The organism is Aliiglaciecola sp. NS0011-25, assembly GCF_040370605.1.
In the GTDB taxonomy this organism is placed as follows: domain Bacteria; phylum Pseudomonadota; class Gammaproteobacteria; order Enterobacterales; family Alteromonadaceae; genus Aliiglaciecola; species Aliiglaciecola lipolytica_A.
In genome coordinates this window covers 1-57,671 of record NZ_BAABWR010000007.1, presented here as the reverse complement: position 1 = coordinate 57,671, position 57,671 = coordinate 1, and the positions used below count along the sequence as shown (strand labels likewise).

Genomic DNA, 57,671 nt, shown 5'->3' with positions numbered 1-57,671 from the left:
TGAGCCATTCAAAACAGACCACATCTGTAGTCTTTTGTTTCAAGAAGTCATGAATGGTGGTTTTGAGATCTTTGGGAGTCCAAAATTCATCAATATCTAAAAACATGACATGGGAGTACCCCTGCTTTTTACTGCGATTTAATTCATGCTTGTAAACCTGAGTCTGTGGAGCATCGATATCTGGTCGAAAAAACTCATCTCCATCACAAAATTCAATATGCTTTACTGAGCTTAATTTCCGAACGATATTACTGGTATTGTCAGTGGTGTTATTTACATAAACTGAAATATGGTCAAATCCGAAGTATTGATGATGCGCTAACCACTCAGGTAAATAGCAAGCTTCATTTTTTGCAATTGCAACTAGCTTTACTCGATAAGACTTTCTCTTCCTAATGCACTTGTTAATTAAAATCCATAACCAAAATAAATATTTAGAGGCTTTACGGCAAGAGAGATAAACACTGAACCTAAATCTGAATAATTTTTTTAAATTCAATTTATCAACACTCTTTTATCGAGAAATTTTCTCTTCTCAATGTTAAATTGGGACTATAGGCGGGATCATGTTCAATGATGCTTGCCCAGTTTTTTTGTAAATAATTTAGTTCTTTTTCAAATCTATCACGCTTTTCAACCGTGTCGTCGAAACCTCTGGATACTGACTCATAATGAAATAAAATAGCTTCTGCACAATAGAGATTTCGCCTTCCTAAACTCAATACTTTAAGACAGAAATCAACGTCATTAAAAGCCACTTCCAAATTAATTTCATCTAAACCATTTACAGCTAAATAATCACTCTTTTTAACCAACAGGCACGCCGCAGTCACAGCACTGAAACAGTTTGTGGCGGCTAAACGATTTAAATAGCCGCTATGTTCTCGAGGAAAATACTTATGAGCATGCCCTGCACCTCCGCCGTAGCCCATAACGACACCTGCATGTTGAATTCTGCCATCTGGATAAAGTAGTTTAGCGCCCACACAGCCGATTTCTTTTCGATTGACTTGATTTACCATATAGGACAGCCACTCAGGCTCTATCACTTCTATATCATTGTTAATTAACCCTATAATTTCACCCGAAGCATGAGTGACTGCGAAATTATTTATTGCCGAGTAATTAAACTTTTGATCATATTTAAGCACTTTAATTTGTGGATGTTTATTTAACTCATTGAAGTAATCAAGACTTTCTTGTTCGTCTGATTGATTATCAACCAATAATATTTCAAAGTTTCGATAAGTGGTCTTCGTCAATATAGACTCAACACATACGTTAACAAGTTGACGTGAATTTCTAGTCGGAATAATTAAACTCACTAAGGGGCTTGTTTCTGTATGCCAAAGCAATTTTAAAATAGGGTATTGAGCATGCTTAGTGACCTTTGCATATTTACAGACTTTATTAATGGTTGTTGGCCCCAGAGGGAAACTATTTTTATCAGCGGCAGCTTGTGAATGAACGACTACGTAAGGTAGGTGCCCTATTATCATATCTAACTCATCTAGATAAATACTAGCTAGGAAGTCAGCAATACTAGTCTGACTAACCTCTAAACGCGCTTGTTTAGCAAATACTCTGTTCGAGCGGAACCAAAGCCCAGTATTGATATAGCCCGTACTTAACAATAAATCGGGATTCCAGTCGCTATGTAGTTTGGGTGAGTGCCTTTTTCCTGAAGAAGTGATGCTGTCACTGTCAAAATAGCCAATTGAAGAGCTAGAATTTAAAAACGCTGAAACTGCTCCTTCAATTAAAGGGTGCAAAGCGTCACCGGCGTTTATTACTAAGAAGTTATTAATTTCTCTTTCGGCATCACAAGAAAAATCAAGTGAACTTTCCGACACAACTTCAAGATTAGCAGTCAAGTTATTAAGGTTATAATTGACGTTTTCTTCACCTTTAACCAAAAGAAAAACAGTTTCTATTGTGTTTATATCCGCCAAGTATTCCAAGGTAAAATTAAGTAAGCTTGAATTTCCGTTAACTACCACTACAACATTAAAAGGAATGCCTAATGTCATACCTTTCAACGACATATTTTGCTTAGATATAAGCCCTTCATATAGCTTAGCGGTCTTTTTCTTTGATGGAATACCGTATGATAAGCCGCTTTTTTGGAGGTTGCGACTATACAAAGAAGTTAACCATGGCCAGCGCTTAACCTTATTTCGAATTGATTCAGGAATGCATCCAACCATGGACTTCACTCCTATCATTATATATTTTTTAACCACACAACCTCTTAACTGAATACGATTACAAACATCTAAATGATATATTTTCAATTATGGAAATATAAATTGATGTTTTGATACTATTTTAAAATTTGCTGAATAGCACTTAACATGCTTGGTTTAACTTTTTGATAACTATAGCCTTCTACTGCTTTACTTCTGCCATTCACACCAAGTTTTACAATCAGGCTTGGCTCTTTTATCAGCAAGCCCAGAGCGTTGACGACACCTTCAATATCTTTAAAGGGAACTAAAATACCATTTTTTTCATCAACTAGTTCAGGAATAGCTCCCCATTCATATGCAACAACGGCACAACCGCTTGCCATACCTTCAATCACTGTGCGACCAAAAGACTCCTGGAAGTGGGACAAATTTAGTAAGATATCGGTATCTTTAAGTGCTTCAAAGGAGCTCTGGCAATAACCTTTCCATTCTAAATTTTGTAAGCTCGTCTGTTTTTTCCAATTCGCTGTATGTTCATTTTCAGGCCCATAAATATGAAACTCAATAGGAAACTGTTTAGCCTCACACAACTCCGCGACTTTAAGTAGATCTTCAATACCCTTTTTAGGCAGATTACTGCTGAGCAAAGAAGCAATAACAGGAAGTTTAACGCAAGGTAGTTTTGACGTAGTAACATCAATGTCAATAACATTTGGAATTAGAAAAGCTCGACTTTTGAAATCAATGAAATTCAATACTGCCAAAGAGTTAGCAATAAAATAGTCACTACTTTTTAAACAATGATTCCTAACAGTTTCAGCATCTGCCCCCAATGCTTCACACAAATCCGGATCATTGGGGGGTAACTCACGAATATGCATAACCGTCTTTCGGTTGTTTCTAGTCGCTGCGTTCAATGGCTCTGACAAAACAAGGGTATTTGCATAAACAAGTGCAATATTCAGCTGTTCAATAATTTGACTAAAAGCATCAACTACCTTTTCATCTGTGTCTCTATTTGCGTTCCACCACTGCATGGGTTGAAAAATAACTTTGCTACATAATGCAGAGACTTTTTCAACATAATCGACGTTTTCGGCATTAGGCAAAACAACAATAATATTAAAATCACTTTGCGAAAACATCTTAAGTGTGTCTAAAAAACTCCTCTCAGCACCAAAAGTATGTTCTGACACCATATGGCCGACACATAAAATGGCGGGCTTATCGTCATGGAAAAGGATTTCGCCTTCAAGTTCAGTGCGCTCTGGCAGACGACTTTCGTTCAGCAGATGTTCAATAACCGCTAATTTATTAGTTTTATGGAGATAGGCCTGCCCACTAATACTTATCACAGGGTTGCAGTCTCTGGCCTCGTGAATACCATTATTAATAAAATGTGCAACGGGCTCGACTCCCGCCTTGGCAATATCTGGATATCGCTTCAAATACCATGCTCGGTCAAACAGTTCGCTGCTTTGCAAAAGTAGCGTTAAGTTATGCTTTCTTTGGGCATCATTACCTCTCAGCATTGTCGGAGGAACAGCGAAAGGTCGCTGATTAGGTAAGCGAGTAAGATACAGCTTTTTATGAGTCTTATGCCAAGTAATAGCTGCGTCATGATAGTCCTTTCGTAACCCTTTAAATTGAGTTCGTAAATGACTCGCTTTGGTTTGAGATAAGGATTCATTTGTTGCCCGCCCGAAAGAAAGCGGTATACCAGGGAAAACCTCGACAATGGAATTAACACCATAAGATGCCAAAATACGATGATAATATTCAGTATCAGCGTTCACCGAAACGTTGTCCCAATATCCCAAACGGCGAAATACCGAACGCTTCAACATTAGTGAAGATACATTGCGATAAATCCAGCCATCTTCCATCCGCCAACGTTGAAAACGCAATTCCTCATCGGCTCTAACCCAATGTGAAACGGATGCGATAGCATTGCGCTTTTGTCGTAGCCCATTAACTTGGCATTCAACTTTTTGCGGATGTGACCAATCATCAATATCGTGTACAGTAATATACTTACCTCTGGCCATACTAAGTCCATAATTTCGCGCTCGATATGCGCCTAAATTGACGTCGTGACGAAATAACTTAATTCTTTGGTCTTGCTTCGATAGAGATTGCAGAACTTGCCATGAGTCATCACAGGAAGCATCATCAACTATGATAATTTCGAGGTTTTTCCAAGTCTGATTTAGCAAACTCCTTACTGCTGTTTTTATAGTATCTTGCGCATTAAAGCATGGAATGATAATGCTAACTAATGGCTGCAAAATATCTTTTAACGTTTTGCTACGAGGTACATTCAGCCCAACTAAATTATCTAATCCTAGTGGCTTTTCTGGATGTTTAACACTAACACCCAAAAGTTGGTTATTGACAAATAGTTCAGTTAAATCATCAGCTCTACTCTCATTATCAAGCAGCATATTTTGAGCTAGTAACTTGTTGTTAGATGTTTGCCAAACATTATCGTTAAGTAACGCTTGCGCCGCGCTCAATTTGCCCTGCCAATAATATGCATCAAACAACAACAGATATGGACCTTGATGTGCGATTAAATATAACGCCATTGGATCTTTCAAGGCTTCGGGTAAATATTGTTCTACTAGATCCCATTTTCCATAACTGCCGTACCAGCGACCAAGCACCCACCCAGCTATACACCGGCTAAAGTCACTAGAGTTACTGAACAATGTGATTAGTTTTTTCTCAATTTTGTCAGTGTTATCGGTCGACCATAACTCTTTCTCTAATTCAAATGCTTCAATTTTGCAGGGGAACCGCCCCTCGCCACGACCACAATTGGTATAGTGCTCTAATGGTTCTACTCCTGCCTCTGCCACGTCAGGGTAAGTATCTAAATACCAATTGGCATCAAAATATTTTCCGAGCTCTATGTTTTGTTCAATAACCATTTTTAATTACAATTTCTTTCAATAATAAAAATACACTAGCACTTAATAAAACGTTCGTTTTATTTTAAATTAAGTCGCGTCTTTGATTCCAATTAGCTCTGAGTAAATTTCTACAACCACCTTTTGGAGATAGAGTAAGCATTTGCTATTTTAATAAAACCCCTTTCCAAAATTATGAAGTAAAGGAAACTTATTGGCAGCTGCTAAACTATTCTGACAATAGCAATCCTCGAGTTACTTTAAAATTATCATAATAAACGAAAGTATCAGTAGAGGGGCTCCAACTCGGATCGTTTCCACCATAAAATGAGTTATACAAAAAATAATCAATCTTATTTTCCATATTTCCAGTAAAATTTAAATTGTTACGCTCTATCAGTTTTTTTCCATTAATGAAAAGTGCAGCTATGCCATCGCTGCTGCCGACTTCACTGTTTAACTTTACATATAGTGCAATTTTGTACCAGGTATCTTTAACAAACGTAAACCCTAGAGGGTCTGCTACATCATCCCCACAACGTTTTTTACGATCTTGATGGTATAAATATAAAACGGGTTGTCCGTTTTGCCTCCACATCATTCGGACAGACCAACCATTCGGATCGATAGTTTTACAGCCAGTGGTAGCCGTACCGCCTCCCAAGCCGTGCATTTTACCGCCTCTTACAAATTCAAATTGACTGTCTAATTTCATATCAAAACTGAGAGTGGCTTCAGAAACACTCTCTACTAGTTGAAAACGTTTACCAATATAGGGTGTTCCTGTTTTGCTAGGGGTGTAAGTTTGTCGAATAATCTGGCCGTATTCTAGCTCTTCACTGCTCCCCTTTACCGATAACTCAGGTTTAAACCAATTTTGGTTTAAAGCCATGCCTTCAAAGTCTTGATAGAACAAGTAATCAGTTGATTGCTGCGCTGAAGACATATGCCCTCTTAGCGCAAACAACGATAACAACGATAATAACAGCAGTAATATGAGTCTTAGCAATTTACTCTTATGCTCCTTTTTAAGTTATTGGTATATAGTCTTAAACTCACTACTCAAAATTGATACAGCAATCGGCCTTCAAAACGTCCATTTTAAAATCCTGTACAAAAGCACCAACTCCAGAGGCTACAACACTTTGGTTGGTGCCTAGAGCCCACTACTCGTCAACTAAACTTTCTATAGCTCTTTTTCTAAAACAAGTCTTAAATTTAACCTATCTAAAACGTTTTTCAACAAGCTAGAAAGCAAGAGTAAAACTGAAAACAATGACAATACCAGATTCTGCCAATTAAAGGTCATTTGGTTTAATACAACTTAACTGACTGCATAAGAAACCAACAACCATGTTAATAGTTGCCTCTAGTCTATTGCATAGATCAACCACGACGTTTATCCTTTCCGATTGGTTTATTATTGTCACAAGAATCTCTTTTGACCGACTACTCAGTTACAATTGGAAGCTATACATGTTCAGATTTTTACCTTCGGCCTCACTTTTTAAAAAACACTCTATTCGTCGGCAAGCCAAACTAATTAAAGAATCAGGTTTATTTGACTCAAAATGGTACTTAGAACAAAACATAGATGTGAAAGAGTCGGGTCAAGATCCAATTAAACATTACATTCAATTTGGTGTTACTGAAGGTCGCGCACCCAGCCCCAAATTCGACCAAACATGGTACCTATCACAATACCAAGATGTAGCTATAGCCGGTTTAAATCCTCTAGTACACTATATTGAGCATGGAATGGCAGAAGGCCGCTCTATTCAAGCCAATGATTCTAGAGCTCAGTCGATAAAACCATCAACTCCAGCGGGCGAGTTAAACAAAAAATTATGGGGTGGATTTAGTGAGCATGCGGTAAAAGATTTGGAGAAATTTGCTTACGACGATAATGGCAAAAAATCAGAGCGCGCCCATGCCCTATTAAGTTTGAGTCGGTGGTACAGTACAACGAAGGATTGGTCTAACGCATATCGTTGTTTGAAAGATATTAGACCTTTAGATATCAAACTTTATCGAGCCAAACGAACAAAATTATTACTTATAGAAAGCCTTCTTCAACTTGGGCTTTTAGATAAAGCAACAGAGTTTCTTGAGCCCACACTAGCGCAAAGGTTTGATAGTGATTTTTTATGCGCCTTGTGTAACCGCCTAGAATCAAATGAAGAAAGGCTCATAGTATTAAACAAGATATACTCACACTTCGGTTTGAGTGAAGTTTCCTTTATAGACCAATCTGAAGGTATGAAATTTGGCAATTTAACAATTGCGACCCCACCAAAAACAATTAGCGGCGGTTCTAAAATAAGTATTTTAGTCCCTGTGTATAACGCAGAAGACTTTATTTCAGTAGCGATGCAATCTTTACTTAGCCAAAGTTGGGGTAACATTGAAATTATTGCGGTAGATGATTGCAGTACCGATAACTCTCTAGCTTTACTTGAAGAAATGGCTGCATTAGATAGTCGCTTGAAGGTAGCCAAAAATACCATAAACCAAGGTGCTTATGGTACGAGAAACAAAGCCCTTAGCTTGGCCACTGGTGACTTTATAACAGTTCATGATAGTGATGATTGGTCACATCCACAGATGTTAGAAATTCAAATGGGAGCGATGTTAAGTAATCCGCGTTTAAAAATCACCTGCTCGATGATGGCTCGAGTGCATTCTAATATGAAGTTTATGCTAAGACCGCAAAGAAATAATCTCGATTATGTACATCGGAGCTACCCATCAGTTCTTATTAGAAAGCAAGACTTGGAAGCATTAGGAGAATGGGACGGCGTTTCGGCTAATGCGGATGATGAGTTTGTTCAAAGAGCCCGAATGCTTTGGGGTAACGATTCGGTTAAAGATATATTAACTGGCGTGCCTTTATCTTTCTTTTTAGTACATGAAAATTCTTTAACTCAGAATAAGAAAACTAGCCTTAACAGTTTAACCTTTGGTATACGTCAGGAGTACTCTAGACAAGCCAATTACTGGAAATCTAAAAAGGTTGAAGCGAACTCTGAAAAAATTGTTACAAATAGAAAGAGCTTAAAAGACCCCTTTCCTATCCCTGCGGGTTTAGCGCCCAATAATTGGCCGTTAAATCGCCACTACGACTTGGTTATTATATCTGACTTGAGCTTACTAGGTGGTACTAGGCGTTGTAATGAGGGATATGTAGCAGCAGCTCTAGATTCAGGTCTTAGAGTCGGTTTGTTTCATTGGCCCAGATACGATCTAAAAGTTGCAGAAATTGCCGACGAATATATGGAATTATCCTACAACGAAAATGTAGATATTTTAGTTCCTGAAGATGATATTAACGCTGATTTAGTTGTTATCCATCATCCTCCAATTTTGAAATATGAAATTGATGCTGTTCCTACTATAGATTGTAAAAAAGTAGCTATTTTAGTTAACCAATCTCCTATGCAGTTGTGGAGTGAAAAACCTCATTATTATGCAGAAAAAGATGTGAATGAGTTGACTCAAAAGTTATTTGGGAAACTACCGGTTTGGATTCCCATTTCTTCTATTGTGGAAAAAACACTGACACTTGCTGGAGGAGGTAATAATTTACTAAATGAAACTTGGTTCCCTCCTTATAGCCATGATTTACCAAAAACAGTCCCTAATCCTCCTAATGGCTTAGGTTCTAATAGACCCATAGTTCTTGGACGCCATAGCCGCGATCACTGGACTAAGTGGCCTGAATCTCATTCCGATATCTTCAATGCATATTGCGGCAACAAGAAAAATGTAAAGGTACAGCTATTAGGCGGTGCAAAAACACCTCAAAAAGTACTTGGTAAATTGCCGAAAAATTGGGAAGTGTTTAAGTTCGATTCCATCGAAATTACAGAGTTCATTGAAAGTTTAGACTTCTTCCTTCACTTTACACATGAAGATTATATTGAAGAGTTTGGTAGAAATATTATGGAAGCAATGGCGTCTGGCAGAGTAGTAATTTTGCCGGAAAGTTATGAACCAGTATTCGGTGGCGCTGCAGTGTATTGTAAACCTTCAAAAGTTGAAGATACTATTCGTGAGCTATGGAACGACAATGAAAAATACACAATTCAAACTCAACGTGGTTTTGCATTCGTAGTGGAAAATTGTAGCCGTCCTGTGGTCGCAAGAAAAATACTTAATCTGCTCAAATAGGAATGAACAAAGCCTATGATATTTCTGATTAACCTCAGACCTGCTTAAACAACGACCATCGCATTTCGCTTAAGGTCTGTAATATCAATGGATGGCTTATCTTTTTTAAGCAATAAGTCACTAATTCCGCGAGTAAATTGAGCATAAAGCCATCGCTGACTGCGATGGCTTGAGTATTTGATCAACGAAATTTTATTTTAACGGTTCATTGATTGTCTTAATGATAAAGCATTTTGAGAGCATTGCTCTATCTCATAAAGACAGGGCTTTTGCTTTCAGGTTTTCACTAAAAGTAGTGATAAGTGTAATGTGACATGTGAAAACAATCACAATTGTCATGATTTCGCTGGGTGTCATATTGCCTTATCATTGCCGTTTGCTGTTACCGTCTTCAAGTAATTGTTTTTGACATTGTGGAATAACTACTTTTCAAAAGTAACCAACATCGCAATACCACTCAAATAAATTCGTCATGCCTGTTCCTTGTGAGTGAATATTTCTTGGTCGAAAGATCCGATCACGGAACATGTAATTAGATCATGGTCTTAAACAAGATTCAGGTTAATTAACGCTAAGTATATAAATTATACTTACGACCCTATACAGCAATACCTAGAACGGACATATAAAGATTAGCAACGCTCTTTACATGTCTTTCGGGAGAAAAACGCCACGACATACTATCTGCCACATCATCCCTAACTCCCACATAAAGCGATGATAGCTCATCAATCTTATCAAACTCATTTTTGAATTTATTGGCATCAGCTCTTTCTACAAGACAAAAAGGTGAAAGCTGTTGAAGTAACTCTTTATGTCCTCCCTCAGAGGAAATAATCATCGGAGTTCCTAACATACCGGCTTCAACTATAGTACGTCCCAGAGGCTCATTTTTAGCAGTAGAAACTAACGCGTCCGTTCCTGAAACAAACCGCAAAGCATCGTAACGATATCCAGCAATGATAACATTACTTGCGACATCAGATGATATGTACTTATGCTTTAAATCATTGATCTCACTACGTACAGTTAACCCAACAGAAATAAAATAATGTCGTTTGTTAGATTTTATAGACTTTGCAGCTGCCTCAAAAAACATATCCCGACGCTTTCTTTTATTGCCATTCGCAATCATCGTAAAGACTTTGGCATCCAATGGAATGTCAAACTCATTCTTTAACCAATAACTATCTTGCTTGCGATCATAAACCCTGTCGATTGTAATTGGGTTGTCAACTACTATAACTTTATCTCTAATACTTACTGGTGCGCGATCTCTAACAAACATCGAAATTGTCAGTACCATTTCGGCCGCTAGTAAAAACTCTTCAGCTTTGGCAGGGTGCTGGAACAATCCTCGTTCATGCCATACGTGAATAAATTCAATTTTTTGTTTCAAGGCACCCCATATTCTGTGCATACCCGCATCATTTGTATGGATGATTCCAATAGACTCTTTTGTTAAATGTCTCTCGACATCAGCAGAGTGTTTAACAATACTTTGAATCACAGAGTCGTCAAAAGACGCTCTCTTATCTATACTGGGTAAATTAATAACGACGTAATCTAAACCTAGACGTATTATATAATCAACGGTTGGGCCATCTTGATCTAAAATCACGACGATCTGGAAGCCCATTTGTGACATTTTCACGGCCAAATTTAACGCTGACAAATCGGCCCCACCAGGTCTAGCTCCTTGCCAATTTCCGCGTTCTCCCTTCCTACCAGAAATTGGAAAGCCAATTTTTTTCGTCGATGTATTGTTCACAATATTAAAATCCTACTAATTAAAAATACAGGTACATGATACCGTGATAAACAAAAATATATAAATATAGATTTACATTTTAAGTAAATTCAAAGTGTCGGCCTTTTAACATTTTACGCTCTATTCATAGGCGATTATTTTCTTTCCCAAATCTATTAAACTCAAAATGTTCAACTTTTTTAACTAACTTTCTTCGCCGTCGGTATTGAGCATTTGTTAACCAACTATATAATCGTTGTCTCTGACAAACGGCAACTCCCCTATAGCCTAGTACCCTGAGAGTAACTCATACATTTAAGGAGATACATCAAACAGGATGACAGAGAGGCAGAGCAATTTCTTTCGCGGAATGTTGAGTTAGGCTGCTGTGGTTCTGACGTCGTCTACAATGAATTCTAGAAATTCACAATAAATATTGAATTAACTCTATGCAAATATCAATTAATTGAAAAATAACATTTCAAAAAAGTTATCTATAAAAAATTAAACTGATAGCACTTTTTATAACGTTCTATTTGCTAACTCGGTAAGGAAAAATTTGTATGTTTCCTCAGTAAAATGGAACGGAGCTACACCCCACTTATGATCAGTATCGGCCTTTATTATTTCTTTAGGGTACTCAATCATTGCCTCGCTTCCGAAGGTGTTTTCTAACTTAAGGTAGGCTGCTCGCAAATACTCGTTTTTTTCTGCAATTTTCGCTGGGAAATCTATAGAGTGATTGCCAGTTGGTTGATAAAACACACAATTAACGAATATTTTATTTAGCTTTAGATCATCACAATATCCCTTCAGACGTCTTAAACCTGCTTCCCATAGGCTTTTAAATTCGTCAGAGGAGCTTTTGACTATACGTCCATTTTGACTTTGAGAGCTCGATGCTGTTTTGTACTCCGATGAAACAGTATGTGACGAATTATCATCAAAAAGCTTTAGATTAAATCTATCATCAATTAGGTCAATAACAATAATGTCATTTTGGCTGTTTTCTAAACTAAGCCAAAACCTTTTAGTCATATCTCTTTCTACCATTCGTTTTTGAAAAGTAGATTTAATATTGTTTAGTATTTTAGAGTCTTTTCTGCTTTTGGTTGCCAATGACGCTAAGCTGGTTCTCGCCGTATAGTCAATTAACTTAAAGTCAGTAGTTATTTCTAGTGCATCCCGCGTTACACAACTACCAAGAATTCGTACATTTTTCATTTCAAAAACGCTGTAAATTTTAAGTGTTGCTTCATTTTTATTAACTCGTTAATTTTAATATATATATATAAAATTTAATCGTACACTTAGGCTCTAGTGAAGTTACGAAAGATTTCTAACTATTATCAGCGCCTTTGTAGATATTTCATCGTATCAAAACAGAATAATTTTAGCTATAAAGTTGTGAACAGCCTTAGTTCATAGTCAGGAACCTGCCTTGAGGAAAATAGGAACTTTTCAGCCAATAGTTCTTTTTATTCAATCAGATTTCAAAATGACTACTGAACTCACGTGGGAGGATCATATTACTTTTTGAACTGTGTTGTTTCATTAAAGAAATTAAAGCAATTGGTGGGGTATTAAATTGGTTCGTTTAATAGGCCAATTTACTAAGTTTTCAGCAATTGAAACATTTTCGCAGTTAAGCTTCAGTGATACTAAAATAGTATTTAGCTCTTCATCGCTACTATATTTATACCCATTTACCCCATCAGTTACATAGTACTTTAAAGATCCTTGGCTGGGAGCAAGCACCTGTTTTGAAAAAGACATTGCTTGAAAAAAACCGCCTGAAGTTAAAATGTCACGATACGATAGAAGTACGTAATCTGCAGAGTTAAGGTAAAGTTGTACTTCATCATCATCTATAAATTTGTTTACTACTTTAAAGCTATCATTTTTGAATGATTTAATTTCAGCTAATGTTTTTTTACAGAATATTTTCCCAGCAATTAAATAGTTAGCAGAAAATTCGTTTTCTAAAATTGCTTTTTTAAAAACCTGTATCTTAGGCACTAAATCTTTGTATTCTTTTATTTTTCCCAAAGTAGCGATGGTTAGTTTTTTCTCATCAATTCCTATTTTTTTTCGTGCTTCGGCCTTAACAGTATCATTTTTATAGATATCTTGGTAAAGGCCATGTTCAATTATTTGGATGTTGGCGTTTTCATGTAACCAGTCTTTTATCTCCATTTCTATGAGTGGATGATGGAGCAACACAGCATCACATAATTTAGATAATTGGTTACGAAATTCGTATTCTATGTCAAGGTTCAGTTGCTCATGGTTTTGGCGATTATGAACAGTCCAAACTACTTTCACACCTCTTTGTCTTAGCAGTAACAAATTAGACATGAAGTTATTTAGCACGTCTGTAATGCTTTCTTGTGTTTCCTTATTAAAGAAAATATTTATCCAGTGAATATGCAGAACATCGCCCGCTTCAAATCGACTTAAATCAAGATTGATACTGTCAGCTTCTGACAAGCCCTTAACCTCTACACCCAATTGTTCAAAATTTTGATAAAGTAATTTTTGATAGGGATTCCCATGACTATAATCAGGCAGAAAATAAAGAGTACGGCCTCTGGTTAACCAAGAAAAGTCCGACATTTTCGGGACTTCAATTAATCGCTCCAGAAAATAAGATAAACTTTCTGCTAATCCGTAAACACGGTTAACATTGCACCAAAAATTGTATTGATGAGTTTGATATGCTTCTTGTAAACATTTGGTTTCAAGCTCTGGAAGGCTTTTCAGTTGATATACTTTTGCCTTTGATATCCACCCCAGAACAGGGTCTTCAAAAGAAATAACTTTATCAGTGAGAACTAGTAGCCGAGTATATAAATCATCAGAAACATTTTTTTTACTCAGGCCTCGTAAGTAAAAACCAATAAAGTCATGGTATGTATCTTTTAGCTCTGAAACTGGCGCGAGTCTATTTGTAGCATCAACTAAATACTGGAGTTCAATTTCCAATTTTGATTCACATAATAATTTTAGAAAATCTTTTTGCGACTCAAATTTAATGGCCTCTTTTCGTAAAAATTCGTAAAGAAGTCCGATACCTGCCCAAAAGTCATTTTCCTTTAACGCCTTTGCAATTGCCCCTATCTCTAAGCTCTTTAAATTTTGACTTAGAGGTACCGATCGCTGCCTGCTACCATTAAAGTATTCATTTACAATGATATCATCAAAGTTTTTCGCTTTAGGGTTACGCCTCCAGTACGACTGTGGAGCTCGATAATGAAGTCCAAGATCTTGATTTAATAGATAAAGCTTGCTTCCTCGGGTACCGCAACGAAGCCAGAACTCCCAATCGGACGAAGGGCCGAAACGACTTTCAGTAAAATATCCATTGGTTCTATGTAATTTTGTTCGCCAAACAGGCATGCAATGCGGAATATTATGAGAAACTATCTTTTGCTGTTGATTATTGAACTTAGCAAGTTTTTCAACCCCATATATTTCCGACGTTTTAGGTTGATACCAAACTACTTCATTCTCAGATTCGGACCAAGACTGATTTTTAACATCTGTCACCCTCAGACTAGTGCTAGCAATATCAACTGTTTTATTTCCTTCTAAGGCTTTTACTAATTTGAAAACATGTTCAGAACTACGTTTATCATCAATATTCGCATTTGAACAGAAAGACGAAGAGCTTAACCTAACGCCTAAGTTCCAAACATCATATAGCCCAGGATCAACAGCTAACCAAACATAAATTAACGATGTATTGTCTTGACCAAAACTCATTAAGTTTAAATGCTCTTGACCATCAGACTTTGGACGAAAAATAAATGTTTCGATATTTTGAAGCTCTTTAAACTTCGCGGTGTTTTCAAGAAATGCTTCTTTGTATTCATCCCCATTGAACATGGATGTGATAAGGGTACAAACAGGTACCCAAGACTTAAGATGATGATTTAAAGGTTGCAGGCTGCCAAGTATAGGGTAAAGCAAATGATTAATATGCTCTGGCTCTTTTTGCGGCTCTATGAAAATAGTGTCGAACTTATTCAACAACGCCAGACTTAGTGTTTTGCTGTCAAATAAAACAACGAAATCTTTATTAAAATCGATTGGGTAGTCGTTAATTAATGAAATGCTTTGATCTGTTTTAGGAACCGAATATGAATCGGTGTTCAAAATACAAAGTTCAAAGTGTAAATCGATAAACTTATTAAACGTCCTGAAAAGGTTTACCCACGCTGTAACTTGCCTGTTGCTTATGTTACAGCAGTCTAATATGAACTTTTTTTGTTGTTTAGCCTTACGGGGCAAAATTTTAACTTTCTCTGTAGTATCCATTGCAAAAAAATTCACCAAATAGGCTTCATAACTTTTTTAAGAGTAATTAGAACGAAGAAATGATTTGTAAAATTGATGGAAACAACTTTATTGATGCTTTTTAGAAAAATATTTTATACTAACACTAAAATAAATCCCTGTCATCTACTTTTTAAAGTAGCTGTTCCTCTAGGCTTCTCGCTCGTCCTCATAAAGTCCAGTAAACATCGGAGAAATAATTCACACGAAGAGCCGATGCAAATGGCGAGACAAAGTTTGGTGCGACACAGCTTTACTAAAACGCCTAAGAAAAATGTATATAGAAAAGACTATAGGTACCACACATTTTAAAACGAATAATGCCCATAGGCTATTTCTTGCTCAAACTTTTGTGCAACCAATTCAATTAGCTCAGGATCATAATATGTTTTGTAATCCAGACGGCTCGATTTATTTCTGATCGTCAAAGGGTTGCAGTCTAACTCAAGTTGTAGACACACTTTTTGAAAGTCAGTATCTAAATGTTCATATTTAATAATAAAATCAACATTATCAAACCATTCTTGCTGATGACTTGGATTTTCTACTGCAAGCAACTGAGGTAGAGTTTTAACTTGATTAAGCAGGTTTATAAAATCATTTCTATCCCACAGTTTTACCTTTCGGTGTGGTGAAAAGTAAAATGAAATCATTCTTTCCCATGGGTTTCTAATCGTAGCAAAAATAAACAAGTGTTTAAATAAAGTCTCTGGCAGTACTTTCTGATAATCTGTCAGACTAGAGTGTTTATGTATTCCGGCAAACTGATTTCTCACTTCAAATCTTTCTATTCCATCCTGAAAATCATTGATACAGACTATTTTATCTTCTGAATATGCTTTTAGCCTTTCTTGGATACTATTTCCTGCGGTTTTAGGCAGATGCAAAAATAAAAAGTTGTGTTCTATAGACAACATAAATCGATCTCTTTTCAGCGCGAAGCTGTTGTATTTAAGTTAAACAGTATAACCAAATTTTTCAATTTCAAACTCATAGTGTTTAGCAATTAAATCACGAGTTGGTTGATCATAAAAATCTTCAATCGCTAAGTTACGATTTCTAAATTGACTTTTGAAATTTGGCAATTGTTCAGGTTGAAATGGTACATTAATTCTTTCACATACGTGCTGAATACCATCTAACAAACTTTCATATCTAATATAAAAATCGAGAGAATCTTGATTGTCCAGTAGATAAATTTGTTTATCTAAAACCTTCCCGCCACTTTTTACCCAATTTCTAAATAAGCTCACGTCGTTTTCTGATTGATTTTGATACTTTTCAGGATTTCTCGACTTTTCGAAATGATAAAACGCTGAAATTACCTTATCAAATGGGTTTCTTACAATTGTGAATTTGAAGTAGTCATCCCAAATATTTGGCGCTAATTTGTCTCTAATCGTTTTTGCAGACATATGGTTGTAGTACTCTGACTCCCCTCTATTTGGGCCTCTGTATCCTATTATACCCGCGTCAGTTACTAGCTGCTCTCTATGATGCTGTGGCTGCCAATTGGTGTCAGCTACGCAATAACGTTCAAAGTAAACCTCAACTGACGTGCTTGCTGTTTTAACTGATTTAACAAAGATAAATTTCTTTAAATGACTTACTAGCATTCCATCCCTTAATGATTAATAAATTAATTTGATCTCTTCGGGCAACAAACAAATCGTATCCGAGCATGCCTGAACCTTTACCTTCAATTCATTGGCCCTATTTGGTATACGTTTTGCTGAAAAAGGGATAACGACCTGGTGCTCGTAGATCAGCATTTTCTTTTCGGAAAAACCGAGTTTACGCAATTCACCTTGTGGATACACAACTTCAAAATCGGTGTTTTTTATCAATGGACTCAACTCTGTGGGAATAAGTTTTGAATCTAGAAGAGTATGCGCATTGATATGCCACCCATCTTGCATTTTCAAATAAAGATTACCACCGTCAACTGAACGCTTGATTAACGCAACTCCCTTTCCTCTTGCAAAAAATGAACTTAAGCGAGACAAACTATTTTTCTTTTGTTGCCAAGCCAACACAACTGACGCAGCATCTAAATTAGCATTTCGAATATCTGCTGTCAGCAAAGGTAAACTTTTACTTTCCTTCATCAAATTGAAATCTTTTAACTTACTTAATGCCATTAAGGTCATTCCCAATGCACTTGGCATTTCTGAGTCCGTTGACAAATCATCCCAACTCGAATCATTTATTTTAACTAGAAAAGGCTTTTGAATTTCACCTACGAAATCTGCATATTCCTCATCACTGAAGGTTAAATAAAGCTCATTGAAAAGTAAAATTGCCCATGCAAAATCGTTAAATGTAGCCGCTATTGAAGTATTTCCCCTGAATTGGATTCGAAATAATTGGTCATTTTGATAGTGACCTTGGATTAATTCAGTTGCTCCTATAGTCACAATGTCTCGCAACAAAATATCGTTAGTAGTTTGGTAAAGCTCTGTCACAGACAACAAATAGATTGCGCTCCAAGCCAAGATACTCTTGTCGTCCACAGTAGGCTTATTTTTACTATTTTTAAGTGCTTTCAGTTGTCGAATATGTTGATTAGGTAAGCTGAGATTCCTCAACGATAGCAAACCATTTTTTACATTCAAGTTTGCTGATAATTCAGAATTACTAAATTTGCTATAGTTAGGATAACGATAATATTCTCCTTCGATGCCATTGGATATAGCTGATATTGAAGAAGAATATAGATCCGTGTGTTTAAAATTAGATTCAACAAAATGTATAATTTGATAAGCAAAATCGACATAAACCTGTTTTTGAGTAATCAAATATAATCTATTTAAAACTCTAATCAATTGCCCTTGGTCATATAACATCTTTTCAAAATGAGGCTGCTCCCAAGACCCATCTTCAGCATATCTATGCATACCGCCATCAACAAAATCGTAAGTAGGGCTGGTTAATAGTTGATTTACCTGTTTCTCAACAATTTGCAGATCACCACTTTGCAATTCATCTAATAGGTAAAGTAGCCAGTTTGCTCGTAAAAAGCGAGGCCCATTTCCTTGTTGTTCCCGTTTCAATATTGTTCTTATATCTGCCAACATTTGAGTTTTTTTGCTACTGATTTCTGTACTGGAAACTCTCTTTAAATCGGGTGTATAACTTGGTAATAACTGATGATGGCGCGATTCAGCCAATTCTGACATCGATTGAGAAGATGCTTGCCACTTCTTTGCTAACACGTTGAGTGTCTTGTACAAACTCTTAGGCTTAGTGTAAGAGTCAATCCACAGAATGTGTCCATTGGGAGTAAGGATAACCTGAATAGGCCAGCCGGGCGTTTCGATAACCTTGGAAAGCGCTCTATGGTACTTATTATCAACGTCTGGATATTGCTCACGATCAAGTTTAATACTGACAAAGTTATCATTAAGTAGGCTAACGATTTGAGGATCATCGTAGCTTTCATCAGAAATCACATGACACCAATGGCATGTTTCATATCCGATGGATAAATAGACCAACTTATTCTGATCTTGTGCAACTTCAAATGCAGGATCAGTCCAAGCAAACCAGTCAATGGCTTGAACAGAATGACGAAGTAGATAAGGAGAGTCCTCTTTAATCAATTGATTAATATTCAGAGGTTTTTCATCCACTGTAATAATTTGCAACTCTTCTAACCAACTTTTTCTTAATTCAAACCATTGTTCAGCAGATTTATCAGTGGCGAATGCAAATAAAAATGGATTGAGAATGAGCGCTAACGTAACTATCCGAAGTAATTGGATCATATTCACAATCCGTATTTTAATGTATAGCTTTTATTTGCAGGTAGAACGCCAAAGCTTTCTTTTTTACCATTGGGCCAAATTACCAATACTCTTGCCTTCTCAGCTTTACTCAAACCAATATGTTGAACTTTTGGGTGTGCTGACATATAACCTTGGCTACTAGAAACCTGTCGCCACACATAACCATCCTTTCCGTATCCAACTAATATTTGAGCACCTATTGCGTCTAAATTAACCCCTTTATCTGGCGCGCCTTGTAATTTAATTTTCAACCAATTATTAGCTAGCTTTTCCGCATTATTTTTAAATAGCATCGCTGAATCATGGTAATTATTGATTAATACATCTAGGTCACCATCATTTTCTAAATCCAAATAGGACACTGAACGGCTATTGGCTACCACGTCTAAACCAGACGTTTTAGACAGGTTGTTCAGTTTGCCATTGGCATTAAGGTAAAATACGTTGGATGCTTTACCCGCATCTGGGAAGATAACCTCATCACTTTGATAACTATTTGTAGAGGAGTACACGTAATAGTCATTCATGCCATTGACAACATACAAGTCGTCATCTCCGTCGTTATCTACGTCAAAAAAATCTGCATCCCAAGCCCAACCTGTTGATGTATCACCTCGCCCGATACTGTCAGAAAGTTGGTAAGCCAATTGACCACTTTGGTGGCTTGATAAAAACAAATCATTATTTTCAATCACGCGCATATTAGCTAGTTTATCCGGATCGAATTTAAATGGCGTATCTTTAGAAGGCAGTACGTACCCCTCATCTTTATTCATGGTAGTGATATTGGAGATATATACATCGGCCAACCCATCTTGATTTAGGTCGGTTAAAGAAATATTCATGGTATAAGATGGTTTATCAGTACCTAACTTTTCAGCCACGTCTACAAACTCTTTTCCCTTGCGATTAATGTAATATGCATTGATTCCAAAATCATTCCCAACAATTAAGTCTTGCCAACCATCTAAATTAAGATCGGTGTGTGTAACAGCCTGGCCCCAACCAGAATTGTTTGCTCCTAGAGCATCATTAGACTTACTAAATTTAAAATCACCCTGATTAATATAAAGTTCATTTTGAATGCCGTTGGTATTCTTGCGAGCTAACGTGGGTAACTCACCTTTTAAATAGTTACCAAAATACACCAAATAAATATCTAGAAGCCCATCATTGTTCACGTCCAACAAGGTAGCAGGCCCGCCTATTAATCCTATGCCTCCAAGGCTGGCAATTTCAGTTTTATCAGCAAAAGTACCATCCCCCATATTTTTATAAACTCTATGGGTGTCATTTACATAGGTGATAATAATATCTTGCAAGCCGTCGTTATCAATATCGGCAATAATGGGTTGTCGAGGCTCACCGGGTAAACCATCTTTAGGTCTAACCCAGTTAAGACCCGCAGAAGCGGTTTTATCTACCAATTTAGTGCCGGTATTAAATAAAAGTTGGTTGCCTGCACCGCTCAAAATTAACACATCAATCAAACCGTCATTATTAATATCTTCTGTTGCAACACCAGCGCCACCAAATGCTGGCGGTATTGTAATATTGCCAACATTACCCACTTTAAGGTAACTGCGCATTTGTCGACTTAACCAGTCAGAAGAGCGATGTTCAAAGTTAAGACCATAAGCTTCATCTATTCGAGTAAAATAGGTATTGTCTTGATTATTGTCTGCTGCAGAAACTATTGGTTCTTTATTAATTTCTGGAGAACTATACTGGGAATATTGACCAATTATTTGCGCTAAATTTTGGTTTGTTTGATAAATATACTTTGCATCTAATATGGCCTGAGACCGCTTTTGTTCGGCTTTTGCCAACTTACCCGTTTCTCTGAGTAACAAAAGAGCATAATCCGCGATACCTTCAGTTAATAACTCAGCAGCAAAGGGATCCGCCTCTTTCGTAAGGCTTTCATCTAAAATATCTAGCCCATTGGCCAAATATAACCAATGAAGACCCGAATCACGAAATGCATCTAGATCATAAGCCTCTATGGTTACTTGCCGAGATTTGGGAAAGTTTGGAAAATAAATAACATCTTCGTATGAATTCACATTATGCGGCAAAAGTCTATCTAGAGCTTTTTGTACAGACGCTTCAGAGATAACACTTGGATTTTCTTCTAAGGATTGAGCCTCCAAATAAAGTGCTTCAGCAAAACCAACCATGGCTTGTTTAAAAGCCTCTTGAAATTGCGTGCTATTTATAGGGTCAGGGGGTAGTGTGGCATAAGCAAAATAAACTTGAAGATTTCTGGCAAAAAGTTCTACATTTATATTGTTATAAGCTGCGTATGACGCCACTTTTTGTTCAATTAACTTCGAAAGAGTGCCGGTTATATTCGACTTTGTCACAGCAACAGTATTTTCTTTGCTCGAGTGTTGGAACTCTGGAAATAATTTAGCCCAAGCTCGTACTATTGTTTGTTCATCAATTTCATATTGATCCGCCATGCGAGCTTGCTGATCTGCAAGCTGTAGCAAGGCTAAGGTTGCTAAATCTGTATATTGTTTAATAGCTTCAACTGCGTCAGTTGACAACATGGGTAGATCACCATCTTCCAGCAACAATTGCTCTTGCTGTACCGACATGATTGCCCGCAGAGAGTAAGCTATAGAACCGTAATGGAGCTCATCTCTTTTCGAAATCTGTAAAGCAAAATCACTAAATATTAATTCAGTAATTTGAGGGTTAATGGTCTTTATGGCTAGGACATTAGGTACCGCTTTTTTTACATTTTCGCTAGTAACCTGCTGTATTCTTTCTTCTACTTCAGCTGCCGCTATTGTCCATAGGGTATAAACGAATTGTTTTTGAAAATCGGTTTTTGAATATCTCGCTTTATCGCTAAGTGGTGTGCCATAAATCAACGACTCTAAACGCGTTGCTGTGGCATGGCACTTTGGATCTCTATTCGCCTCAAGCTCACCAAGTGTTTCTAGTATAGGGTTAGAAATAGAAGAAACATGTGGATTTAAATCTTTGCTGGGAGGCGACCAAGCAGTCGCTTCATTGAGATCAGCCCAAATTTTAAATGAGCAAGTACAACTAAATAAGATAGCAATCAACAATGCAGGCCTGAACATAATATTCAACGTTTTATCATCCTTCTTGAAATTCTAATGAGCGTACTATAAACACCTTGATTGCTTTAAATTAGCGGAAAAGATCACACATTATTTAAATTATAAGGACCCCTAAAACATACCATTTAATTAATTAAGCTAGTTCCAACCTTAAAAATTTGCTATATAGTATATTCGAAGTGTCTACCTTTCCAAATCAAATTACTGTTTTTTATATCAAAACTGACAATGGGCTCTGCTGCCTGCAAACATGAAACGTAAAGAATAAGGGAATAAATAATGCACATATTTACAAAATGGCCGTTGAGAGCCAAGGCTAACATGATATCCAGTTTGTTCTTTTCGCTATTATTCATAAACAATGTGAATAGTGCTGAGTTTGCTGGCGGCGCAAACCAAGTAACCGTTACTGACTTACCTGTTGATACAATTTATATCCGAGTTTCAGGCCCTAACAACTTCTCATTTCAAACCGAACAGGGGGTAATTTACGCGCCTAGCAATAGTTTGTTGGTCGATGGTCAATATTCATATGAAATCACTGCACAAGTGTCTTCCAAGATTAACGCCCAAGGCGCCAGGATAAACACCGGTAGAGAAAGCAATGTACCAACCGAATCACCTAGCGCTGTTGTTGAATATGGTTATTTTAGAATTATGAATGGTGAAGTTGTGAATACCAACAGCGAGGAAGAAGAATAATGAAAAGTGCAAATGAAATTATTCAGATCGGACTTTTAGGTACGTTTTTGACTGTTTTGTATTCAGGAAACGTATTATCAGACCAGGTAATAGCAGATGATTTGATAGTGCAATTTAGCACATGCTCAGGTAATGACTGTGTGAATGGAGAAAGCTTCGGTTTTGACACGTTGCGCTTAAAAGAAAATAATTTACGCATTAATTTTGACGACACCAGTGCCTCAGCGAGTTTTCCTGCAAACGACTGGCGTATCGTCATAAATGATACAAGTAATGGTGGTGCAAGCTATTTTGCAATAGAAGATTCAACTGCAGGTCGGATACCTTTTAAAGTTGAAGCAGGGGCACCTTCTAATGCACTCATTGTTGAATCATCAAGTGGTGATATTGGTATTGGTACAGCAGCGCCAGTTCTAGAAGTGCATATTGTAGATGGTGACTCCCCTGGTATAAGAATAGAACAAGATGGTAGTAGTGGTTTCACGACCCAAACGTGGGACGTTGCAGGCAATGAAGCAAACTTCTTTGTTCGAGACGTGACAAATGGCTCACTACTCCCGTTTAAAATAAAACCCAGTGCACCAAACAATAGCTTATTCGTGAATACTAACGGCGCGATAGGTCTTGGTACCGCATCACCTTCAGCGCGATTAGACATTATTAGTACTTCCGGTAAGGCTGATATTAATTTAAAATCTTCTAATAGCACCAACACGCCCAACTGGACTATTGCTAATAACTTTGATGAGCTGAGATTCTCGATTCCAGGTTCAGGTGCTGTTGAGGCATCATTGAATAACCTAGGTAATTTCACGACTTTGGGCACTATTGCTCCATCAGATTTTCTTTTAAGGGGTGACAGTGTAGATTGGCGAATAATTAACAACTTTGATACGTTGCGTTTCAGTATTCCGGGAAGTGGAACCGTTGAGGCTCAGTTGGATGCTAGTGGTAATCTTGCAATATCAGGTACTTTAACCCAAGGCTCTAGCCGCACCTATAAAACCAACATATTACCTATTGACGTTGATAGCATTATCGCAAAACTAGCCAATTTACCGATGGCCACCTGGAGTTATTTAAATAACACCGAAGTGCAACATATCGGCCCTATGGCAGAAGACTTTTACGCAGCATTTGAGTTTGGTGCCGATGAAAAACATATTGCTCCAGGAGACATGGCAGCGATAGCCCTTATCACGGCTAAAAAATTGAATGAGGATACAGTCTCCCTAAGCGAAAAGGTGCAGCAGAAAGACGCAGAGATATCTGAACTAAAAAGCCAGCTTGCTGACCTACTAATCAGAATGAACAAATTGGAATCGAATAAGTAAAGTTAAGCAAGTAAATTAAATTCAAAACATAAAAAAGGGCCGAGTGGAGACTGTAACTATTTTTGTGTAACTGCCTATCTCAATTTACTCTATAGAGAGTTAAGGATAGGCAGATGAATATGAAAATACATATTCAGAAGCTAGCTGAGTGTCTACGAAATTGGGGGAAGATCAAAGTCCACCTCAGTGAACAGTCGTAACGGTAAGAGCAGCAAACGCGTTAAAACCGAAGATGGTGAGTTTGAACTCGACACGCCTCGCGACCGTGACGGCTCCTTTGAACCCAAGTTGGTCAAAAAGCATCAATCCCGTTTCACATAGATGGACGATAAAATCCTCTGGCTTTACGCACAAGGCATGAGCACTCGTGAAATAGTCAACGCATTCGATGAATGGTACGGTGCGGAAATATCGCCGACACTGGTTTCTCGCGTCACTAATGCGGTTATTGAGCAAGTTGTGGAATGGCAGTCGCGTCCATTAGACTCTATTTACCCGATTGTGTATCTCGACTGCATCGTGGTCGAAGTACGCCAAGATAAACGCATCATCAACAAATCTATCTTCCTGGCCTTGGTTATCAATACTGAAGGTCACAAAGAACTGATGGGCATGTGGATTGCCGAGAATGAAGGCGCTAAGTTCTGGCTGAACGTGCTGACCGAGCTACAACAGCGTGGCGTAGAAGATATCTTCATCGCATGTGTCGACGGTCTGAAAGGCTTCCCTGACGCCATCAATGATGTATTCCCACAAGCGCATATTCAACTGTGCATCGTACACATGGTGCGTAATTCGTTGAAATACGTGTCATGGAAGGACTACAAAGCCATTACAACAGACTTAAAGCGTGTGTACCGTTCTTCAACCGAAGATGAGGCGCTGCTAGAGCTTGAACGGTTTGCTGAGACATGCGATAGCCAGTACCCTCAAATCGCTAAATCATGGCGTACGCAATGGCATAATCTCAACACCTTGTTTAACTACCCTGAGGACATCCGCACAGAATCTGTTACATGCTCGCCGAGTGGCCCTTTTTGCTTTTACTCTTTCAAAATTTATTCTCTAGAAACGGCCATTGAATAGCCGTGTTCTTTCAACAAGGCATGTTGTTTGGATTTATCCAAATCACTGCGAACCATTTCGGCACACATTTCTTCAACTGAGCTCTCTGGTACCCAGCCAAGCTTTTCTTTAGCTTTAGAAGGATCACCTAGTAGGGTTTCAACTTCTGCAGGACGGAAATAACGTGGGTCAACTTTCACAATCACATCACCAACACTAACGCCTGGCGCATCGTCACCACTAACCGCAGTTACTGTCGCAATTTCATCGACACCTTCGCCGCTAAATTCAAGAGTTATACCGGCTTCTGCAGCAGACATACGTACGAACTCACGTACTGAAATCTGTTACCAGTAGCGATAACAAAATCTTCAGGCTTGTCTTGTTGCAACATCATCCATTGCATACGCACATAATCTTTTGCATGACCCCAGTCACGCAATGCATCCATATTTCCTAGGAACAAACACTTTTCTAGTCCTTGGGCAATGTTCGCAATAGCACGAGTAATTTTACGTGTTACGAAGGTTTCACCACGGCGCTTACACCTACTCTCCTCCGATTTTATGAGTAGGAAATGAAGGCCAGTGATACAATACTAATCACAATCTCTTAGAAATTTGAATCTAATAGATTTTTTATCCCTTCGGCGTAAAACTCTGGAGTGGCATGATTATTAGTGGCTGATAATTTATATTTATCATTTAACAAATAATTGTCGTCACATAAATCTAAATTTGGGTCAATCATTAACTCTGAATGACCAGACTCTTTAAAAACAAGATTGTATGAATCTTCTTGAATTTCATAATGTAAAGCAGGATTCCCACTTTTCAACTGCTTTTCTCCAAAGCAATACTTTGCTGCTTCGCGATTGAGGTTCGGACTAGCGAACCAAGCAAGCACTTCAATATTTTTAGAGTCATTAATATTTTGCAAAAAAGTAGACTTCTCTACGTAGTAATCATGATAAATTTGCCCTAAAAGCCCTTTTGATATAGGTTCATAATTATCTTTATTACAAAGCATTGTAGAAATATTTTCTGTACAAAGAGGTAGTTTGCAACTATTGAAGCCCCCCCAGTTTCCATAAACAGCTTCACCTTTAAGTCCCATCCCGACCATAATAACTTTCGCTTTCTCATTTTCCCCAAGAATAAAGTCTTCAAACATTTGAGGGTTAGGGATCGTTTTATCTCCGTAACTAACAGAATCGTTATAACGAAACTTTTTTAGAAAGCTATCTTTATTATTATAGTCTAAGCCTTCTTTCAAAAAATTAGTGCATGCGAACTTGATATCATATGTTTTAAGAGTTGCTTCATACTTTTTAATTTCTTGCCAAAAATATGCTAAATGACTGTTTCCACATAAAATAAGCTTCATTAGCTAAAAACCTCCAACAAATCATCTTCACATTGAATATTGTTTGAACGCTCAGGACTATTAGCAGATACTTTTTTAACATTTGTTAAAGGTGAATGTTCAGAAGAAAAAACTTTCATAACGGTTTCTACACCTTCTTTTCTTACACTCCGCAAGTTAGTTTCATAAAACATTGACCTTATGCTCGGATTGGTAATTATTTCATACGATGGAAAATAGTCTATGTGACTTTGAACTTCAGACAAATGACCAGCAACAGCCCTCAATGTTGACTTTGAGTAAGAGTTTGCTTTTAAAATATGATTGCCACTTGCTGTTGCAGTTAGAGGAACTGGCGATACTGTCAATATAATTCTAGGAAGGTTTTTCCCTTTCCTTATAGTTTTGAGCAAATCTTGAAATTCATTGAATGCATTAATACATTCATAAAACGAATAGTTTTTGAAACTATATTTGTCTGGATCAAATTCTCCCGCCAAAACACCTGGTGCAGTTGGAAAAACAGTTCCAGAGTTTTTATTTATCCAAGTTTCAGTTAATCCTAAAGTGAAAATAAATAAATCCATTGTTTCAAAAACTTTTTTAACTGATTCTAAATGATACGCCCTATGAGTTTTCACTTCATTTTCACTGTTTAATCCACTTGGTTCAACTGAAGGCCGGAATGCATCATAGTACCTGCCATTCTTAGTCCAAATACCATCTTCTGGAGTAATGTTACTCGTCACTTCTTTCGTTAATTGAAGTAATTGTTGAACTGTGTATATGTTACCATACCTAGCAGAATACATTGAATAGCCATATTTAGAGTGATTTTTCTCATTTAATAATAAAGGAGCAGGTTCAGTATCTAATATTTTATAACCGCCATTTTGCAAGTGTTTTGCTATGTGTTGGGCAAAACATGAGCCAGCCGTAGCAATATTCCAGTGTTTATGAATGTTAAATTTTTTGGTGTAAATATTTTTAAGATCAAATGGGGTTTCTTCTACAACTCCATGCTTCCAGAACTGGTATGCAGGTAGCTTTTCATAAGGGTTGATATGTTTTTCGGCCATTTTATTACTCATTTATATTAATGTATAAATAGAATCACATTTTTGGAATTTATGTTTCTTTTGGTAATTTTCCCAGTTTGAAAACTCAGACCATTTGGCGATAAACAAAAACTCTAAGTTTACTTTCGTGGATGCTTCGTGATCATATTTACTATCCCCTAAAAACAGCCCAGGGAAGTGAATATTTCCACTAGATATTTCTCTTTCTAAAATCACATCTTTATTATCAGGACTGCCAAAGATACCGCCGTTAAATAGATTTGAAATATTGCGTTTTTTAAATACTTCTCGCAATTCATTCTGATCCCCTCCCGATACAATTAACCAATTTGCATCAGCAGTTAGTACACGCAATTCATTTAAGCCGTCTACTACATCACATTCCATTAAACCAGTGCGCACGTATCCAGCATAAGATCCTAATAATTGGTCCAATTTTGTTGTTTTATTATCTTTTACAAATGTATCGACAAACCATTCAAATTTTTTATAACGAGATACACCACCTCGAGCAACATGATAATCAACTAACCCTTTAGCGGCTTCTTCGCCATAGGGTAAAGCTGCTTTGTAAAAAGCTTCTGTTTTTACTTTATTAGAATCTAGAATAACGCCATCGCAATCAAATACTAGAGTTTTATATCTTTTCAAATTCATAATTGGTGAAGCTCTTTCAATGCTTTTTCTACTGGAGCAACATCATCTGGTACGTCTACTGCTAAACTACCAGCGGTGGTTTCAAACATTTGAATGCGATTGCCAAATTCTAAGAAACGTAATATCTCTATGTCTTCGCTAAACTCTAATTCGCTTTTTCTGCCAAAGGACTTATACATTTTTAGCTCATCAGCATTAAATGCGTAGATACAAACTTGCTTTTTATAAGCTTTAGGGGCATTTCGCTGATCTTTGTAGCCGGGTAAAGCTGACCTAGACATGTAAACAAGCACATCGTCTTCCGTTGTAATAACTTTGGGTATATTGACACTATTTGGGTCTTCACTTTCTGATAACCAACAATATCCATTGACAATCAAAGACATATCTTTCTTCTTAATTTCAATTGCTTTTTCTATGTCTTCTGGATTAACTACAGGTTCATCCCCTTGCACATTAATATAAATATCAGCATCAATCTGTTCAGCAGCTTCTGCGAGCCTATCCGTTCCTGTTAAGCAACTATCAGTTGTCATTACAAAATTGAAGCCAGCTTGTGCCACAACCTTTGAAATACGTATATCTTCTGTTGCTACATAAACATTATCTCGACCTACCGCTTTTGAAGCCAATTCAGCAACCCAAATAATCATTGGCTTACCAAGTAGAGGAACAAGTGGCTTGCCAGGATACCTACTTGAAGAATATCTAGCAGGAATTAAAACGACAGCTTTCATTAAGACTCCTGCATAGCGTATATTGAAGATGTTGGAATACGATAAGTTGTTGGAGTAACAGACATTACTTCAATCTTTTGAGTATTATTGAAAAGATCTAAAGTATCTTGCATCTCTTTACTTCTAGGATCGCCTGCACCATAACCATCAAACCCTGCTAAATAAATACAATTGGCGTTTCCACTGCTAGAAATCGCTAAAGCATAACTAATAACTAACGAGTTAGGTAATACTGCAGTAGAAGTGCCAAATTCAATCGTATCAGCTTTCACAGTTAAACCAAAATCCAATAGCTCCTTTCCATCAAGAGACTTAATAACATCAACTGGCAACATAGACGCTGGGGTTATTAATGGTTGTGGCAAATCTACATGTGCAGAGCAATCGGCTAAAAGTCTCACTGGGTGACATGCTACACGCAAGTCGATTAGATTTTGCGAAACAGAAGATTGAGTATTAAGAGCGATTACGATAGGATTTTTTGTCTTAATAAAACTTTCAATTGCAAGTTTATGTGCAGCAACTCCAGGGCCTGCACCGAGAATCAAAACGTCTCTACCTGACAGTACTGAGCTCGGATCCCAACGACCTTTACCATTACCTTGATAAAAGTGTCTTGATGCATCAAGTGTATTTGCGCTATATTTTTTGCCACCTTCTACTTTTAGATGATTAATTGCAGCCAAAATATCTTCTTCGCTGTAACGCGAATCGCTCAACATTTCTTGTATATATGTTGGGTGAATTCCATATTTACCAGAAAGATAATAATAAGGATTTGACCCCCAGCCACATTTGTTCTTCATGGGTTTAAAAAATTGTTCAATAACTGCCATTAGCGGAACCATATCAATGGGCAGTTTTCTCTTTTCTGCAATCTCAATTACCAATTCTTCGGTCCGCGCGTTACCTGGACCTCTTCCCATACCGGTAACAGTGGCATCTAACCAAGTAACACCATCGTCAATAGCTTGTATGGTATTTTGTAGCGCCAAGCCCATGTTGTCATGAGTATGTATACCCATCGCGCCTTCCCAATGTTTTCTTAACCAACTAATAATCTTAGTGGTTTGAGCTGGATCCATACTTCCCATGCTATCGGCGAAATACAAAGCATCAATTGCGTATTTAGATGCTTCCAAAGCCAAATTTTCCACTTCTTCCTGAGAACGATCAGCTATTTGCATCAAATTAAAACCTACAATATAGCCTCGTTCTTTTAGCCAAGTACATGCTGGTAGGGCTTTCACAAACTCATGAACATGACACGCAATACGAACCACATCGACTCTTGAGTGCGCAGCATCATTAGGAAATAATTTTGATAAGACTGTATTCTGATCTGTATCACCGACTATTTCTGTCGCATTTATCATAACAGCAACTTTCAACTGATTTGGAACTTGCAACGAGTTTATATAGCTATCAGTGGTAAATGCATTCGCACCTTTAAATCCTTTGTTTATTAGGGAGCGTAAACCCAATTCAACTATATCAACACCTGAGGCTGCCATGGCACTCAAATATTTATTTGTAAGGTCAAAAGGAAAATCCCAGGAGTTGTAGTATCCACCATCTCTAAGTGTACAATCTAAAATAGTACTCATTGTTATCGTCCTAACCTTAGTTAAAAACTTCAGACTTTAAAGCTTCTAGCATGCCTAAACCAAACTCCTGATCGGGTTCTAAATAGTTTCCCTCAGCCCATTCATTCCACGCTCTCAAAAAAACAACATTGTCTTCTTTACTGCGATGTTCAACAGAATCTAAAACCTGTCGAACATGAATTCTAAATAATTCAGGGTTATTGCCGTAAAAAATCATAGCATCATCTCCTAGTCTAGGTGTTGTATCCCAGTTAGGTATGATTACTGGGTAATCAGTGTTGTCAAAGCCCTCTTGTTTAACCAAATATTTCATCACTTTTGCATAGGTTACCTTTTTAAGGTTTTTACTGTGTAAACTGTCCCAACCAGTTGGTTTCTCCCACACATCTTTAGGGAGGTGACGTTGACCGGAATAAAGCGCGCCATCAAGTCCTAACTGTTCAACAGGAACTCCAACCGCATCACCAATTATATGCAGGTCCTTGAATCCTTCAGCTTTTGCAAGACCCCTCCAGTATTCCAGATAACCTTTGCAATCAGGAATTTCACGAGGCCGATAGATTACGAGTAACGGTTTATCATTTATTTTAATATACCTTTCATCTTTAAATGCTTTTAACAAAAACTTAAAATGTTCTAAGGCATCATCTTTTCCAGGATAGGTCTGAATAATGTCATCTCCCTCAGCCCCCCCCATCCATCCTTTACCAGACCAATCATGGTTTGCCCAACCAAGACAAAAAGGGTAATCCGGTTTCCCTGACTCTAACACTTCATTAAATGGTCTTTCTAATAATCGTCTCCCATTACCTAACCAATAATGCCAGTAACAAAATCCTTCAACCCCATACTCTTTTGCAAGTTCAGCTTGAGCGATTCTAGTTTCACTAACTCTCAAATCGTAGAAACCCAAATCAGCTGGAATTTTTGGTTGTACATGTCCTGGAAAAACAGGTTGAGCCTTGGCAACATTAGTCCACTCAGTGAACCCTTTTCCATGAGCTTTGTCATTTTCACTGACAGGGTGGAATTGTGGTAAGTAAAAAGCAATTACTCTTGCTTTAGCATCGGTTGTCAATTTTCATTCTCCAAAGTATTCTTTAATATTTTTTTTAATGTCTTTGCCAAATTCTGGGTCACTACCATCTGTGCTGGCTCCACCGGCATTAAAATAAGCAATAGTTTCATCGATATATGAGCCTCCATACTTAGACCAGACTCTCAAATTCATATCCCAATCAGCACATAACTTATATTTTAGATTGTAATTACCGCAATTAAGCTTACGTTCTTTATTGTAAAAAATAGCTTGATGACAAATATTCTTAATTTTAATTTTACTATCAGTAAATTTACCATCATAAATAGTGCCGCTCTTTGCCCATTTGACGTCCCCTTTCACTTCAACATTTCCATAAACCAATCCACTTTCTATATTGTTGCTGGAAATAAACTCGTAGATATTGAAAAGTGTCTTAGATGAGTAAAATTCATCGTCACTACCTAAAAAATACAACCATTTTCCCTGAGCTTTTCTCAAACCGATATTCATTGCATCATAAATACCCTCGTCTTTTTGAGAAAAAACTTTGAACCTATCATCTTCTTTTGTCAGACCAATTAAGCTCGGAATAGTCTGGTCAGTAGATAAACCATCAACAACTATCACTTCAAAATCCTTAAAACTCTGATTCATAAGTGAATTAATTGCTTTATATAAAAATAAAGCACTATTGAATGTAGGTATAATGATACTAAAAAATGGTTGGGTTTTAGTTACTTCTTGTGGGGAGATACCATTACTTAATGATTCAAAAAAATTTTTATAATGTTGCTTGGATTCCTTTCCAATACACTTTATTAGATAGGAATAATCTGGAGTATTATTCTTTGTATTTTTTATACGTAACTTTAAATTTTCTAAGTTTTCAAACTGCTTTTCAGCATGTAAATCTATAGTGCACACATTAGATTTGTACTGTAAAACGTCATATCCAAGAGAGCCAAGTTCATACAATAGTGAAGAAGATATACCAACAACAATTGATCCATTTGCAAAGTCATTGCTTTCAATTAAATTAGGGTAGTATTTATAATATGCTAATTTATTATTATGAGGATGGAACCTTACTTTAAATTTCCACTCACTATTTGATAAACAAAATACGTTTACAATTTTAATCAACTCAAGATTTTGTATTTGAAATATTTCTTGATCAAGTATAATCAGAATTTCCTTTGCTACTCTTTTCTGACTTAAAGTCTGGCCGCTATCTAAATCTGGTTTACCGCAAACAAAAATATTTGAATTCTTATTATACTTCGCAATAAGATTTTTTGTATTCTCCCCCCAAGCTAAAAAGTAATCTGATGGCTGAACTTTATAATTAATAACGTTAACTGTATCCAAATCTTTATAATCAATATATAAGCCATGCTGCATTGTTACAGTTGTGATGTTTTTTTTCTTAAAATATAAAGATGCTAGACATTCAACAGCTTGCATATCTGAAAATAACACCAAGTTGTCAAAAGAATTTTCATCAAGTTTGGATACGATAAACATGTACCTCATAAATCGTATAAACACCAAACTCCTGTACTTTTCTTCTACGAAGCCAAAATATCTTATGTTAGAAAGCTCTTTTGTAAAAAAACTTGACACTTCTTTGTTAAACGAATTGTCTTCTAAAACATAATCTTCTACTACCATTTTAGGTATGTCGCTAATACTTGATATTGCAGTGTGAAAAAGAAGTTTGTAATCAGGCCTACTCAAGCTTCTAAAAAAAAGAAATTTAGCAGGGTTTTGTTTTTCTATTTCAATATTTAAATGTAAAAGATGTCTCAACCAATTTTTCTTAATTGTTGCTAATTCACTATCTTTTCTTCTTTTCAAGCCAAAAAGATCACTATAAATAACTTGTTCTAATTCTTTCTGGGTAAATACACTTAAATCCATACAAGGTCACTTTGATTTTCTAATTTAATTAACATTTTCAATACTCTAATTTTTCCCGTAGATGGGCATAAAATTCGGATTGTGATATTTCTTTTTTTAATTCATCACTTAAATCCCTTCTAGGTCTCGCTTCTATTTTGCTACTTACTCTTCCACTATCACCAGACATTTTATAAATATCAAAAAAATCAAAAACCCGTTCGCTAAACGGCAGATTTAAATGGGATGCTATTTTAGAAATCACTAAGGATGGATCATTCAAAAAACTTTCATATTTAAATATATGTTCCTGCCTATATTCAGATATGAATACTAGGTAACGCCTACAATATTCATCAAAGCCTTTTGGATCAAAGTGATCCCATTTACTTGACAATAATGATAAGTATGAATCTATCGGATCTCTCACTGTAACTACTCGCAACAATTCAAAGTCTTCTACTAAGCAATCCGCAACTTGTGAACTAGTTCTAAAAGTTGAACCTATGCAAAAATCAGAATGTGAATGATCTCTAATAATTAGATGACCTCCGACAGTAACAACATGATCATTTATTTGTTTCACACTTTTGCTAAAAATTTTTAAAGCTAAAGAATCTATATCCGGTATTTGAGCGTACCTTGATTGAGCAATCAGGTCCGACGGCAGATATCGAGGCTCTCCATTACCTAAATGAAGCATAGTTGTAGGGTGAACTTCACTCAACAGGTAAACATTTGGTAAAGATGACAATATCTTAGCAATTACGGTACCACCACTACATGCGAAGTGATGTAGAACTCTCAAAAGGGGCTTAGTTTGATTTTCATGAGTATCAACGATTTGAGCGCATCTTTCCAATAGACTCAGAGTCTCATTGACTTCAGCACTCAAATTTGTATTTTTTTTAGTTTCTGATGTCAAATCAGAAATAGAACTAGACTCAATGATCTGAGTTACTTTATCTAGTTCTGATTTCAAAGTTTTCACTATTTTCATATCCATCAAACTATAATTCTTTCAAGAGCAACTCAGGGTGTTTTTTCTGAATAACATTATAGAATTCTGCGGCTAACAATAATTTATCGTGAAGCTCTTTTATTAAGTCTTTCAACTCTTTCTCTTCTTTAAATCTTTTTGATAACTCACTTCTTAAAAATTCGTTGTCTAACTCCAACTTAGTCATAAGTTTAATATTTAAATTATGAGTATTGTCGTTAATCTCACTTTTCTCTTCCGACTTTTTAACAATTTTCTCCATATCTTGTACTTTTTCTAATAGACTTCCTTCCGAAGCTTTAACTTCTAGATTCTGTAATGACAACTGATCATATAATTTCCTCATTTCATCAAGTTCCACCTGTAAAGCGTTCAATTTAGAATTACTCTCGCTTTTTTCAGCATTTAGAGTCTTTACTAACTCAGAATTTTCACTTTCAGCTTTAGCTTTTTGAGTTTCTAAATTCGAAACTGTATTGTTCAAAGCAACTTTATCGTTCATGTAAAGTTGCTCTTGTTCCGTTTTATGCGCTTTTAATTCGTCTATTCTAATTTCTAATTTCTTGTAATTCAGACTTTGCAATTGTAATTGTTCACAAAGTTCTGTTTTTTCAGCTTCGAAAGCAGATACATAACGTTTTTTTTCAGCATTAGACTGATTAAGTTTAGCGTTTATTTCTACGATTTCATCTGTAAATTTTTGATTTTGTTGCTCAATCGACTTTTTAAGTTCGATTTCTACTTTTACTAGTTCCTGCTTGTCAAATTCAAGTATTTTTAGCTGTTCAATAAGGGCTAACTTTTCATTTTTTAATGAATCAATCTGACTAGACTTTTGCAGGTTACTCCTTTCCAACTCCTTTAATCTCTGGTTAAAGCTAGACTCTAACTGCTGGGTAACTTGAGTTGCCAGCTCTTTTTCGTGTATCAGGCTTGCTTTCAGGTCTTTATTTGCTTCTATTAAGTGTTGAAGCTCAATCGTTTTTTTCTCTAAAGATTGTGTTAGCTCACTCTTAGCGGCTTCCACTTCAACCTTTTGCGTTTGCATCGAGTTTACATGTTCGTCAATCAGTCTTTGGTTTTCAGCCTTTTGCAATTGATATTGTTTTTTGAGTAAGTCAAGCTCAAACCACAAAGGATTGCGATGTAACTTGGCAAATGGAATATCTGGATCGGAGGTATCACAATCCGAGATTTCAAATCCTTGAGCTGTTAACAAAGAAGTAAGCTCTGCAATATTCGCAGCGCCTTCATAAAGCGAAGATTCAGGTAATGGAATATTAATGTGATTGATATTTTGCCATAACTCATTCTCCATTAAGGTGGCTAAGATTAAATGATTAATATCAATTATATCCAGAACTAACGTAAATTCAGCAGGCTGGCAGATTAAGTCATTAAGTATTTCGTCTACGAGTTTAGTTCTTACTTGAGACTTTTCTATTAATCTAAGTCCAGGGTAAAACTGTTTTAAACCGCTGACAGACGATAAGGCTGAATATTCTTCTAGTGTGTAATGAAAAAAATCTGATTTCTCGGTTAAGCTAGAAATAGTAGCATGTACTACTTTTACATTCTGTTGGTTTGCAAATCGCTCTTGCAACTCTATTGCTTGTGCTTGTCTAGCTTCAACTAGCACCACAACATCATAATTACCGAAACTCATGTTGGGGGTTTTAACATCCCCAGCACCCAACCATACTAATACTTTGCTCTCGATACTCATCTCTAAACTCACTTAAATTTACTTTGATTTACGAGCAATGTAGGGGACGCTTTACGTCCCTCGGCAATACCAAATTTAATAAAATGAATTAGCGGATTAATATCAGCATCAGCAATATCAGGGTAGCGCTGAAGATACCACTTTCCATCAAACTGAGGGCTTGGGAAACGCCCCTCTTTGGCACCAAATTTTAGATAATGTTCCGCAGGGTTAATTTCCGATCCTGCTACATCTGGATAGGTCTCTAAATACCATTTAGCATCAAAATACTCAGAGGTTAATAGTAAGCCTATATCCTGTTGTAATTTAGCTTTCTTTTTATCTATCCTACCGACTGCCTTAGCTAACTTGCGCATCGGTTCAACAGACTTCCAAATTTTTGATGCCTTAATCTGCGCTAATTCGGCATTCACTTGATTTAAATTATGATTAAGTATCTCTATTTCACCTTTCGCTTTAGTTAATTGCGAGGTGAGCTTACCTATTTCTATTTGCTTAACTTTAGTTTGTTGTAATACTTTCTTAACTTCGTTATTTTTATGAGTAACAGTGGAGTTCAGGACACTATTTTGTGTTTTCAGCGACTCGACTACTTTTTTAAGGGTAGTTAATTCATTTTTGAGATCAACAATTTGAGAATCTTTTGTCTGATTGTTTAAGAAATACTCTTCTAATTCTTCTTGTACTTGCGCCAACTGTAAATCTAATAATTCTTTTTCACTTTTAACGCTTTTAAAGTTTTCTTCATTTTTAATAAGCTTTTTACTGAGTGTTACTTCAATATCTGCTTTCTTCTGTTTTTCGGTTTCTAAATCACAAAAAATCGACTCTAACTCTTCTTGCATGCTAGCTACTTGTAGCTCTAGTAATTCACTTTCACTTTTAACATTTTCAAGTTTCGCTGAAGTGCTACGTAACTGTTCATTAAGCTCCAACTCAGAAACAGCATACTTCTGCTTTTCAGTCTCTCTTAATAAATGATAGTGCTCTAAATCTTCTTGCAGACTAGCTAGTTTTAATTTCAATAATTCGCTTTCACCCCCAAAGATTTCAGCTTGCTTGCTCGCACTTGCCTTTTCGTTTTCCAGTTCTAGTTTTAATATACTAACAGTTTCACGTTCACATTCTAATTTCTCGTGAAGCGAGATATTATTTTGTTCTTGTTTAGCTACTTTAACGTTTAAAAATTCGAGCTGCTTTTCACTATTATTTGCAGAGGCATTTTGCTCAATAATTTGTTGCAATACTAAAGAGTTATCAACTGTGACAGTGTCACTTTCGCTCACAGGTAAACTACACGCGGTCAATAGTGTATTCAAATCACTCAATGACTTTTCTTGTCGCACATATTGGCAGGCAAGTAACAAATTTAGGTCTGATTCAACTTGGTATTCAAGAGAACATTGTATTGATACCCCATTCTCATCCATATGATTGTTTAAAGCTGTTGGGTTTAATAAAGATTGTTCAAGATTAATCAACCTAACTTTACGTCGATTTTGTTTTTGAAATTTTAGCAAAGCAGTGTTTTTTTCAAGCCAATCACTAGCCGCACTTTCTAGTGTTTCACCTTGGCTAATTGCATTAGCAACAGCAAATTCACATTGCTGATAAAACAGAATAATGGATTCAAAGTTGTTATTATTAAGATCACTCAAAAATGCTTCAAAGTCTTCAATAGGGTGTTTACACAAAAGCAGTTCACTCTTAGTGCTACTTTTTAAACCACCGTAAGATTCAATCGAGCTTACATTTTGTCCATCAAATGAACCTGTTAATTTACACCAAGGTTCTAAACTTCCAGTGGTAATGATGATTTTCAAATTATACATCCTATTAATATCATTTGATTTTTGAATCGCTGAATTCATTTGTTTTAGAAGATATGGTTTACTGTCAATTACAGTGCAATAGAGTCGCAGAATGATAGCTAATCTACTTCAATATTGCACCTTCCAAAAACCTTAAACTTAAGACCGATTGCCTCTCTTCATAAGACAAAAGTATGTTTCAATATAATTACAGTGAAAATACTTTATTAAATTAGCTCTTTCCACCAACTTTCGTTTTCTAAATACCATACAATAGTTTTACAAATCCCCGTTTCAAATGACTCTGTAGGTATATATTTTAACTCAGTAAAGGTTTTAGTGGCATCAATGGCATATCGTCTATCGTGGCCGACTCTGTCAGTAACATAGGTAATCAAATCTGTCGCTTTACCCGCAATAGCATTTGTTGCTAAAGGATACTTGGCTTTTAAGTCCGGTGTATTTGCGAATTCGTGATTCATTTTTTCGCAAACCAGTTTTACAATATCTATATTCGCCCATTCATTATGACCACCAATATTATAATTTTCACCTATGCGACCCTTTTTAAGAACCAGCTCAATTCCGCGGGCATGGTCTTCAACGTAAAGCCAATCACGAATTTGCTGGCCATCACCATAAACAGGCAAGGGTTTATTGTGCAAAATATTAGTAATGATGAGCGGTATCAGTTTTTCTGGGAAGTGGTAAGGACCATAATTGTTTGAGCAATTACTGGTGGTTACCTCTAAGCCATAGGTATGATGGTAAGCTCTCACCAGGTGATCACTGGCCGCCTTACTCGCTGAATATGGAGAATTAGGAGCATATGGCGTATCTTCTGTAAAAGCAGGATCGTTTGTTTCCAAAGAGCCATAGACTTCATCGGTACTAACATGATGAAAACGGTGTTGCAAAGGTTCCTTTCCTTGAGCTTTGGGAAGGTCTATCCACACTTTTTTAGCCGCCTTAAGTAGGCTATAAGTACCAATAATATTGGTTTCAATAAAGGCATCTGGGCCAGTAATTGAGCGGTCAACATGAGACTCGGCGGCAAAATGCACGATAGTATCTACTTGGTATTCGCCCAATAGTGATTCCACCAATGGTGTGTCACAAATATCGCCTTTTACAAATTCAAAGAGCTTGTTTGACTCAACTGATGCTAGATTTGCACGATTACCAGCGTAAGTTAGTGCATCTAAAACCACTACTTTATCGTTAGGGTTATTTTGCATCCAATAAAGTACGAAGTTCGCTCCGATAAATCCGGCACCGCCGGTCACAAGTAACGCTTTATTTTTAGTCATTTTTAATATCTTTTATTCATTTAGTTGAAGCTATTTGTTGCATAACTTCACTCAATTCGACCCGCCAATGTTTGGGTTGAAGTCCGTTAAAAGCCATCTTAAGGGAGGCTTTATCTAATACACTATAGCTCGGTCTCTTTGCCGGAGTGGGATACGCTGAGGTTGGAATTGGTTTAACCGGAATGGATTTATTTAATAGCCCATACTTAATACCTAACTCTTGAATTGCCAGTGCAAAATCGTACCAACTACATACACCTGAATCAGTAAAATGATGGTGTCCGGTTACTTTATTCTTCACTGCATACAAACATGCTTTAGCCAGCGCGCCGGCTGATGTCGGTGAGCCTATTTGATCATCGATAATGCCAAGCTCGGGCTTTTCAGCCATCAATTTCAGCATTGTTTTCACAAAGTTATTGCCAAATTGTGAATACACCCAACTAGTTCTAATAATACACCCTTGGCTAGGCGCGAATTGCTGAACAGCCTTTTCCCCTGCCGCTTTACTCGCACCGTAAACACCGATAGGCGCATGAACATCTTCAACCTGATAAGGTGAACCTTTATCGCCAGAAAACACATAATCAGTAGATACATGCACTAATGGAACAGCCTTTTGGTTTGCGTACTTGGCTAAATTTTCCACAGCCTTAGCATTGATACTAAAAGCCTGCTCTTGTTCTGATTCGGCTTTATCTACTGCGGTGTAAGCAGATGCATTGATAATACCCGTTACATTATGTTTGCTGAGCACTAAGTTAACGTTTTCTGCGCTGTTTATATCGATATCGCGGCGGCCTAAACAAAACAAACTACTATCTAATAGCTTTAATTCTTGCGCTAATTGACCGCTTTTGCCGATTACAATGATTGTCATTTACACTTCACTCAATATTCTGCAATGACTAATCAAAGCTAGGCGCTAATTTAAAATCTAAACCTTCTGTATCTTTTGCAGATAAACTCGGTGCTTCACCATTAACCAAAGGCCAATTGATACCAATAGTTGGATCATCATAACGAATAGATACTTCCGACTCGGGGTGATAATAGTCAGTGCAGCGATAACAAAACTCTGCAAACTCAGATGTTACATAAAATCCGTGAGCAAAACCAGCAGGCACCCACAATTGACGTTTATTTTCAGCCGATAACAGTACGCCAACACACTTGCCAAAAGTTGCTGATGATTTACGCATATCCACTGCCACATCATATACTTCACCACTGGTAACCCTGACTAATTTACCTTGAGTATGTTCTAGTTGGTAATGTAACCCTCGTAGAATACCGTGTTTGGATTTGCTGTGGTTGTCTTGCACAAAATCTACGTTTGCTACATTTTGTTTGAACCAATCGTCTCTAAAAGTTTCCATGAAAAAGCCGCGTTCATCACCGAAGACTCTAGGTTCAATGATCTTTACGTCTGGAATAGGTGTTTCTATTAGATTCATTTTATTTACTTCACTTTTTCAGTTAACAACTTAGATAGATACTTGCCGTAACCACTTTTTAAAAGTGGTTTAGCTAATTTTTTGAGCTGAGCGGCATCAATAAAACCTTTACGATAGGCAATTTCTTCAGGACAGCAAATCTTTAAACCTTGGCGCTTTTCAATGGCGGCGATAAAATTAGATGCATCCAACAAACTGTCAATTGTGCCTGTGTCCAACCAAGCAGATCCCCTTCCCATTAGCTCCACTCTTAAATTACCTTGTTCTAAATAAAGATTATTCAAATCGGTAATTTCCAATTCACCACGGTGAGAAGGTTTAACTTGTTTAGCCAGTTCAACCACTTGGTTATCGTAAAAATACAAGCCAGTCACTGCATAGTTTGATTTAGGTTTTTTCGGTTTTTCTTCAATCGACAGTGCTTTCCAATCATCATCAAAATCCACCACACCATAACGTTCAGGATCGGTTACGTGGTAACCAAATACGGTGGCCCCAGAGGTTTGTTTATTCGCATTAGTTAGAGACAATTGTAAGTCATGGCCATAATACAAATTATCCCCTAGAACCAGTGCACAATGGTCGTCGCCAATGAACTCTTCACCTAACAAAAAGGCCTGAGCTAATCCGTCTGGAGAAGGTTGTGCAACATAACTAAAGTTAACTCCCCATGCTTTTCCAGTACCCAATAAAGCCTTAAAACGAGGCAGCTCTAGCGGTGTTGAAATAATCAAAATATCTTTAATACCGGCTAGCATTAAAGTGGAAATGGGATAATAAATCATCGGTTTATCGTAAACCGGCATAAGCTGTTTACTGATTACAGTAGTTAGAGGATGAAGGCGTGTACCTGATCCACCGGCTAAAACTATTCCTTTTCTCACATTCATTACCTTATTAAATTTGAAACTTTAAAATTGTAAGGTTATTGATAAGATGCAACAACCTAGTTTTAAATTGAGGTTCCGGTTATCTTAATTCCGCAACAGTAGCGATTACAATTCGCCCAATACCAAACAGCATTAAGGTGATGGCTAAAAACAAGCTTAGGTTATAAAACACTTGTGGGTACTTGGCATCTTGAGGCGACGTCGGAGACTCTACCGTAACCAAGTATTTCAGTTGACGATAAGCTTCAATTCGCGATTTTTCCAATGAAACTTGAGATGAAGTATAAGCCTGTAAGGCTAACTCCATATTAATTTTGTAATCACTAAATTTTGCCATTATTTGCGAAACACTTAAGTTTTGTTCGTCTTCAGGCAAAGAATTGTTATCTGATTTATCACTGGTAAGCCTAGACCTTTCATTTTCAAGCTGTTCCAACATACTTTCCAATTGTGACCTAGCTTGTATAACCTGAGGTGCATTCTCACTCATACTATTTCGTAGGGCGTTCAGTTCTGTGCGCTTAGCCGCCACTTGTCCTTCCATCTGGTATGTTATCTGCTGCAACGCCATTCCTTCAGCTTGTGGATCTAACAGGTTATGGCGACGTTGAAAGGCTAACAGTTCTGTTTTGGCTTTTTGCAATCTTTTCTCAACCAACTGGTGTTCCAACATCACAAATTCCAGTTGTTTTTTAGCCAGATTATGACCAATTTCGTTTATATACCACTCAGCCCTATCCACAATAGTCTTGCTCATCAAATGAGCAAAATCAGGTTCAAAGGCCTGTACATAAATATTAATAACTTGGGATTTTTCATCCAATTCAACTAGAATCCGATCCAAATAATATTTCAGGGTGGTTTCTCTGCTAGCATCACCGTCCAAACGGCTAAACATATCGTAGGCGTTATTGCTGTAGTGAGATGAAATATCTAGCGTATTTTCTAAATAAGTTAACATGTCATTTGAATAAATAAAGGCTTTAACCAATTCCGTATCTAAGCTAGCAGAACCTACACCAAATCCAGACATTAACGCCATTGCTGGATCTAAAGTGGCCATTCCATCCGGCTCTTTTACTATCAATTTAGCCTGACTTTCGTACCTTGGGCTTGCCCATATCACTTGATAAAAAGCAAATAACAAAAAGGGTAAAAATACGCATAAAACCAACGGACGTTTAAACTTTTGTAGTTGAGGATGGGCAAACACAACTGCAATTTGTTCTTTTAGACTTAACGCATTCTGTAACATCGTTTTTCGATTATTAGATTCCGTAGAAGATAATGTCGCCAGTTCAGGTACCTCTTCCAACGCTTTAGCCCGCAATTTCTTTAATTTGTTTTGATTAGTTTCACTAGGATCCAAATTTTTTACTCGCTGCATTAATCGGAATGCTAAAGCAACATCGGTAAGTTCTAACTCTTCAACCTTTTTATTTAAAAAGTCAGCATCAGACCATTGTTCATTAGATAGCAAAGCTTTGAGTTCTTCGAAGCGTTGTTCCAATTCTAATTGAGCTTGTTTAGTCATGTTTATAAAGCCTGATAGTGTTCGATCCCTTGCTCGAGATCGTTATAAAACGTTAATTCACCTTTGTGCAGCACAATTGCACTATCACAAAATTGCCTGATCTCTTCCATTTCATGACTGACCATTATGACATTTGCCTTTTCACTGCGCTCCAAAAGCGCTTCTTTGGCTTTCCTTCTGAATTTTGCATCCCCTACTGAAGTAACTTCATCAATAAGATACACATCAAAATCGATTGCAATAGAACATGCAAAGGCTAATCTTGGTTTCATTCCGCTGGAATAGGATTTAACCGGTAAATTATATTTATTGCCTAATTCTGCAAACTTCTGAACCCGCTTTTCATAGGTATCTAAATCTGCAACTCCATTTATTTTTCCTATAAACCGCGTATTCTCTCGTCCTGTCATTTGCGGGTGTATTCCTGTAGTCAAAGCTACCGGCCAGGATAAACTTAGATCTGTCACGATTTGTCCTTTATTCGGATATTCACTGCCAGCAAGCAGTCTAAATAGCGTTGACTTACCTGCGCCATTTGAACCCAATATACCGATATTGTGGCCTGCAGGTATCTCAAAAGATAACTCTTTAAAAACGTACTGATTACCTAACTTCGAAGGGTAATACTTAGTAATATTTTCTAAACGAATCACCTGCTTATCGCCTGTTTCCAAGTAACATGATATATAGCTAATGAGAAGAACGTAAAAACCAGTACGATAGATGATAAATATGCCAAACTGACCCCTTCGTTACCATATGAGGAATAAACGGAAAAGCGTGTTAATTCAATTGCATGCAGTACGGGATTCCAATTTAGGAAATGCCAATATTCTCTTGGAAAGTCTTGCAAAGAAAAGAACACGCCGGAAATAAAAAACATAGGTCGAGTTATCATTTCTCTTACACGGCTAACTTCCTTTAAAAATAGTTCAGCTATTCCAAACAACAAGCCCATAGCCATTGCGAAAACCCACAAAAGAAAAAAGCAGGTAAAAAACAAAAGTAGATTAGATATATATAAATCCATACCCAAAAAATACATCAAAACAACAATGCCAATTGTCACAAAGGCTTTAACTAGGATTTGAAATAACCCCCCAGCTAAAACAGCACTAAGTGGTTGCACTTGCTTAAACGCATAAAGAGGCTTATTTTGTTTAATTGCCCTAGCAGTGCTTCCCAACGTTTGTAAAAAACTTTGAATAAACAGTATGCCAATGGCCATAAAGGTAAAGGTGGGTATAGTGTGGGTTTCGCCTCCGGCCAATCTTCCCCGTAAGAAAGACAACACAAAAATGAATACAACTGGATTTACCACCGCCCAACTCAAACCAAACTTATCATTAAACCCCGTGCGAATTTCGCGGGCAAACAGGGCGAATATGACGTCTCGCCATATTTCCCATTTGTTGCGTTTAATAACTGTTGTCATGAATTAGTGCTTTGCTTGCTGTTTAGCTTGCAGCATTGGCAGCTACAGCAATTTGATAGATGATTTGGGTAACATCTTTGATAGATTGCATGATCTTCGCGTCAACCTTAGGCAGCACCAGAATTTGGTCTCCGGCTTGTAAAGTGGCGTTCTGCTCATCAGAGTACCAATGCTGCCCTGCATCAGATGAAACAAAGCTGGTGATACCGTTAGCATGAACTATAGCAATACGATCATCGTCTGCTCGTTCGCTAAATCCACCTGCCCATGCGATGTAATCGGATACTGTCGCCTCAGGGTTATAAACCACGGCTTGCGGCATAAGCACTTCGCCAGCAATCTGAATCAAGTCAGTTTGCGCTGGAATAACAATTTCATCCCCTTGCTCTAGGCGAATATTGGCGACTTTGCCATTTTCAGACACTATCACTTTGCCTAAAGGCTCAATTCTTCTGGCGCGGGCAATAAATTGTGAGACTAACTGTGCTTCTTGAGCACGGATTGACGCTTCACCGCTTGATGATGCAGGCGCTGTAAATAAGCTACGCTCTAAGCGGTCTAAAGATTCGTTGATCAGCATTTTTTGTTGTTCCATCACGCTTTCACGCTTGATGTAAATGGAACCATAGTTGGCTTGTTCTGGGTCTATCTCAATATAGCTTAACAAGTCCAACAAACGTGTATCTTTTTCCACAGCATAAAAGGAAGGGCCTTCGTAGCTACCGGAGATCTGCACGCTGATCACTTGCGGTCGAATGTCATCATTAAATAACACGGTATCGCCATCGGCCATGGTGAACTGGTCGAATTCATTAACTGGCAAGTAAACTGAAATAGGGCCTGATTCACGATTGCCGGTTATCGCCACGTGACTGGTTTTCGACAATGGTCGAGCATAGTTCATTAATGCCGTGCCAGAGCGCTTTGATTTTTCTAACTCGAATCTAAATGGGTATCTAGCCGCGCCCTCTACATTCACCATAGCGCCCTGCTCGCCAACAAAAATCACATCTTCATCTTTGAACGAGAATGCAGGTAATTTACCCATTTTTAGGAAGTCGTATAAATCGTAAGTTAGCACCGTTTCACCCTGACGCATTACCGTAATGTTTCGGTAACTGCCGCGATGGGGATCAATCCCACCCGCACGTTTTAAATAAAACAACACCGAATCTGACGCTAAACCGGCGTACTGACCAGGTCTCAATACTGGCCCTGCCACAAACACACTCACTGGCGTTGCGGTAAGCAGATTGACATACACACTCACGTTATTGGTGTATATGGATTTTATACCTTGCGTCACTACGCTGTTGACGCGATTAGCAGGCACATCTTGCACTTTAATCGGGCCGATATCTGGAATGAATATATTGCCTTGGTTATCCACGGTAACCACTTCTGAACTGTTCACCGTGCCCCACATTTGAATCGCAATTTTATCGCCAGGGGCAACTAAGTAAGACGAATTTAAACCATCACTACGTTCCGTTTCAAAACCACCTTTGAACAGGTTAGCGCCATACGGCGGCGGCAGCCCTTCTTCGCCAGCAGGCATAGGCCCAGAATCCGAAGGTAAATTGATACTCCCTCCTCTACCGGTACTATTGCCACCTGATTGAATATATTGCGACAAGTCAACTCGTTGACTTTGGCTAGCCTGTTGAGCTTGTTGCAGTTGTTCTTGGGTTGGCGCTTGTTGCGCAAAAAGGGAACCTACAAACATTGAGCTTGCGATGAAAAGTACTGATCTAGATAGGAAAGCAGAAACGACACGATAATTTAATAACATTATTGGTTTCCTCCTGTTGTCGCTTCACTATAGCTGGCTAAAACAGGGCTAACTGCGTACCAATCACCGTTACTGGTTTTACAATATACACGTTGACCATCAAGCATAAACTGCACTTTACGACAGGTTTTTCCGCTGGCCGCGAAAAAAGGTTTGCCTAAAACCGCAGGTTTACCGTCGATTTGCACATTTGTAGACATAGAAGACTGCGACAAAATAGCTTGCTGCGTAGATGACACAGGCTTAGCGTCTGAAACAAATTCATGCTCGACAAGTGCTCGACTAGCAATGGGTTGGTCAATCGAAGTACAGCCTTGAAGAAGGATGCTTAGTAAAAAGAAACTACTCAGTTTTTTCATAAATTATTATTAGCTTTTGTCCACAACAGTTCATACTAACGCGTCACCTTGATTTTGCAAAGAATGCGTTTGCAAAGTAACACTAAAAGTAAGGGCAACCTGTTGGTTGCCCTTGATGCTATTCTAGGGAGCTATTTTTCGTTTTCCACGAACAAAGCGTAAAATAGTCCAGATATTTTGAATCACGAAACTGTATATAAATAGCGACACTATGAAACCATAGAACATGATATATTCGGCGACTTCATACAGTTCACACAAAATTCCTACCGCGGCATAACAACATCCCATTAGCAAGATTGCGGCTAACGAGCGTCGCGAAGAGAAGCCAGCTCGCATAAAGATATTGTGCAGATGTTGGCGGTCAGGCTTCAATACTGACTGACCTTTTTTCGCTCGTCTGTACATAATTGCAGCCATGTCCATTAGTGGTAACCCAATAATCCACACTGCGGTCATTGGCCGCATTGCCGCTTCTGGGCCTTGGGTAAAATCTACCATCAACCAAACAATGGTTAGTCCAACGAACATACTGCCACTGTCACCCATGAAAATTTTATTTCCCTTGAACCCTTTCCAGCTCAAGTTAAATGCCATGAAAGGTACGATGGCAGCAATAACCATCATAGGTGCCATAATGGCGTTACCATTATTCGAGATCAACAACAGGAAGACCACAGCGAGCAGCACAATTAAGCTCATACCGCCGGCAAGCCCATCAATACCGTCAATCATATTGAACGCATTGATAACGCCAACCACACAAATCAATGTGAAGAAATAGCCAAATAAACCAAAAGAGGTGTCACCGAAGCCAAAAATATTGCCTAACGAGGTGATATAATTCTGCGCAGCCCACGCCATTATTGCGGCCACACCAAACTGACACATAAGTCGCCCTTTAGCGCTTAAGTCGAACTTGTCGTCCAGCATACCTAGCAAAATAATGAAGAAAGATGCGGTAAAAAATAGAGAACCGTTCTTAAACCAGACATCGGTTAAGATGCTAGTAATTAAAACTGCACCAAAAATGGCCACACCGCCGGTGAGCGGCACCATACCATTGTGCTGTTTTCTTGCTGTAGGATGATCAACCAAACCAAGTTGATGAGCAAAGGGAGTCATTACAATCAACAATATTACCGCTACAAAAAACGCAGTAAAAAGTGGAACAAACTCCAAATAGGCAAACATATATTACACGATTCCTTGTTAATTCGTTAAAGCTGCAGAAGCAATAATCGAGCCTGTATGCAGCATAGCGTTCCAGCAGAACTTGTATTTTCAATGAGAATCAAGTTATACCCTCTTGATATTTATAAGAAAATCGTATTTTCCTTCGTATTCCTAATAAATAGGTAACGCCGCTACTTCGAAAATTCGCGGGGATGATACCAAATATCAGTTGCTGAAAACCAGTAAAATCGTGTTACTAAATGCAATCGACGTATTATCCGTTGGTATAATATACAGGAAAAACATTTACCCATCAAAAAACTGTATGTTTTTCGCAACACAGAATAAAAAACGCTGAGAATCGATTGTTTTTTAAGCGTAATTATATTCTCTAACTGTTGTTAAAAAATGAGCGAATACCATTTTGGAATGCATGCACCAAATTTGATGCACCGAGTCTGTGCATTATGATATTAAATTTAGAGCATCCTCGTTATTAAAATGCACATTAATCGTACAGCACTGCTCGGTGGGAAATTAAATTTTTAATAACCTGCTTAGCCTGTAAATGAAAATCTCCTTTAAATTAGTTTAAATAAAGCACAATAAAAACCGACAATCTTGTTTTCAGACAAGAGCTCTAGTATAAACAATGGGTTTACAAGTTTTCATCTCGGTGATTTGATGCAAGCAATGGATCAATCTATGAGAAAAACAACAATAATTAAAATAAAGCAGTTCACATGCAAAGTTAGCGTTAACGCATCTGATGAACTCACCTAAAGGCAGCGACACAATGAATTCAAAAACACCCGATTTTTTCGGTCACCCAGGTGGCCTACAAACACTATTTTATACTGAAATGTGGGAACGAATGAGCTACTACGGCATGCGTGCTTTGTTAGTTTTGTTCATGACCGCCAGTATTCAAGAAGAAGGAATGGCAATTACAGTGGCATCGGCTACTGCAATATATGGATTGTACACAGGTGCAGTGTATTTCATGGGTTTACCCGGTGGCTGGATAGCCGACCGACTAATAGGCAGTCAAAAAGCAGTTTGGTACGGCGGTATCGTGATCATGTGTGGTCACATTGTGCTTGCCATTCCAGCCAGCTGGAGTTTCTTTATTGGTCTGATATTGGTGGTAATAGGCACAGGTCTGTTAAAGCCCAATGTTGGTATTCTGGTTGGACAACTGTATTCCCCTGAAGATCAAAGACGTGATGCTGGTTACACCATTTATTATATGGGAATTAACTTAGGCTCATTGATTGGTTATTTCGTGTGTGGCTGGTTGCAAGTGAATGCCGGTTACCATTATGCCTTCGGCGCCGCGGCTGTAGGTATGGCAATAGGTCTACTTCAATATCGCGCCACCATTGGCAGACTTGGCGGCGTTGGTGCTGAACCTTTGCTTAAAATGACCCCGTCTGGCGAAAAGAAAAGTTGGACAGTGATAGTGGCATTTTTGGTGGGCATTGCCGTGCTAACCTTCGCCATGATGACAGGCATATTAAGTATTGACCCTGTCACCCTGGCTCAGTATGTTGCGGTTGCCATTACTGTGGTGTTTTTAGCCTATTATGCGGGTATTTATGCCTTTGGGAATTTATCTTCCGATGAGAAACGTACCTTAGGCGCATTGTTTGTGGTGTGTTTGGCGTCGATATTTTTCTGGTCGGGTTTCGAACAAGCAGGCTCGTCGTTAAACCTATTTGGCCGAGACTACACGGAACGTATGATAGGTTCCTTCGAAATTCCACCCGCTTGGTTCCAATCAGCAAACTCATTCTTCATTATCACCTTGTCACCTTTCTTTGCAGCCCTTTGGGTAAACCTTGGTAAACGCATGATAACCCCTTCCTACGGGATTAAATGTGCTATTGGTCTGGTCATCATGGCCACGGGCTTTATCGTAATGTTCTTTGCTGCACAAATTGCTGCAAGTGGCTTAAAAGCGGCGCCTTATTTCTTAGTTGCTACTTACTTTTTGCATACAGTGGGCGAGCTTTGTTTAAGCCCGGTAGCTTTGGCAGCGGTAAGTAAGTTGTCACCTAAACGTTTCGCTGGTCAAATGATGGGCGTGTTTGTACTTACTTACTCAATCGGTAATGTGACAGCCGGTTTGTTAGCCGGTGGACTAGACCCTGATAATTTGAGTGATATGCCAAATCTGTTTTGGGGTATTGGACAAATTACCGTAGCCGCAGCGCTTGTTGTTGGGCTATTAACCTTGAAAACACGTAAGTGGGAAAAGTTAGCTGAAAAGAAAACTTTTAATCACGACGAAGAAAAGCCAACGATTTTGTAGTGTTATAAACACCATAAATTTTTAGCTAAAAGGTATATTTAAAAAACTGAATCACGCCCTGAAATAAAAAACATTATTTCGGGGCGTTTTTGATCAAAATAGTTTGTATAATGTCGCTATTATAATTCGAAGATCTCAAGGTAGTGCTTTTGAAATTCTATTTTTCGACACGTCAAATTCCTCAACTACAAAACCTAAGCCTTAAAGAGCGCTTTGTAGAAATTCGTGCAGCTGAAAGCAAGCTGACTGCGCCTGAGAAGTTATTTCTTAACGTTATAAAACTGCTTATTATGGTGCCTTTTTTTGTTTTTGTACTGCGCACCTTCCAAGATTGGTCTTCGTTACTTTGGGCCGCACTGATAATCATTGCTTACCCTCTAATTTTGAAGCCCTTTCAATACAGCTTATCGGCGAAATATCTAAAACAACCTGATGATTCACAAATAAAGGAATAACATGTCTACTATACTCGTTACTGGCGGTGCTGGTTATATCGGCAGCCACACAGTGTTGCAATTATTGGAAAATGGCGATCAAGTCGTAGTGCTAGATAACCTATGTAACTCATCTCCAGAGTCCTTAAAAAGAGTATCTGAATTAACCGGGAAAGAAATTGCGTTTGTAGAAGGTGATATTCAAGATTCAAACATTCTTGATAAGGTATTCAGCGAAAATAAGATTGACTCTGTTATTCATTTCGCAGGGTTAAAAGCCGTTGGTGAGTCGGTTGAAAAACCATTACTTTATTACCGAAATAATGTGTATGGCACCCTGAATTTGTGTGAAGCCATGGCCAAACATAATGTCAAAAATATTGTGTTTAGTTCATCTGCCACTGTTTATGGCGATCCCACTACCCTGCCGCTACATGAAAACTTGCCAACCGGTCAGCCGACAAATCCTTATGGCCAATCTAAACTGATGGTTGAATTGGTATTGCAAGATTTGTTTAAGTCAGACAACAGTTGGAATATTGCAATCTTGCGCTACTTCAACCCAGCAGGCGCTCATCCATCAGGCAGAATAGGCGAAGATCCTAATGGTATTCCAAATAACTTAATGCCGTTTATCACCCAAGTTGCCACTAAAAAACGCGAAGCATTATCGGTTTTCGGTGACGATTACGACACCCCAGATGGCACCGGTGTGCGCGATTATATTCACGTTGAAGATTTGGCCAATGGCCATTTAAAGGCGCTGGATAAACTCACTCAAAACGCTGGATTAGTGACCTATAATTTAGGAACTGGCCAAGGTTATAGCGTGTTGGATATGGTGAAAGAATTCGAGAAACAAAGCGGACAGTCCATTCCGTACAATATTGTGCCCAGACGCAGTGGCGATGTAGCAGCTTGTTATGCCGATCCAAAATTGGCCAAAGAAGAGCTAAACTGGACCGCAAAAAAAGGCCTAGCGGAAATGTGTCGCGACTCATGGAATTGGCAATCCAATAATCCCAACGGATTTAAATAAGAATACCAACAATCCATGTAGCATGGCCTTTAGGCCATGGATCCAAGAACCCAACCCATGTTTTATCTCGGGTTGTAGCATGGCCTTTAGGCCATGGAACCTTCCACATTCCCGCGGGGCTAAAGCAACCGCCTACAAAAAATCCGTAGCATGGCCTTCAGGCCATGGAACCTCGAATATTCCCGTGGGGTTTAAACACCCGCCTACAAAAAATCCGTAGCATGGCCTTTAGGCCATGGAATCTTACATATTCACGCGAGGCTAAAGCCACCACCTACCAAAAATCCGTAGCATGGCCTTTAGGCCATGGAATCTCGAATATTCCCGTGGGGTTAAAACACCCGCCTACAAAAAAATCCGTAGCATGGCCTTCAGGCCATGGAACCTCGCATGTTCGCGCGAGGCTAAAGCAACCGCCTACAATAAAAACCGTAGCATGGCCTTTAGGCCATGGAACCTCGCATGTTCCCGCGGGGCTAAAGCAACCACCTACCAAAAAATCTTTAGCATGGCCTTTAGGCCATGGGGCCCATCAAACCAATATTCTCGAGGCTGAATAACCCCCTGTAGGACGGGATTCATCCCGTGGGAATGTTCGTATTGCGTTTCGGGGCTAAAGCCACCGACTACAGGTGGTAAACGCCAACCCCTGTAGCATGGCCTTTAGGCCATGGAATCTCGAATATTCCCACGGGGTTAAAACACCCGCCTAAAAAATCCGTAGCATGGCCTTTAGGCCATGGAACCTTCCACATTCCCGCGGTGCTAAAGCAACCGCCTACAAAAAATCCGTAGCATGGCCTTTAGGCCATGGGGCCCATCAAACCAATATTCTCGAGGCTGAATAACCCCCTGTAGGACGGGATTCATCCCGTGGGAATGTTCGTATTGCGTTTCGGGGCTAAAGCCACCGACTACAGGTGGTAAACGCCCCCCCCTGTAGCATGGCCTTTAGGCCATGGGGTTCATCAAACCAACATTGCCGGGCCCAAAAACCAAAAACGTCAGCTTAAGCTGACGTTTTTCATATGGACTCGCAGTGATGTTTTAAACTGTCACGTTTGCCGCTTGAGGACCCTTTTGGCCTTGCTCAATATCGAACGTCACTTGCTGACCTTCGTCTAGCGTTTTGTAGCCATCGCTAGCGATAGCACGGAAATGTACAAACACATCAGCTCCGCCATTATCGGGAGTAATAAAGCCGAAGCCTTTCTCTGCGTTGAACCACTTAACAATTCCAGTTGATTTAGACATAGTCTTTTCCTAATTTTTGTCAATAAATAGCGCATGCACGCCGGTTTAGCTGTGTAGAACGATGGAAATAATGCATGTTACTAACAGAAATTATTCAATAACTAACTGGTAAAACAGATGTAAAGATATTCTTAAGTAAAATGTAATTCACGTTTATGTTACACGCTGATTATTAGGTTAACAGATAATAATTAGGTGTATATAAAATTCATGTTTTTTACGACTAAAAGCTTATAAAATCAGCTCGTTAACCTAATCGTTTTGCACAGCTTAATGGGCGATGCTACTCAGTATTTATGACCCTAAAATGACAGATAAACTAAATATTTTGACTAATCTTATAAGTTTGCTCTTACCCATAAAGGCGCGTAAAACGAGCTCTAAACCTACCAATTCATTTATTTACAAACAACATACGTATGTAATTCGCGCCTAAGCAAATGAACTTATAGACTAGGTGCTTGACCAAATAGACATTGGCAAATCGAATCAATTATTCAAAAAGCCAACGCCCGTTCATAACGCCCATAGAAGCGTTGAGAGTGAGACAGGATTTAACATGAAACCCACTATTTATACTTGTACTATTAGCTTAGGCATGCTGCTCTTAGTGGCAGCCTGCGGCTCGACAAAAACTAACCGTAGTGTTGGCGAACCAATAGCACTTAATTATGACACCAGCACAACCCAGGTCGATTTTTCCGCCCACTGGATTCGCGCCGATTTAATTTTATTAGCGAATAAAAAATCCCACCCAGCTTTGGTCTTTTCGAAAAATGGCAGTATAGATGACAAGAAAAAAGCAGACAGACTGTTCAATTTAGTAGCGGTGGAAACACCTCAGTGGGTGTCGCAATCCTACCCACATTTAAGCCACTTTTATGCCTACAAAGTGGACATTCCCCGTTCTGAATTAAAATCGCTACTGAAACAGCAAGCCGCTGTAGTCGAGGTTAATCACCACACAAAAAAACCAAACTTGGCAGATATCGAAAGTCTATCTTATCTACAAAATGCAAAACTACTCGACGCGTTATATACCTCAAAACAGGACGATGCAGATGAAATTGATAATTTTGGCGCGCAACTATTAGGAAGCTCTACGCGTTTCACGATTTGGGCTCCCACCGCACTGAACGTCAAAGTTCGCCTGTTCGATGAACATAAAAACCCGTTGGAAAGTGGCATATTAGAGCTCACTGAAGATCCCCAAACTGGCGCTTGGAGTGGCATTACTAATCATGCTCCGCAAGGAACCTTCTATCGCTATCAAGTTCAGGTTTATCACCCTGAATCGAAACAGATTGAGGTATTACAGGTGACTGATCCCTACTCCTTAAGCTTATCCACCAATAGTGTCTATTCCCAAGTGGTGGATTTAAGCTCACCGCAAACTCAACCAGAAAATTGGCAACAACAAAATATCCCTGTGGTCGATTCACCGGAAAGTTTAATTTTATATGAAACAAGCATTAAAGATTTTAGCGCGTCAGACCAAAACCTCTCTAACCCAAATCTAGCTGGAAAATACGCGGCATTCAGTCAATCCAATAGTGACTCAATCAATCACTTGAAAGCGCTTAGAAAGGCGGGACTAAATACGATCCACTTGCTCCCCACCTATGATTTAAGCACCATAGATGAAATCCCTAACAACGTCATTTCCATGCACGACAGCTTAGAAAAAGTGTGCGTTTTAGCCTCTGAATTGGAAATTTGTCATACCGACTATAACCCTGAATTGTCCTTGCAAAGTCTTTTACTTAGCTATACGCCCTCATCCTCCGAGGCACAAAAAGTAATTGAGCTAATCCGCAGTAAAGATGATTACAACTGGGGCTATGATCCTTATCATTACACTGTGCCAGAGGGTAGCTACGCGTTAAATCCAGAAGGCATTCCACGACTTATAGAATTCAGAAAAATGATCATGGACATCCACCAATTGGGCTTCCGCGTAATAATGGACGTTGTGTATAATCACACCTTTGCCGCTGGATTGGCTGAAAAATCAGTCCTAGACAAAATTGTGCCTAATTATTATCACCGTCTAGACCCAATTTCAGGGGCTATTGAACAATCAACCTGTTGTGAAAACTCTGCGACTGAGAATGCCATGATGGCCAAATTGATGACAGACTCTTTAGTCACGTGGGCGAAGCATTATAAAATCGATGGTTTTCGCTTCGACCTCATGGGGCATCAACCTAAAAGCGCCATGTTGCAGGCCAGAGAAGCGGTCAGAGCGGTAGATCCTGACACCTACTTCTATGGTGAAGGATGGAACTTTGGTGAAGTTGCTAATAATTCACAATTCATCCAAGCCAGTCAGATTGAAATGGCAGGCACCGAAATAGGCACCTTCACAGACAGATTAAGAGATGCGGTAAGAGGCGGGTCGTCATTTTTATCAGGTCAAGATATTCGTAAGGGCCAAGGCTTAGGAAACGGTTTATTGGTGTTCCCAAATGAGCTGCAAAGCCAAATTGATACGCAATCTTTACAGCATGAATACCAGCTTTCCATGGACCAAGCCCGTATTGGACTTGCAGCAAACTTAGCGGATTTTCCGCTGGAAAGTGCCCAAGGAGAACATGTGTATGGCCGTGATATAGATTACGGGGGGGCGCCTACTGGATATGCCCTAGATCCGGCGGATACCATAAACTATGTGTCGAAACACGATAATCAAACCTTATGGGACAACAATCAGTATCGCACTGCACATCAGGCTACCTCTGGTCAACGGGTGCGAATGCACATCATGTCCCTCGCCTATCCCTTGATGGCACAAGGCATACCTTTTTTACATATGGGTAGCGAGTTGTTGCGCTCTAAATCGTTTTTGCGTGACAGCTATGATTACAGTGATTGGTTTAACAAAGTAGACTTTGGGAAAAAGTCGAATAATTATAATGTGGGATTACCCCCTGCCGAAAAAGACCGAAGCAACTGGGAAGTAATTACACAAACAATTGCGCAGAACCAAGGCAGAGACATTGTTTCAAATCAAGAAATTCAATTTGCCTCACAGGTATTTAGAGACTTTCTAAAAATTCGCACTTCAACACCGCTTTTCAATCTGCAAACCGCAGAGGAAATTATTCAGCAAGTTAAGTTTCTGAACACCGGCACTACTCAAAAAACAGGTCTGATAGTGATGTCTATTAATGCGGCCAATACAGAAAATATTGACTCTAATTTCAAACAGGTCATAGTTATTTTTAATCACAATACACATTCTGTAAAATTTGACATGCCGCAGGCTCAGCAATTCAGTTTGCATCCTGCACAACAAACAGGAAGCGACCCATTAGTTAAGACCGCAACAACAGATGAATATGGTTTTAATTTGCCTGAATTAACAGTTGCAGTATTCGTTCGATAAAAAAGAACAAGAAATAGAAGGAAATAAAATGTTAGTGCAATTAACCCCTCTTCAGTGCCGTGTTATTGGAGTACTCCTTGAAAAAGAAGTCACCACGCCGGACCAATACCCACTATCAATTAATGGACTAACCTTAGGTTGTAACCAAAAAAGTAATCGTGAGCCAGTGATGAACTTAACTGAAAGTGAAGTTCAGCGCACGGTTGACGAGCTCAGAGAACTAAAACAAATTAACGAGCACAGCGGTTTTGGTAGTCGCGTGGTGAAATACCAACATAGGTTCTGCAATACCGAGTTTGGCGATCTAAAACTCACTCGACAGCAATTTGCCATAATATGTGTATTGCTTTTGCGCGGCCCTCAGACGCCAGGGGAATTAAGAAGCCGCACAAATCGCTTGGCAGAATTTAAAAATGTTGACGAAGTAGAAGAAAATCTTGAATACATGAAAACTCTCAATGGCGAATGCCTTGTAACCAAGCTTCCCAGAGAACCCGGCAAACGAGAATCGAGATACATGCACTTGTTTTCAGGAGAGCCTGACATTAGTGAATTTGAAGCGCGACCAGAAGGCACCACATCGTTATCAACACCACAAAATTCGTTATCACAAAGAGTCGACACATTAGAAACCGAACTTGCCGAATTAAAAGAACAGTTCAAACAATTTAAACAAGAACTAGGCATGTAGCCAACGGCTTTAGCCCCGAGATTGGTAAACCCATGGCCTAAAGGCCATGCTACAACCTGTAGTCGGTGGCTTTAGCCCCGAGATGGATAGGTTAAACCCCGAGAGGAACCCATGGCCTGAAGGCCATGCTACAACCTGTAGTCGGTGGCTTTAGCCCCGAGATGGATAGGTTAAACCCCGAGAGGAACCCATGGCCTGAAGGCCATGCTACACCTGTAGTCGGTGGCTTTAGCCCCGAGATGGATGGGTTAAACCCGAAATTGGGTTGGGAAAACCCTGAGAGGAACCCATGGCCTAAAGACCATGCTACAACCTGTAGTCGGTGGCTT

At 38.3% G+C, this 57,671-nt stretch carries 41 protein-coding genes and 2 pseudogenes (1 of these 43 running past the window's edge); 10 read left to right on the top strand and 33 right to left on the bottom strand.

All coding sequences use genetic code 11. From position 1 onward, the window contains the following. The 4 genes from ABWV72_RS07705 to ABWV72_RS07690 all read right to left on the bottom strand — a co-directional run. Positions 1–499 carry the 5' portion of a glycosyltransferase family 2 protein gene (locus tag ABWV72_RS07705; protein WP_353369757.1) on the bottom strand. Its footprint begins 635 nt before the window's first position, so the window shows 499 of its 1,134 coding nt (coding positions 1–499); its start codon is at positions 497–499; the stop codon falls past the left edge of the window. 4 nt (positions 500–503) lie between these two features. Continuing rightward, positions 504–2,207 carry a glycosyltransferase family 2 protein gene (locus ABWV72_RS07700; RefSeq protein ID WP_353369755.1) on the bottom strand — a complete coding sequence of 568 codons (1,704 nt, stop codon included), beginning with the start codon at positions 2,205–2,207 and terminating at the stop codon, positions 504–506. 116 nt (positions 2,208–2,323) lie between these two features. Further along, on the bottom strand, positions 2,324–5,122 hold the full coding sequence (locus tag ABWV72_RS07695) for a glycosyltransferase (RefSeq protein WP_353369753.1): 2,799 nt from the start codon (positions 5,120–5,122) through the stop codon (positions 2,324–2,326). A 208-nt stretch (positions 5,123–5,330) separates the two neighbouring features. Beyond that, the gene (locus tag ABWV72_RS07690) at positions 5,331–6,047 is read right to left on the bottom strand and encodes a polysaccharide lyase (protein ID WP_353369751.1); all 717 of its coding nucleotides are present in this window, start codon (positions 6,045–6,047) and stop codon (positions 5,331–5,333) included. A gap of 530 nt (positions 6,048–6,577) precedes the next feature. Here ABWV72_RS07690 and ABWV72_RS07685 point away from each other — a divergent pair. Further along, positions 6,578–9,271 carry a glycosyltransferase gene (locus tag ABWV72_RS07685; protein ID WP_353369749.1) on the top strand — a complete coding sequence of 898 codons (2,694 nt, stop codon included), beginning with the start codon at positions 6,578–6,580 and terminating at the stop codon, positions 9,269–9,271. Between the two features lie 598 nt (positions 9,272–9,869). Here the strand turns inward: ABWV72_RS07685 and ABWV72_RS07680 are convergent. The 7 genes from ABWV72_RS07680 to ABWV72_RS07650 all read right to left on the bottom strand — a co-directional run bounded on the left by ABWV72_RS07680 (position 9,870) and on the right by ABWV72_RS07650 (position 22,245). Continuing rightward, positions 9,870–11,042 carry a glycosyltransferase gene (locus ABWV72_RS07680; RefSeq protein ID WP_353369747.1) on the bottom strand — a complete coding sequence of 391 codons (1,173 nt, stop codon included), beginning with the start codon at positions 11,040–11,042 and terminating at the stop codon, positions 9,870–9,872. Positions 11,043–11,543: 501 nt separating this feature from the next. Next, positions 11,544–12,245, bottom strand: a complete 702-nt coding sequence (locus ABWV72_RS07675) for a DUF6270 domain-containing protein (protein ID WP_353369745.1) — start codon at positions 12,243–12,245, stop codon at positions 11,544–11,546. Positions 12,246–12,584: 339 nt separating this feature from the next. Beyond that, positions 12,585–15,341 carry a glycosyltransferase gene (locus ABWV72_RS07670; RefSeq protein WP_353369743.1) on the bottom strand — a complete coding sequence of 919 codons (2,757 nt, stop codon included), beginning with the start codon at positions 15,339–15,341 and terminating at the stop codon, positions 12,585–12,587. A gap of 326 nt (positions 15,342–15,667) precedes the next feature. After that, on the bottom strand, positions 15,668–16,276 hold the full coding sequence (locus ABWV72_RS07665) for a sulfotransferase family 2 domain-containing protein (RefSeq protein WP_353369741.1): 609 nt from the start codon (positions 16,274–16,276) through the stop codon (positions 15,668–15,670). Between the two features lie 39 nt (positions 16,277–16,315). Then, complete coding sequence (locus ABWV72_RS07660; RefSeq protein ID WP_353369739.1) at positions 16,316–16,975, bottom strand: sulfotransferase family 2 domain-containing protein; 660 nt, start codon at positions 16,973–16,975, stop codon at positions 16,316–16,318. A gap of 15 nt (positions 16,976–16,990) precedes the next feature. Then, a complete protein-coding gene (locus ABWV72_RS07655) occupies positions 16,991–19,126 on the bottom strand; it encodes a DUF255 domain-containing protein (RefSeq protein ID WP_353369737.1) in 2,136 nt (711 codons plus the stop codon). A gap of 2 nt (positions 19,127–19,128) precedes the next feature. Continuing rightward, positions 19,129–22,245, bottom strand: coding sequence for a CRTAC1 family protein (locus tag ABWV72_RS07650; protein WP_353369912.1), 3,117 nt, complete (start codon positions 22,243–22,245; stop codon positions 19,129–19,131). 279 nt (positions 22,246–22,524) lie between these two features. Here ABWV72_RS07650 and ABWV72_RS07645 point away from each other — a divergent pair, with 279 nt between their 5' ends. The 3 genes and pseudogenes from ABWV72_RS07645 to ABWV72_RS07635 form a co-directional block, all read left to right on the top strand. After that, the gene (locus ABWV72_RS07645; RefSeq protein WP_353369735.1) at positions 22,525–22,947 is read left to right on the top strand and encodes a hypothetical protein; all 423 of its coding nucleotides are present in this window, start codon (positions 22,525–22,527) and stop codon (positions 22,945–22,947) included. Then, the gene (locus tag ABWV72_RS07640) at positions 22,947–24,281 is read left to right on the top strand and encodes a tail fiber domain-containing protein (RefSeq protein WP_353369733.1); all 1,335 of its coding nucleotides are present in this window, start codon (positions 22,947–22,949) and stop codon (positions 24,279–24,281) included. Before ABWV72_RS07645 ends, ABWV72_RS07640 begins: the two co-directional genes overlap by 1 nt. 189 nt (positions 24,282–24,470) lie before the next feature. Further along, positions 24,471–25,283 (top strand): annotated as a pseudogene (locus ABWV72_RS07635) (IS256 family transposase); the annotation flags it as partial. A gap of 56 nt (positions 25,284–25,339) precedes the next feature. Here the strand turns inward: ABWV72_RS07635 and ABWV72_RS07630 are convergent. The 21 genes and pseudogenes from ABWV72_RS07630 to wecA form a co-directional block, all read right to left on the bottom strand. Beyond that, positions 25,340–25,887 (bottom strand): annotated as a pseudogene (locus tag ABWV72_RS07630) (GDP-mannose 4,6-dehydratase); the annotation flags it as partial. Positions 25,888–25,958: 71 nt separating this feature from the next. Then, positions 25,959–26,732, bottom strand: a complete 774-nt coding sequence (locus tag ABWV72_RS07625; RefSeq protein ID WP_353369731.1) for a hypothetical protein — start codon at positions 26,730–26,732, stop codon at positions 25,959–25,961. Then, positions 26,732–27,790 (bottom strand): GSCFA domain-containing protein, encoded by a 1,059-nt coding sequence (locus tag ABWV72_RS07620; protein ID WP_353369729.1) that lies wholly within the window; start codon positions 27,788–27,790, stop codon positions 26,732–26,734. The genes ABWV72_RS07625 and ABWV72_RS07620 overlap by 1 nt, the downstream gene beginning before the upstream one ends. Before the next feature lie 12 nt (positions 27,791–27,802). Beyond that, positions 27,803–28,447, bottom strand: a complete 645-nt coding sequence (locus ABWV72_RS07615; RefSeq protein ID WP_353369727.1) for an HAD family hydrolase — start codon at positions 28,445–28,447, stop codon at positions 27,803–27,805. Further along, positions 28,444–29,184, bottom strand: coding sequence for a 3-deoxy-manno-octulosonate cytidylyltransferase (locus ABWV72_RS07610; RefSeq protein ID WP_353369725.1), 741 nt, complete (start codon positions 29,182–29,184; stop codon positions 28,444–28,446). The genes ABWV72_RS07615 and ABWV72_RS07610 overlap by 4 nt, the downstream gene beginning before the upstream one ends. Continuing rightward, complete coding sequence (locus ABWV72_RS07605; protein ID WP_353369723.1) at positions 29,184–30,791, bottom strand: aldolase catalytic domain-containing protein; 1,608 nt, start codon at positions 30,789–30,791, stop codon at positions 29,184–29,186. Before ABWV72_RS07605 ends, ABWV72_RS07610 begins: the two co-directional genes overlap by 1 nt. A gap of 16 nt (positions 30,792–30,807) precedes the next feature. Next, entirely contained in the window at positions 30,808–31,869 is a 1,062-nt protein-coding gene (locus ABWV72_RS07600; protein WP_353369721.1) for a glycosyltransferase WbsX family protein, read from the bottom strand. A gap of 3 nt (positions 31,870–31,872) precedes the next feature. Continuing rightward, on the bottom strand, positions 31,873–33,753 hold the full coding sequence (locus ABWV72_RS07595) for a glycosyltransferase family 2 protein (RefSeq protein WP_353369719.1): 1,881 nt from the start codon (positions 33,751–33,753) through the stop codon (positions 31,873–31,875). 37 nt (positions 33,754–33,790) lie between these two features. Continuing rightward, positions 33,791–34,738 (bottom strand): sulfotransferase family protein, encoded by a 948-nt coding sequence (locus ABWV72_RS07590; RefSeq protein ID WP_353369717.1) that lies wholly within the window; start codon positions 34,736–34,738, stop codon positions 33,791–33,793. A gap of 4 nt (positions 34,739–34,742) precedes the next feature. Then, the gene (locus ABWV72_RS07585) at positions 34,743–36,470 is read right to left on the bottom strand and encodes a coiled-coil domain-containing protein (protein ID WP_353369715.1); all 1,728 of its coding nucleotides are present in this window, start codon (positions 36,468–36,470) and stop codon (positions 34,743–34,745) included. Beyond that, positions 36,467–38,329, bottom strand: a complete 1,863-nt coding sequence (locus ABWV72_RS07580) for a hypothetical protein (protein WP_353369713.1) — start codon at positions 38,327–38,329, stop codon at positions 36,467–36,469. Before ABWV72_RS07580 ends, ABWV72_RS07585 begins: the two co-directional genes overlap by 4 nt. Positions 38,330–38,496: 167 nt before the next feature. Beyond that, entirely contained in the window at positions 38,497–39,579 is a 1,083-nt protein-coding gene (gene rfbB, locus ABWV72_RS07575) for a dTDP-glucose 4,6-dehydratase (protein ID WP_353369711.1), read from the bottom strand. Between the two features lie 16 nt (positions 39,580–39,595). After that, positions 39,596–40,459 (bottom strand): dTDP-4-dehydrorhamnose reductase, encoded by an 864-nt coding sequence (rfbD, locus tag ABWV72_RS07570; RefSeq protein ID WP_353369709.1) that lies wholly within the window; start codon positions 40,457–40,459, stop codon positions 39,596–39,598. 28 nt (positions 40,460–40,487) lie between these two features. Beyond that, on the bottom strand, positions 40,488–41,036 hold the full coding sequence (gene rfbC, locus ABWV72_RS07565; RefSeq protein ID WP_353369707.1) for a dTDP-4-dehydrorhamnose 3,5-epimerase: 549 nt from the start codon (positions 41,034–41,036) through the stop codon (positions 40,488–40,490). Positions 41,037–41,041: 5 nt separating this feature from the next. Next, positions 41,042–41,920: a glucose-1-phosphate thymidylyltransferase RfbA gene (gene rfbA, locus ABWV72_RS07560; protein WP_502902129.1), complete on the bottom strand. Its 879-nt coding sequence runs from the start codon at positions 41,918–41,920 to the stop codon at positions 41,042–41,044. A gap of 85 nt (positions 41,921–42,005) precedes the next feature. Next, on the bottom strand, positions 42,006–43,460 hold the full coding sequence (locus ABWV72_RS07555) for a KpsE/RkpR family capsule polysaccharide export protein (protein ID WP_353369703.1): 1,455 nt from the start codon (positions 43,458–43,460) through the stop codon (positions 42,006–42,008). A gap of 2 nt (positions 43,461–43,462) precedes the next feature. Beyond that, the gene (locus ABWV72_RS07550) at positions 43,463–44,113 is read right to left on the bottom strand and encodes an ABC transporter ATP-binding protein (protein ID WP_353369701.1); all 651 of its coding nucleotides are present in this window, start codon (positions 44,111–44,113) and stop codon (positions 43,463–43,465) included. Beyond that, positions 44,110–44,895: an ABC transporter permease gene (locus tag ABWV72_RS07545; protein WP_353369699.1), complete on the bottom strand. Its 786-nt coding sequence runs from the start codon at positions 44,893–44,895 to the stop codon at positions 44,110–44,112. Before ABWV72_RS07545 ends, ABWV72_RS07550 begins: the two co-directional genes overlap by 4 nt. 22 nt (positions 44,896–44,917) lie before the next feature. Continuing rightward, positions 44,918–46,687: a polysaccharide biosynthesis/export family protein gene (locus ABWV72_RS07540; protein WP_353369697.1), complete on the bottom strand. Its 1,770-nt coding sequence runs from the start codon at positions 46,685–46,687 to the stop codon at positions 44,918–44,920. Continuing rightward, positions 46,687–47,046, bottom strand: a complete 360-nt coding sequence (locus ABWV72_RS07535; RefSeq protein ID WP_353369695.1) for a DVU3141 family protein — start codon at positions 47,044–47,046, stop codon at positions 46,687–46,689. The genes ABWV72_RS07540 and ABWV72_RS07535 overlap by 1 nt, the downstream gene beginning before the upstream one ends. 123 nt (positions 47,047–47,169) lie before the next feature. Then, positions 47,170–48,240 carry a UDP-N-acetylglucosamine--undecaprenyl-phosphate N-acetylglucosaminephosphotransferase gene (wecA, locus tag ABWV72_RS07530; protein ID WP_353369693.1) on the bottom strand — a complete coding sequence of 357 codons (1,071 nt, stop codon included), beginning with the start codon at positions 48,238–48,240 and terminating at the stop codon, positions 47,170–47,172. Positions 48,241–49,018: 778 nt separating this feature from the next. Between wecA and ABWV72_RS07525 the strand changes: the two genes are divergently transcribed. The 3 genes from ABWV72_RS07525 to galE all read left to right on the top strand — a co-directional run bounded on the left by ABWV72_RS07525 (position 49,019) and on the right by galE (position 52,009). Continuing rightward, the gene (locus tag ABWV72_RS07525) at positions 49,019–50,536 is read left to right on the top strand and encodes a peptide MFS transporter (RefSeq protein WP_353369691.1); all 1,518 of its coding nucleotides are present in this window, start codon (positions 49,019–49,021) and stop codon (positions 50,534–50,536) included. Between the two features lie 143 nt (positions 50,537–50,679). After that, positions 50,680–50,991 carry a DUF6170 family protein gene (locus ABWV72_RS07520; RefSeq protein WP_372546577.1) on the top strand — a complete coding sequence of 104 codons (312 nt, stop codon included), beginning with the start codon at positions 50,680–50,682 and terminating at the stop codon, positions 50,989–50,991. A 1-nt stretch (position 50,992) separates the two neighbouring features. Further along, a complete protein-coding gene (gene galE / locus ABWV72_RS07515; protein WP_353369689.1) occupies positions 50,993–52,009 on the top strand; it encodes a UDP-glucose 4-epimerase GalE in 1,017 nt (338 codons plus the stop codon). Between the two features lie 1,047 nt (positions 52,010–53,056). Here the strand turns inward: galE and cspE are convergent. Beyond that, on the bottom strand, positions 53,057–53,263 hold the full coding sequence (cspE, locus tag ABWV72_RS07510; protein ID WP_216048031.1) for a transcription antiterminator/RNA stability regulator CspE: 207 nt from the start codon (positions 53,261–53,263) through the stop codon (positions 53,057–53,059). A gap of 559 nt (positions 53,264–53,822) precedes the next feature. Here cspE and pulA point away from each other — a divergent pair. The 3 genes from pulA to ABWV72_RS07495 form a co-directional block, all read left to right on the top strand. Further along, positions 53,823–56,651: a pullulanase-type alpha-1,6-glucosidase gene (gene pulA, locus ABWV72_RS07505; RefSeq protein WP_353369686.1), complete on the top strand. Its 2,829-nt coding sequence runs from the start codon at positions 53,823–53,825 to the stop codon at positions 56,649–56,651. Positions 56,652–56,679: 28 nt separating this feature from the next. Next, positions 56,680–57,342 carry a YceH family protein gene (locus ABWV72_RS07500; protein WP_353369684.1) on the top strand — a complete coding sequence of 221 codons (663 nt, stop codon included), beginning with the start codon at positions 56,680–56,682 and terminating at the stop codon, positions 57,340–57,342. Positions 57,343–57,467: 125 nt separating this feature from the next. Further along, the coding region (locus tag ABWV72_RS07495) for a hypothetical protein (RefSeq protein WP_353369682.1) at positions 57,468–57,671 on the top strand (204 nt) is incomplete at its 3' end.

Bases quoted from the DNA above. Each gene is read 5' to 3' on its own strand.
- ABWV72_RS07700 (WP_353369755.1), bottom strand. From the start codon at position 2,207: ATGGTTGGATGCATTCCTGAATCAATTCGAAATAAGGTTAAGCGCTGG.
- ABWV72_RS07695 (WP_353369753.1), bottom strand. From the start codon at position 5,122: ATGGTTATTGAACAAAACATAGAGCTCGGAAAATATTTTGATGCCAAT.
- ABWV72_RS07690 (WP_353369751.1), bottom strand. From the start codon at position 6,047: ATGTCTTCAGCGCAGCAATCAACTGATTACTTGTTCTATCAAGACTTT.
- ABWV72_RS07685 (WP_353369749.1), top strand. From the start codon at position 6,578: ATGTTCAGATTTTTACCTTCGGCCTCACTTTTTAAAAAACACTCTATT.
- ABWV72_RS07675 (WP_353369745.1), bottom strand. From the start codon at position 12,245: ATGAAAAATGTACGAATTCTTGGTAGTTGTGTAACGCGGGATGCACTA.
- ABWV72_RS07670 (WP_353369743.1), bottom strand. From the start codon at position 15,341: ATGGATACTACAGAGAAAGTTAAAATTTTGCCCCGTAAGGCTAAACAA.
- ABWV72_RS07665 (WP_353369741.1), bottom strand. From the start codon at position 16,276: ATGTTGTCTATAGAACACAACTTTTTATTTTTGCATCTGCCTAAAACC.
- ABWV72_RS07660 (WP_353369739.1), bottom strand. From the start codon at position 16,975: ATGCTAGTAAGTCATTTAAAGAAATTTATCTTTGTTAAATCAGTTAAA.
- ABWV72_RS07655 (WP_353369737.1), bottom strand. From the start codon at position 19,126: ATGATCCAATTACTTCGGATAGTTACGTTAGCGCTCATTCTCAATCCA.
- ABWV72_RS07650 (WP_353369912.1), bottom strand. From the start codon at position 22,245: ATGTTCAGGCCTGCATTGTTGATTGCTATCTTATTTAGTTGTACTTGC.
- ABWV72_RS07645 (WP_353369735.1), top strand. From the start codon at position 22,525: ATGCACATATTTACAAAATGGCCGTTGAGAGCCAAGGCTAACATGATA.
- ABWV72_RS07640 (WP_353369733.1), top strand. From the start codon at position 22,947: ATGAAAAGTGCAAATGAAATTATTCAGATCGGACTTTTAGGTACGTTT.
- ABWV72_RS07625 (WP_353369731.1), bottom strand. From the start codon at position 26,732: ATGAAGCTTATTTTATGTGGAAACAGTCATTTAGCATATTTTTGGCAA.
- ABWV72_RS07620 (WP_353369729.1), bottom strand. From the start codon at position 27,790: ATGGCCGAAAAACATATCAACCCTTATGAAAAGCTACCTGCATACCAG.
- ABWV72_RS07615 (WP_353369727.1), bottom strand. From the start codon at position 28,447: ATGAATTTGAAAAGATATAAAACTCTAGTATTTGATTGCGATGGCGTT.
- ABWV72_RS07610 (WP_353369725.1), bottom strand. From the start codon at position 29,184: ATGAAAGCTGTCGTTTTAATTCCTGCTAGATATTCTTCAAGTAGGTAT.
- ABWV72_RS07605 (WP_353369723.1), bottom strand. From the start codon at position 30,791: ATGAGTACTATTTTAGATTGTACACTTAGAGATGGTGGATACTACAAC.
- ABWV72_RS07595 (WP_353369719.1), bottom strand. From the start codon at position 33,753: ATGGATTTAAGTGTATTTACCCAGAAAGAATTAGAACAAGTTATTTAT.
- ABWV72_RS07590 (WP_353369717.1), bottom strand. From the start codon at position 34,738: ATGGATATGAAAATAGTGAAAACTTTGAAATCAGAACTAGATAAAGTA.
- ABWV72_RS07580 (WP_353369713.1), bottom strand. From the start codon at position 38,329: ATGAATTCAGCGATTCAAAAATCAAATGATATTAATAGGATGTATAAT.
- rfbB (WP_353369711.1), bottom strand. From the start codon at position 39,579: ATGACTAAAAATAAAGCGTTACTTGTGACCGGCGGTGCCGGATTTATC.
- rfbD (WP_353369709.1), bottom strand. From the start codon at position 40,459: ATGACAATCATTGTAATCGGCAAAAGCGGTCAATTAGCGCAAGAATTA.
- rfbC (WP_353369707.1), bottom strand. From the start codon at position 41,036: ATGAATCTAATAGAAACACCTATTCCAGACGTAAAGATCATTGAACCT.
- ABWV72_RS07555 (WP_353369703.1), bottom strand. From the start codon at position 43,460: ATGACTAAACAAGCTCAATTAGAATTGGAACAACGCTTCGAAGAACTC.
- ABWV72_RS07545 (WP_353369699.1), bottom strand. From the start codon at position 44,895: ATGACAACAGTTATTAAACGCAACAAATGGGAAATATGGCGAGACGTC.
- ABWV72_RS07540 (WP_353369697.1), bottom strand. From the start codon at position 46,687: ATGTTATTAAATTATCGTGTCGTTTCTGCTTTCCTATCTAGATCAGTA.
- ABWV72_RS07535 (WP_353369695.1), bottom strand. From the start codon at position 47,046: ATGAAAAAACTGAGTAGTTTCTTTTTACTAAGCATCCTTCTTCAAGGC.
- wecA (WP_353369693.1), bottom strand. From the start codon at position 48,240: ATGTTTGCCTATTTGGAGTTTGTTCCACTTTTTACTGCGTTTTTTGTA.
- ABWV72_RS07525 (WP_353369691.1), top strand. From the start codon at position 49,019: ATGAATTCAAAAACACCCGATTTTTTCGGTCACCCAGGTGGCCTACAA.
- galE (WP_353369689.1), top strand. From the start codon at position 50,993: ATGTCTACTATACTCGTTACTGGCGGTGCTGGTTATATCGGCAGCCAC.
- cspE (WP_216048031.1), bottom strand. From the start codon at position 53,263: ATGTCTAAATCAACTGGAATTGTTAAGTGGTTCAACGCAGAGAAAGGC.
- pulA (WP_353369686.1), top strand. From the start codon at position 53,823: ATGAAACCCACTATTTATACTTGTACTATTAGCTTAGGCATGCTGCTC.
- ABWV72_RS07500 (WP_353369684.1), top strand. From the start codon at position 56,680: ATGTTAGTGCAATTAACCCCTCTTCAGTGCCGTGTTATTGGAGTACTC.